The sequence below is a fragment of the Paenibacillus xerothermodurans genome, from assembly GCF_002220865.2.
In the GTDB taxonomy this organism is placed as follows: domain Bacteria; phylum Bacillota; class Bacilli; order Paenibacillales; family NBRC-103111; genus Paenibacillus_S; species Paenibacillus_S xerothermodurans.
This window is the reverse complement of record NZ_NHRJ02000021.1, coordinates 1-55,702: the sequence shown is the minus strand read 5'-3', so window position 1 is coordinate 55,702 and position 55,702 is coordinate 1. Positions and strand designations below refer to the sequence as shown.

Here is a 55,702-nt window from a genome sequence, read left to right as displayed (position 1 = left end):
GAGGACCGCTTGTCAGAAGAACTTCTCCGCGGTGTGATCTCGAAAGGCGACACGCTCACTATCGACGAAAAAGACGGTGAGCTCACCGTTGAACGCAGTCAAGGCGTGACAACAAACTCATAACTTGTCTCGGAACATCCTGCAGTGCCATCCGGTGCTGTGGGATGTTTTTTGTTTTTCAGCAGGTGGAGAGGGTTTTCTTTGCCTACTCAAGATGGTAAACTTTGATATACATACATGGGATCAAAGCAGGACTATAACAATAAGCAGCTAGGAGCAGAGAGATGGCTAAGCAAAAAATAAAGTTTTTCTGCTCGGAGTGCGGACATGAATCGCCGAAGTGGCTTGGAAAATGTCCGGGTTGTCAAGCATGGAATAGCTTTGTGGAAGAATTGGAAACTATAACTAAAACTCAGGGCGTGCACTCCTCTCTATTGAGGACGAAGGAGAAGCCCATCTCAATTATAAATATCGAAGGCAGTGAGGAAGACCGAATACTCACTCGCAACAAAGAACTGAATCGTGTGCTGGGGGGCGGATTGGTGCCTGGCTCACTTTTGCTTGTCGGGGGCGATCCGGGAATCGGGAAATCCACGCTCCTGTTGCAAACCTCGTTCGACTTGACGCAAAGTGACAAAAAAGTGTTGTACGTGTCAGGTGAGGAATCTGTACGCCAGACGAAGCTGCGCGCCGACCGGTTGAATGCGACCTCGGAACTGTTATTCGTGCTGTGCGAGACGAACCTGGAGCACATAGAGGCGGCGATTGACGAGATCCAACCGGATTTTCTGGTCATCGATTCGATCCAAACGGTTTATCACCCAGCGGTGGTCTCCGCTCCCGGCAGCGTCGCCCAAGTGCGGGAATGCACGGGTCATTTTATGCGCATCGCCAAAATAAGGGGCATTGCTACCGTACTGGTAGGGCATGTGACTAAGGAAGGAGCCTTAGCGGGCCCGAGGCTTCTCGAACACATGGTCGATTGCGTATTGTACTTCGAGGGGGAACGGCATCACTCTTACCGGCTGCTGCGGGCGGTGAAGAATCGCTTTGGTGCGACGCACGAGATTGGTATCTTTGAAATGCAGGAGGGCGGACTGGTCGAAGTAAATAATCCGTCGGAGCTGTTTTTGTCGGAGAGACCGCTTGGCGTCTCGGGTTCTACGGTCGTAGCCAGCATGGAGGGCACGCGGCCCGTGCTGGTCGAGCTTCAGGCACTGGTCACAGCAACTAATTTTCCATCACCGCGGCGCATGGCGACAGGCATTGATCATAACAGATTGGCGCTAGTCATAGCAGTATTGGAAAAACGCATCGGCATGTTTTTGCAAAACCAAGACGCCTATATCAATGTCGCAGGGGGCGTAAAACTCGATGAGCCTGCAGTTGACTTAGCGATTGCGGTAAGCATTGCATCGAGCTTAAGAGAGCAGCCCACGCAGCCGTTTGATGTCGTATTCGGCGAGGTAGGGCTAACGGGTGAGGTTAGAGGCGTCTCTCGGGTGGATCAAAGGGTGAAAGAGGCGGAGAAACTTGGCTTTCGCAGGGTGATTTTGCCTGAAAAAAGCCTGAAAGGGTGGACCCCGCCTAAAGGTATCGAAATCATTGGTGTGAACACAGTAGCTGAGGCCTTGAAAGCCTGTCTGGGGTAGGCCAATGTGTTTTTTGCACTGAAAGAGTAGGTTCTGCACTGAGAGGTGCGACGGTGGGCACGCTGCGGGAGTGCCTGATACTCACGCGCAACGGAGTGTCTGCCGCTGAATGTAGTTGTGCTGCATCCACCGGTGCGTGTGCGGAAGACATGGAGTTTTGCTGCGCAAAAACGGCACGTGTGCTTTACCAAGTGAGTTTTGCAAGGCAAAACTTAAGGGGGGACAACATGAGCAAGGACGAAAACAAACGGGAAGTAATGAGCCAGCTGCTGCAGCTGGTGGCGCCGGGTACCGCTTTTCGGGAAGGTTTGGAGAATGTGCTCCGTGCCAAGACCGGTGCTCTAATCGTGGTAGGCTACAGCCCTGAGGTGATGGAAATCGTTGACGGCGGGTTCTCCATCAACTGTGATTTCTCTCCAAATTACCTATATGAGCTAGCCAAAATGGACGGGGCCATCATTTTAAGTGAGGACATTAAAAGAATTCTTTATGCCAATACACAGTTAATCCCGGATTCCTCCATCTCTTCTTCAGAAACGGGGATTAGACATCGGACTGCGGAACGGGTTGCAAAGCAAACCTCCAAGCTTGTCGTATCTATCTCCCAACGCAGAAATGTAATCACGCTGTATCAAGGCAACCTGCGCTACGCGCTCAAAGATATAGGCGTGATTCTAACCAAAGCCAATCAGGCTATTCAAACGTTAGATCGTTACAAGACCGTGCTTGATCAAGAGCTCACGAATTTGGGCGCATTTGAATTTGAAGAACTGGTAGCCCTTCACGACGTTACCAGCGTGATACAGCGTGTTGAGATGGTTCTTCGGATCAAAACGGAAATACAGCGCTACATCAACGAGCTCGGCACGGAAGGTCGGTTAATTAGTATGCAGTTGGAGGAATTAGTGGGTAATACAGAAGTAGAGGCACAGCTGCTATTGAAGGATTATGTGAAAGAACTCAACGATGAAAAGATAAAGGACATGGCCAACAGCTTCAAACGTTTGGCGTCCGAGGAAATGCTTGACCATTATCACATCGCACGGCTTATGGGCTACACTCAGTTGAACAGCAGCGCGGAAGAGACGGTTTCACCAAGAGGCTATCGCGTGCTGAATAAAATTCCTCGTCTCCCGTCGGTGATTGTTCAAAATCTGGTGGAAAAATTCAACCGGCTGCCTCATTTGATGATGGCGACTATTGATGAGCTGGATGAAGTGGACGGGATCGGCGAAGTACGTGCCCGGACCATAAAGGAAGGTCTCAAACGTATTCGCGACCAAGTCATCATTGACAGACATATTTAACTTTCATACAATCTAATGGTATCCTGATATATTTGCACCATTTAGGGTACAGTAAACCAGAGGTGGACAAATCATGTTAACCAAATCTCTTCCCAATCTTTTTACCATAGGTAACCTGTTTTTGGGAATCATTTCGATTATTTCCGTCTTTAATGACAAACCTGAGCTTGCTGCTATTATGGTCATTGTGGCGATGCTGTTGGATGGCTTGGATGGGCGGGTGGCACGCGCACTCAACGCGCAGAGTGACTTTGGTAAGGAACTTGATTCTCTATCGGATGTGATTTCGTTCGGTGTTGCACCGGCTTTTATTATGTATGTGGTTGCCTTCGAACCGCTGCCGCCTGCGGTGGCTTGGATCGTGACGGCGATATTCCCAATTTGCGGCGCGCTGCGTTTGGCTCGTTTCAATGTTGTTGCCGGGGTACCGGGATACTTTATCGGCTTGCCGATTCCTGCGGCCGGCGGTGTTCTGTGCACACTGGCGCTGTTTCATAAGGAGCTGAACTCAATCGTGTTGATCCTGAGTACGTTACTGTTATCATACTTAATGGTTAGCACCGTAAAGTATCCTAATTTCAAAAAAGTCGGCATCCCGAAGAAAGCTATTTGGATCACGCCTATAGTCGTCCTCACCGCGGTCATAGTTGCAATGCAATTTCCGGGATCCCTCTCGAAGATGATTTTTGTGCCGCTTCTGTTGTATGCGCTGTATGGCTTAAAAAAAAACGTTGAACGTCTCTTTAGAAGACGGAAAAGAAAAATGGAATCCATGGACGACGCTAAATCGGAAACAGGCTCACTATAGAACTACGCTGAAAATGAAAAGCATTTATTTTCCTTTATAACAGGGAAATGATGCTTTTTTTTTATTTTCTTTGGCAATGGACGATTAGGCTTCCGGCTTTTTGATAATAATTGTAACGAATCGAATTATTGCATACGAAACGTGGAGGTGAGTCTATGATGAAAAGATGGTTTCAAAGCTTATTTGCAGTTATTGGAGGTCTGTTGGCGTACGAGTGGAGTGATACCGTTGGCAAACCATTTTTTAGTTTCATAGAGAAGGTGTTTGGCATCGGTGAAGTGGCCGGGCAGATGTATTGGCTAATGTTGGTTGGAACTGTTCTGTTTTATGCGCTCAGCTCATGGGTGGCGGTAGTTGGTGCGAATTGGCTTCGCCGGGGAGAGGATACGATGGCGCGTGTGCCAGTTGCCGACATCGCTGCAGGTACAGGCGGGCTGATCGTTGGGCTGTTTTTTGCCATAATGATTCTAACTCCGTTCGAACAAGCCGGATGGTTTTCGCCCCTTTGGCATCTGGCATTCACAGCCGGGTTAGGATTTGTAGGCTACAGGCTTGGCTGTGTCAAAAAGGATGAAGTGATGATGCTCCTGACCAGAGGCCGGCCGATCAAAGACCGCAATGCAGCAAATGAGGGCAAAGAGTTTGAAGAGCACAAAATTCTGGATACAAGTGTTATCATTGATGGACGCATCGCCGATATATGCAAAACCGGTTTTATCGAGGGCACATTGGTCATTCCCGAGTTCGTACTGGAGGAACTGCAGCATATTGCTGATTCGTCGGATTTGCTGAAACGCAACCGGGGACGTAGGGGACTCGATATCCTTAATAAAATCCAAAAAGAGCTGGATGTTAAGGTGCTGATATATGAAGGCGATTTTGAGGAAATTTCCGAAGTAGACAGCAAGCTCGTGAAATTAGCGAAAGTGCTGCAAGGGAAAGTCATTACCAATGACTTTAACCTAAATAAGGTCTGCGAGCTGCAAGGGGTTTCCGTATTAAACATCAATGATTTGGCGAATGCGGTCAAACCGGTGGTGCTGCCGGGCGAAGAAATTTTGGTTCAGGTCATCAAGGACGGCAAAGAGCATGGGCAGGGCGTCGCGTATCTGGACGATGGCACGATGATCGTCGTTGAGGGCGGTAGGGATTTCATTGGAACGACCTTGGATGTGTTAGTGACCAGCGTGCTCCAAACGTCCGCAGGACGGATGATTTTCGCTAAACCGAAACTATTGGAAAAAGCGCTCTAAAACGTATATGATAAGAGGAGCTTAAAAGTAGGCGGTAGGTGATGACGCGATGGGCCGGTTGGCTGTTGTAGTGGTGGCTGCGGGGAAAGGCTCCCGTATGCGCACGCAAGAAAGTAAGCAATACTTGGAATTGCAGGGCAAGCCAATACTGGTACATACCTTGTCATTGTTTCAACGGATAGATGAAGTGGATACAATCGTGCTGGTGACCGGCGTGGACGACGTCGTCCGCTGCAGCGGCTATGTTGAACAATTTGGGTTAAGTAAAGTTCATCACATCGTGCCGGGAGGTGCCGAGCGGCAGCACTCCGTTCATATAGGGCTGCAGCAGCTAGGCCCGGATGTGGAATGGGTGATGGTACATGACGGAGTGCGCCCATTGGTGAGTGCAGAGCATGTCTTGAGCTGCTGGCGCATGGCACAGGCGGCGGAGGCGGCCGTTCTGGCTGTTCCGGTGAAGGATACCATTAAAGTAGTCAATAACGCAGGTACGATTCAGTCTACGCCGGACCGGCGCAGCTTGTGGGCGATTCAAACCCCACAAGCTTTTCGTCTTTCCATGCTGAAACAGGCTTATGAGCAGGCGGACAGGGATGGTTTTACCGGCACCGATGACGCCATGCTGGTTGAGCGGATCGGCACACCGGTGCAAGTGGTAGAGAGTGATTATTGCAATATCAAAATCACTACGCCGGAGGATCTGCGATGGGCTGAATGGATTATGGACAATGTTAGGGGAGAGAACAAGGGATGATTCGAGTAGGTCAAGGCTTCGACGTGCATCAGCTGGTGACAGGAAGACGATGCATTATTGGCGGCGTAGAGATTCCATATGAAAAAGGACTGTTAGGGCACTCTGACGCCGATGTATTGCTGCACGCAATCAGTGACGCAATTCTGGGGGCGCTCGGCATGGGGGACATTGGCACACATTTTCCTGACACGGATCAGGCTTTCAAAGATGCGGACAGCTATGCATTGCTGCTGCAGGTGTGGCAGTTGGCGAAAAAAGCCGGCTACAAGCTGGGCAACCTGGATGCGACCATCATTGCACAGAGACCGAAGATGGCACCGCATATTCCTGCCATGGTTGCACGGATAGCGGAAGCGGTGGAGGCGTCGCCATCACAAGTGAACGTGAAAGCGACCACTACGGAGCAGTTAGGCTTCACTGGCCGGGGCGAGGGCATCGCCGCACAGTCGGTTGTTTGCCTTATCCAGGATGTGCTATCATAACAGGAACTAATCGGTCTACGGTTTATTTGAGAAGGGAGCAAGCATCAATGTCAGGTCAACTTCGAGTGAGATACGCGCCAAGTCCTACCGGCCATTTACACATAGGCGGCGCACGTACGGCATTATTCGATTATTTGATGGCCCGCAAGCATAATGGACAATTTATTATAAGGTTCGAGGATACGGACCAGACAAGGCATGTAGAATCGGGGATAGCCAGCCAGCTGGAGGGCTTAAAGTGGCTAGGCCTGGATTGGGATGAGAGTATTGACGTGGGGGGACCATTCGCCCCTTATCGGCAAACGGAACGTCTCAACTTATACCAGCCCTTTATAGACCAGCTTTTACGAAAAGGCAGCGCCTACCATTGCTACTGCTCCGAGGAGGATTTGGAGCGGGAACGTGCCGAGCAAGAGGCCAAGGGTGAGATGCCGCGTTATTCGGGAAAATGCTGCCATTTGACGCCTGAGCAGGCAGAGCGGTTCGAAGCGGAGGGACGTAAACCTTCTATCCGTTTCCGTGTGCCCGAGGATCGTGTTATCTCCTTCGATGATCGCATCCGCGGGCATGTGGAATTCGAATCCAACGGCATAGGTGATTTTATCATCGTGCGGCCCGATGGCATTCCGACATACAATTTCGCTGTCATTCTGGATGACCATCTGATGCAGGTTAATCTGGTGATCCGCGGAGAGGAGCATTTGTCCAACACGCCGAGACAAATATTGATGTATGAAGCATTGGAGATGCCGGTGCCGGATTTTGCCCATCTATCTCTGATTTTAAATCAGGACCGGAAAAAGATGAGTAAGCGGGATGAATCCATCATACAGTTTATACAGCAATATAAAGAGCTCGGCTATTTGCCTGAAGCGGTGCTGAACTTCATTGCTTTGCTCGGCTGGTCACCTAAAGGAGAAGAAGAAATGTTCACCCGGGACGAGTTGATCGAGCAGTTTGACCTGGATCGTGTGTCCAAGAGTCCCGCGGTGTTCGATATGGATAAACTGAACTGGATGAACAACCAATACATCAAGCAAGCGGACTTATCCCGTATCGTGGCCTTATGCTTGCCCCACTTGCAGAAGGCCGGCTTGCTCCCCGCTGATTTAAGTGATGAGCAGCAGGAATGGGTGAACCGCTTGGTTGCTCTCTATCAAGAGAGGATGCATTACGCCGCTGAGATCGTACCGCTGACCGAGCTGTTTTTCCGCGATGAGGTGGAATACGAAAACGAGGAGACAAAGGCGTTGCTGGGCGAAGAGCATGTGCCCATTGTGCTGCGTTCATTTCTCGAGCAAGTGGGGCAGGCGGTAAGCTTCACGGTCGAGCAAATCCCTGTGATGCTTAAAGCCGTTCAGAGAGCGACCGGCTATAAAGGCAAACAGCTGTTTATGACGATAAGGGTTGCCTTAACCGGTCAAATGCATGGCCCTGATTTGAACGTCAGCGTATTTTTGCTCGGAAAAGATAAGGTGATCTCCAGGTTGAACAATTTATTGTAAATCGTAGTGTGATTCGTTATAATGAGACAACTGTATAATCAGCAAAAACGATGGGCGTTGTGTATAAGGCCCATAAAACATAAATGCATCATGGCGCAGAGCGGGAGAGTACAATCGCACAGGGGATTCACAGAGAGGGCAAACGGACCCGGATCAGCCGGGCAGCGCTGGAATTTGTTCACTCCCCGCGATTGGAAGTGCACCCGGGAGCCGTATCGACGAGCCGCTGCTTGTTTGTCTTACTTATAACAGCGGGGTAGTCATACCGGGCTTGTTCACGTTACGAACACACAAAGACGGATATCGATCGGATGTCCAAGCAGAGTGGAACCGCGAGCGATTATCGCCTCTGCAGCCAGGTGGCTGCGGAGGCTTTTTCGTTTTATTCACACTCTTAATAATTCGCTCGATTAAAGGTAGGTGACACTCTTGTTTAACAACATTAAAGAGGATATCACAACTATATTTGAGAATGACCCCGCGGCGCGCAGCTGGTTTGAAGTCGTGTTCACTTACTCCGGCTTGCACGCTCTTTGGGCGCACCGGATCGCACATAGGCTGTACCGTAGACGTTGGTTCACCGCCGCACGTGTTATCTCTCAGATCAGCCGTTTTATGACGGGCATTGAGATTCATCCGGGAGCCGTGATCGGCCGACGCTTTTTTATCGACCACGGGATGGGTGTTGTAATTGGAGAGACGTGTGAAATCGGTGATGATGTGGTGTTGTATCAAGGAGTGACCCTGGGCGGAACCGGCAAAGAGAAGGGCAAGAGACATCCCACCATTGGTAATAATGTGGTGATTGGCTCCGGCGCGAAGATACTTGGCTCTTTCACAATAGGCGATAATTCCAGGGTAGGTTCCAATGCGGTGGTGCTGCACGAGGTACCTGAGAACAGTACCGTGGTGGGCATGCAGGGGAAAATCGTAAAGCGCAACGGAGTCCGCGTAGACCGGCTGGATCACAACAAGCTGCCTGATCCGATGATTGATATGTTTCGGCACATGCAGCAGCAGATTGATGAGTTGAAGGCGGAGCTCGCCGCCACTAAATCCAAACATGGAGGTAGCCAAGAGCATGGCACTGAAAATCTACAACACGCTAACCAGAGCAAAGGAGGCGTTTGAGCCGCTGGAGCCAGGTAAAGTGAAAATGTATGTATGCGGTCCAACCGTCTACGATTATATTCATATCGGCAACGCTCGGCCCATGATCTTTTTTGATGTGGTAAGGCGTTACTTGGAGTCGGTTGGATACGAAGTCGATTATGTGGTGAATTTTACGGATGTGGATGACAAACTGATAAAGAAAGCCGCTCAGATGGGTGTGACCGTGCCTGAAGTGGCGAACCTGTTTATTGAGAAGTACTACGAGGATGCGGAAGGTCTAGGCGTTGAAAAAGCTACACTTAACCCGCGCGTGACCGAAAACATGGCCGAAATTATCGCCTTCATCGACAGTCTGGTGGAAAAAGGCTTCGCCTACGAGAATGGCGGTGACGTCTACTTCCGCACAGCCAAGTTCCCTGAATACGGTAAGCTGTCGCATCAAAATTTAGACGAACTCCAGTTCGGTATCCGTGTCGAGGTGGATGAGCGCAAGGAAAATCCCCAAGATTTTGTGCTGTGGAAAGCCGCGAAACCGGGTGAGATATTTTGGTCCAGCCCATGGGGTAATGGCAGACCCGGCTGGCATATTGAGTGCTCGGCCATGGTACGCAAATATTTAGGTGATACGATAGACATCCACGGCGGCGGACAGGATCTGCAGTTTCCGCATCATGAGTGTGAAATCGCCCAGTCCGAAAGCTTGACCGGCCGACCGATGGCCAAGTATTGGATGCATAACGGATACATCAACATCAATAACGAAAAGATGTCGAAGTCGCTCGGCAACGGAGTGAATGTGAATCAAATGCTCGAATCGCTCAGTCCGCAGTTGATTCGCTATTTCATGCTGTCCGCACATTACCGCAATCCCCTGAATTTTAGTGCTGAGACGATAGAGCAGGCCAAGAACGGTCTAGCCCGGATTGATAACTGTGTGTCCAATATCAAGCATCGTTTGAGTACGGCGGGAGACGGCGATGTGGATCCGGCGGTGGAGCGGGCTGTGCGCGACGTACAAACCCAATTTGAGCAAAAAATGAACGATGATTTCAACACACCTGATGCAGTGACAGCATTTTTTGAGCTCGTCAACGCGGCGAATCTTCATATGCAGCAAAAAGAAGTGTCGCGCAGTTCGCTGGAGCGCCTGCTGCAGCAGTTCGAGGCGATGGATAAGATTCTGGGCATACTAACCAAGGCGGAAGAGCTGCTGGATGATGAAATCGAGCAGTTGATCATAGAGCGCACGGAGGCTCGCAAGGCCAAGAATTGGGCGCGGGCTGACGAAATACGCGACCTGCTGACGGAGCGGGGTATCATTCTCGAGGATACGCCACAAGGTATCCGCTGGCGGCGTAAGTAATGAAGGAGCCGTTTAGTATCGATTCCGAATTGTTTTGTTTTCCTCCCGCCAAAGAGCCCAAGCTGTTGAATCCGATAGTGCTGGCCTACATCGGAGACGCCGTGTATGAAGTATTTGTGCGACAATATGCTATTGCCCAACCTAATCAGCGGCCGAATCATTTGCACCGTCTGTCGACCCAATATGTGTCGGCGAAGGCCCAGGCTAAGTCGCTGCAGCGGTGGATGCCGCACTTAACCGATGAAGAGCTGGATATAGTGAAGCGGGGACGTAACGCCAAATCCGGCACATCCGCGAAAAACGCCGATATTTTGGAATATCGGCACAGCACTGCCTTCGAATGCCTGGTCGGGTACTTATATTACACGAAGCAGCTCGAGCGGCTGCAATTTTTACTTATGCTGTCTCTGGAACGGGAATAGCTCGCGCCGGCCGCGGCACCATTGATAAGATGCGCTAGTTCTAAAGGAGGGGTTACAATGGATGAAGAATTTATCGCGGGTAAGCATTCCGTTTTGGAAGCTCTGCGCTCAGGCAGAACGATCAATAAAATATGGATTGCCGAAAACACCCAAAAGCAGCTCACGCAGCCTATCATCGCAGAAGCTAAGCAGAACGGCGTGATCGTACAATTTGCTGATAAAAGAAAGCTCGATCAAATGGCCGACAATGTGCAGCATCAAGGCGTGGTCGCTCAAGTCGCTGCTTACGCATATGTGGAAGTGGAAGATATATTGGCTTTGGCCGAGAGCCGAAATGAAGAACCCTTTATCCTGATCCTGGACGAAATCGAGGATCCGCATAATTTAGGTTCGATTCTTCGAACCGCAGATTGCACTGGGGTGCATGGGGTCATCATTCCCAAACGCAGGTCAGTCGGTTTGACGGCTACGGTTTCTAAAACATCGGCCGGCGCTGTCGAATATGTACCTGTTGCCCGTGTAACAAATCTTGCCCAAACGATTGAACAGTTGAAGGCACGAGGGGTTTGGGTGGCCGGCACAGACGTCGCTGCACAGCAGCAGGTTTACCAGACCAATCTCAATATGCCCCTGGCGCTCGTTATCGGCAATGAGAACAAGGGGATGGGCAGACTCATCAAGGAAAAATGCGATTTTCTGCTGAAGCTTCCGATGTTCGGCCATGTGAACTCATTGAACGCTTCCGTTGCTGCATCCGTGTTGATGTATGAAGTAATCCGCCAACGGTTAGCGGCGAAATAGCTGGCTCGGGGCATGATGCAAGAAATTCTGATAGTGGACGGATACAATATTATTGGCGCCTGGCCGGAGCTGCAAAAGCTCAAGGAAGTCAGTCTGGAGGAAGCGCGTGACCGGCTGATCGAGATGCTGGCTGAGTACCAGTCGTACTCAGGGGTCAAGGTGCTTCTGGTGTTTGATGCCTACTACGTGCCCGGCTTGGGCGGGAAGTATGTGCAGAGTAAGCTCCGAATATTCTACACCAAGGAGAAAGAAACAGCGGACGAGCTGATTGAGCGGTTGGTGGCGGAGAACATCGGACGGCGCAGGCAGATATATGTCGCAACTTCAGATATGACGGAGCAGCATGTGATTTTTGGTAAAGGTGCCTTCCGGGTGCCGGCTGGTGAACTGCGTATCAAGCTCGATTTAGCCAAGCGTGAAATACAGCATAAAATCAAGGAAGAGCGATCCGGTAAGCGAAACACTTTTGACAGCAAGCTCAGCAATGAAATGAAGGATTTATTCGAAAAGTGGCGCCGAGGCCAGTAAATCCGGGCATTTTCAGCTGTTGTGAATGGGAATTTTGTTGACGCTGGCAGATTACATAATGTATACTAGTCCTATCTTTCAAGAAGAAACGCAGTCATAGACTTGCAGTCTTGCCAGGCCGGAGGGATTATTGGTGAGTGTCGACCTCAAAGAACTGAGAATGTGCGAATATGACCTCAAGGCAGATGAAGAACTTGTCGAGGCGGTCCGCGGCGGGGAAAGTGACGCACTGGAGTACTTGATCAACAAGTACAGGAATTTCGTGCGCGCCAAAGCTCGCTCCTATTTTTTGATAGGCGCCGATAGAGAAGACATTGTGCAAGAAGGTATGATAGGTTTATATAAATCGATTCGCGACTTTCGTGGTGACAAGCTGGCTTCATTCAAAGCCTTCGCGGAACTATGTATCACACGCCAGATTATTACGGCAATCAAAACAGCCACCAGACAAAAACACATTCCTTTGAATTCATACGTTTCGTTGGACAAGCCCATCTATGATGAAGATTCCGACCGCACCTTGCTTGACGTCATTTGCGGTTCGCGTGTTACCGATCCTGAGGAATTGATTATCAATCAAGAAGAATTCAGCGGATTGGAAGATAAGATGGGTGAGATTTTGAGTGACCTCGAACGCAGGGTTCTGATGCTGTATTTGGATGGTCGTTCGTATCAGGAGATCGCCGTCGATTTGGACCGGCATGTGAAGTCCATAGACAATGCGCTGCAGCGGGTGAAACGTAAGTTGGAACGGTACCTGGAAGTAAGGGATGCATGAACGTAGCACTTTTCGCATACGTGCGGGGTGCTTTATTTTTTTGGTCTGGTTTATCCTTCGGAATCAGCGTTAATACTGAGAGTGTAACAAAAGCTGAATGAGCGGTGTTTGTGTTAATAGGTTTGCCTTGACATGAAAAACGCGCTATGCTAAAGTATTCAGGTAGCCTTAAGAAATGAGGCGTTTTTTTGCTGATCGTTAAGGTTTTCAAAATATGAGGCTGGTCCGTAGGAGGTGTACATCATGCGGGTTATTATCACGTTAGCGTGCACGAACTGCAAGCAAAGAAACTATACGACCGATAAAAATAAGCGCAACAACCCTGACCGCATGGAGTTGAAGAAGTTTTGCAAGTTTTGCAATGAACATACCGCTCATCGCGAAACTAGGTAGTTTTTGGAGGTGTGGTTGTGTCCTTTCTGGCTAGAATGAAGAACACATTTTCCTTCTTTTCGGACAGCTGGTCTGAACTGAAAAAGGTGAAGTGGCCAAGTCGTAAAGAGCTCATCAGCTATACGCTGGTTGTGTTGTTTACGGTCATCTTTGTGACTGTCTATTTCTACGTGCTGGATCTGGGTATTTCTGAGCTGCTTCGCCTCGTTTTTAATAAATAAGGCGGAAGTAAGGTGGCCACTATGGAAATGGAAAAACGATGGTACGTTGTACATACCTATTCCGGGTATGAGAACAAGGTCAAAGCCAACTTGGAAAAACGTGTTGAGTCCATGAATATGACGGACAAGATTTTTCGAGTTTTGGTACCGATGGAAGAAGAGCTGGTGAACAAAGACGGCAAGAAGAAGACAGTGATGCGTAAGGTGTATCCGGGCTACGTTTTGGTGGAGATGATCCAAACCGATGATTCCTGGTATGTCGTGCGTAACACACCGGGTGTGACGGGCTTTGTCGGCTCGACTGGGTCTGGCTCGAAGCCGACTGCGCTGCTTCCAGAGGAAGTTGAAGCCATTCTCAAGCATATGGGCATGGAAGAACCGAAGCCGAAAATTGACTTCGATCTGAAAGACACGGTGCGTGTGAAGGTGGGACCTTTTGCTAACTTTGTCGGAACCGTCGAAGAAATTCTGGTCGATAAAGCCAAGTTGAAGGTGCATGTCAATATGTTTGGACGGGAAACGCCACTCGAGTTGGACTACCACCAGGTGGAAAAGCTCTAAGTGACAGCGAGGTTCCGTCATACTATGTACAAGGGGGTGTATCACCATGGCAAAAAAGGTTATCAAGGTTGTTAAGCTTCAAGTGCCAGCTGGCAAAGCGAACCCGGCTCCTCCAATCGGTCCGGCTTTGGGTCAAGCAGGCGTTAACATCATGGCGTTCTGTAAGGAGTTTAACGCTCGTACTGCAGATCAAGCTGGTTTGATTATTCCTGTTGAAATCACAGTGTTCGAGGACCGTTCCTTTACTTTCATCACCAAGACTCCACCGGCTGCTGTATTGCTGCGTGTAGCTGCGAAGATTGAAAAAGGATCCGGCGAGCCTAACAAGAAAAAAGTTGCAACCGTTAAGCGTGCGACAGTTCGTCAAATCGCTGAACAAAAAATGCCTGACCTGAACGCTGCATCCGTTGAGGCTGCAATGCGTATGGTCGAAGGTACTGCTCGCAGCATGGGCGTTGTTATCGAAGACTAATTCGATCCGTTATATGCGATTGCGTTTTCATGGCGTCCGATGGACGCGACAGTGGGAGGATATTCCGCTAATACCACAAAAGGAGGAAATAACATCATGGCGAAACATGGTAAAAAGTATCAGGAAGCTGCGAAGCTGATTGATCCGGAAGCATTGTATGAGCCGGCTGAAGCTATCGAGCTGGTGAAAAAATCAGCGACTGCAAAATTTGACGAGACTGTTGAAGTTGCAGTACGTTTGGGCGTAGACCCAAGAAAACAAGACCAAGCGGTGCGTGGCGTTGTTGTACTGCCGCATGGTACTGGTAAAACTCAACGTGTTCTTGTGTTCGCAAAAGGCGAAAAGGCGAAGGAAGCGGAAGCTGCTGGTGCCGATTACGTTGGCGACCAAGACATGATTAACAAAATCCAGCAAGGCTGGTTTGAATTTGATGTTTGCGTAGCGACTCCGGACATGATGAGTGAAGTGGGTAAGCTCGGCCGTATCTTGGGTGGTAAAGGTTTGATGCCGAATCCTAAAGCCGGTACAGTTACATTTGACGTAGCTAAAGCGGTTCAAGAGATCAAGGCTGGTAAAATCGAATATCGCTTGGACAAAGCCGGACAAATCCATGCTCCAATCGGTAAAGCATCCTTTGATGCTGAGAAGTTGACTGAAAACTTCACTGCGTTGGTTGATGCTTTAAACAGAGCGAAGCCTGCAGCTGCTAAAGGTGTATACCTGAAAAACATTGCAGTATCCTCGACGATGGGTCCTAGCGCTCGCGTAAACGTACAAGCCGTTAGATAAGTGTAAAGCTGGCGGTTGACTTTTACAGTCTCGCATGCTAACCTATCTAAGTTGACAAACGAATATGACTTACCGTAGACAGCAGGTGCTTGAATAGGCTTAATTTCCTGCCGAGGTGTTATGATATAGAATCACCAATCTTTGATGAACGACAAAGATCATGTGAATCATCATGCCTTCGCAGTGTCTGCGAAGGCATTTTCGCGTTTTAGCGGATGTTATCGCAGCACATTGGCTTTTAATTCAGCTTACGGGCTCACATTTTGTTTACGAGATAAGTTGCGAGAGAGTTAGTTTCTCAGGGCCGCTGGAATATACCCTTGCCAGAAGTTAGGTGAGTGTTTACTTACGAGAACAGCTTCCACACCGGAAGCAACATAGGAGGTGCAAAAAACATGCCAAACGCGAAAACATTAGAATTAAAGTCTCAACAAGTAGCTGAAGTCACTGACAAGCTTAAGGAAAGCTCCTGCACAATCGTCGCGGACTACCGCGGTTTGAACGTGGGACAAGTGACCGAGCTTCGCAAACAACTGCGTGAAGCGGGCATTGAGTTCCAAGTGTTGAAGAACACGTTGACAAGACGTGCAACAGCGAATGCTGAGTTGACTGCGCTGGATGAGTTTTTGACTGGCCCTACTGCGATCGCATTCAGTAAGGATGATGTGGTCACTCCAGCGAAAATCCTAACGGATTTTGCTAAAAAGAACGATGCGCTGAACGTGAAAGCAGGCGTAGTTGAAGGTAAAGTTGTTGGTACTGACCAAATTAAGGAATTGGCCGCTCTTCCTTCCAGAGAAGGTTTGCTGTCCATGTTGCTCAGCGTGCTTCAAGCTCCTGTTCGCAACTTCGCCCTTGCGGTTAAAGCTGTGGCAGAAAAGCAGGACGGCGGCGCGCAAGAAGCTTAAATTATGTTCGTAAGAACATAATATAAACCCAAATTATCGGAGGTATATATACCATGAGTAAAGAGCAAATCTTGGAAGCAATCAAAGGTATGTCTGTATTGGAATTGAACGATCTTGTAAAAGCGATCGAAGACGAATTCGGCGTAACTGCTGCAGCTCCAGTAGCTGTTGCAGGTGGCGGCGGTGCAGCGGCAGAGGCTGTTGAGCAATCCGAGTTCGACGTAATCTTGACTGGCGCTGGCGCTTCCAAAATCAACGTTATCAAAGTTGTTCGCGAAATCACTGGCCTTGGCTTGAAAGAAGCTAAAGACTTGGTTGACGGCGCACCAAAACCAATCAAAGAAAAAGTGGGTAAAGAAGAAGCGGATGCTGTTAAAGCTAAGCTTGAAGAAGCAGGCGCTGCTGTAGAAGTGAAGTAAGTTACACTTCGGCCCAACCCCCTTGGAGTTGTTTCTCCAGGGGGGTTTGTTTTTTTGCGAAAACCAAGCTATGCTTTGTAATAGAGGCCTTGGTGTTTTGCGAATGCTAGGCTGTAAACAATCTATGAGGTGACCTGGATGTCCGAACACTACTATTCACAAACACCAACCATGGCACATGACGTTCATATAATAGAGGAAACACTGCGTGGCCGCAAATATAAGTTCGCGACCGACGCAGGTGTGTTTTCTAAAAAAGGTGTGGATTATGGCTCGAAGGCTTTGATTCATGCAATGGAAATTTCGCGCGACGCCTCCGTGCTGGATGTGGGCTGCGGCTATGGTCCAATCGGACTAGCGGCTGCCGTACTGGCGAGTGAGGGCAAGGTCACCATGGTCGACATTAACGAACGGGCAGTAGCATTGGCGCGCCAGAATGCTGAGCGCAACCATGTTGCTAATGTGGAGATCATTCAAAGTGACATGCTGAAAGCTGTGATGGATCGGACTTATGACGTCGTTCTCACCAACCCGCCCATCCGTGCGGGAAAGGCAACGGTACACCGCATTTTTGAACAGGCGTTCGAGGTTCTAAGTCCCGGCGGCGCCTTGTGGGTCGTAATACAAAAAAAACAAGGGGCGCCTTCTGCGTTTACGAAGCTGGACAGTTTGTTTTCCAACGTCGTGGAGATTGGCAAGGACAAAGGGTACCGTATATTTAAAGCGGTGAAGTGAAAAATGCGAGTGTGACAAAATGTTGACTTCACTTTTTGTATGTGGTATTATTATAAAATGTCAGTATTAGAAGTGTAGTGTTTCCCTTTAGTTTGCTAAAATGTCAAGAAAATTTTTCCGGCATGATTGCATAAAATTTAGACGTTAGACGTATAATGTTTAAATTTTAAGTGAAGCCTACATGGTAGCAAGCAAATTGTGGTAATAAAGACTGCAGATAGATCAGAAGCTTCTAAAAGAAGTGTCACTTCAACGGTATTTACTCGAGAAGGCTTCAGGAGAGGCTTTTATTTTGTTCTATTGAGTAGACATAAGGGGTGAATCAAATATGGCGGGACATCTTGTTCAATTAGGTCGACGCAAACGCAGGTCATACGCTCGGATCGATGAGGTTTTGGAAGTTCCTAACCTGATTGAAATCCAACAAAAATCGTACGAATGGTTTTTGGAAGAAGGCTTGCGTGAAATGTTTCAAGATATTTCCCCAATCCAAGACTTCACGGGGAACCTGGTGTTGGAATTTATCGACTATAGCTTGGGCGAGCCTAAGTACTCTGTTGATGAATCCAAGGAACGCGACGTCACTTACGCAGCTCCGCTTCGCGTGAAAGTTCGTTTGATCAATAAAGAGACCGGCGAAGTCAAAGAGCAGGAAGTGTTTATGGGTGACTTCCCTTTGATGACGGAAACGGGAACATTTATTATCAACGGTGCGGAACGCGTTATCGTCAGTCAGTTGGTTCGTTCGCCAAGCGTCTATTACAATACAAAAACCGACAAAAACGGTAAGAAAACGTATACTGCAACCGTTATCCCTAACCGCGGCGCGTGGCTTGAGCTGGAGACGGATGCTAAAGATATCATATATGTCCGTATCGACCGTACCCGTAAGATCCCTGTAACAGTGTTACTGAGAGCTCTCGGCTTCGGCACAGATGCGGAAATTTTGGATTTGTTGGGCGACGATGAGTATATTCGCAATACGCTCGACAAAGACAACACAGATTCAACGGATAAAGCGCTAATTGAGATTTATGAACGGCTGCGTCCGGGTGAACCGCCGACTTTGGATAACGCTAGAAGTTTGCTGGTGGCACGCTTCTTCGATCCTAAGCGATATGATTTGGCCAATGTAGGTCGTTACAAAATCAACAAAAAGCTGCACATCAAAAACCGTTTGTTCAATCAACGTTTGGCGGAAACGCTAATTGACCCAGAGACAGGTGAGATCGTGGCTGAAGCAGGTCAGGTGTTGGATCGTCGCTTGCTCGACCAAATCATCCCGCATCTGGAGGAAAACGTGGGCTTCAAGGAGTACACTGCTGCTAACGGTATGAATGATATGCAGCAAATTCCTCTGCAATGCATCAATGTGTTCTCTCCGATCGAAGACGGTAAGGTCATTAAGCTGATTTCCAATGGTAAGATTGATAAGACGGTAAAGCATATTACCCCTGCAGATATTATTGCATCCATCAACTATTTTATAAACCTATTGCATGGCATAGGAAATACGGACGACATCGATCATCTTGGTAACAGACGGCTGCGTTCTGTCGGTGAGTTGCTGCAAAACCAGTTCCGTATCGGATTATCCCGGATGGAGCGCGTAGTGCGCGAACGGATGTCGATTCAAGATGCCAACGTAATTACTCCACAAGCTTTAATTAATATCAGACCGGTTATCGCTTCGATTAAGGAGTTCTTCGGCAGCTCCCAGCTGTCCCAATTTATGGACCAAACGAATCCGCTGGCTGAGTTGACGCACAAACGTCGTTTGTCTGCTCTCGGGCCCGGTGGTTTGACGAGAGAGCGCGCAGGCTTTGAAGTTCGTGACGTGCATCACTCCCACTATGGGCGCATGTGTCCGATTGAAACGCCGGAAGGTCCGAACATCGGTTTGATCAACTCTCTATCCACGTTTGCCAGAATCAACGAATATGGGTTTATTGAAGCTCCCTATCGTTGGGTCGATCCTAAAACGGGTACAGTGACCGAGCAAATCGCTTATTTGACTGCGGACGAAGAGGATAACTACGTTGTAGCGCAAGCGAATGCCGAACTAACCGAGGATGGAAAATTTGCTAATGATACCGTCATCGTGCGCTACAAAGATGAAATTTTGACGCTTCCAAAAGAACGCGTTGACTATATGGACGTGTCTCCGAAGCAGGTTGTATCGGTTGCCACGGCGTTAATTCCGTTCCTGGAAAACGATGACTCCAACCGCGCATTGATGGGTTCGAACATGCAGCGTCAGGCTGTGCCGCTATTGATACCGAAGTCACCGTTGGTTGGTACCGGTATGGAGCACAAGTCAGCCAAAGACTCTGGTGTCTGCATCGTGTCCAAAGTCGACGGTGTGGTGGAACGTGTAACAGCTAACGAAATTTGGGTGCGCCGACAAGCGATGGTGGACGGTAAACTCGTTAACGGCGACTTGATCAAGCATAAGCTTCACAAGTTTGAGCGTTCTAACCAAGGTACTTGCATCAATCAGCGTCCAATCTGCCAAACAGGCGAACAGGTACGTGTTGGCGATATTTTGGCTGACGGACCGTCAACCGAAATGGGTGAATTGGCGTTGGGCCGTAACGTAGTCGTTGCCTTTATGACATGGGAAGGTTACAACTATGAGGATGCGATTCTGCTAAGCGAAAAACTGGTAAAAGAAGACGTGTATACATCGATTCACATCGAGGAATACGAGTCCGAAGCCAGAGACACTAAGCTCGGTCCTGAAGAAATCACGCGCGATATTCCTAACGTTGGTGAGGACGCGCTGAAGAACCTGGACGAGCGCGGCATTATTCGAGTTGGTGCTGAAATCGGCGCCGGCGACATTCTGGTAGGTAAAGTAACGCCAAAAGGGGTTACCGAGCTTACGGCTGAAGAGCGTCTGCTTCATGCCATCTTCGGTGAGAAGGCACGGGAAGTGCGTGACACATCGCTGCGCGTACCACACGGTACGGACGGTATCGTAGTCGACGTAAAAGTGTTCACCCGTGAGAACGGCGATGAGCTGCCTCCTGGTGTGAATCAGCTGGTGCGAGTCTACATCGCTCAGAAGCGGAAGATCTCCGAAGGGGATAAGATGGCAGGCCGCCATGGTAACAAAGGGGTTATCGCACGCATTCTGCCCGAAGAGGACATGCCGTTCATGCCTGATGGCACTCCTGTACAAGTAGTACTGAATCCTCTTGGCGTTCCTTCACGGATGAACATCGGACAGGTCTTGGAAGTTCACTTAGGTATGGCTGCGAAGTATCTCGGAATCCATACTGCAACTCCGGTGTTTGACGGAGCGCGTGAACATGACGTGTTCGACACGATGGAAGAAGCCGGAATGCAGCGGAACGGTAAAACAATGCTGTTTGACGGCCGCACGGGCGAGCCGTTTGAACGTGAGGTTACGGTGGGCATCATGTACATGATCAAGCTGGCCCACATGGTCGACGATAAGATCCATGCACGTTCCACAGGTCCTTACTCTCTCGTTACGCAGCAACCTCTGGGCGGTAAAGCTCAGTTCGGCGGTCAGCGGTTCGGTGAGATGGAGGTATGGGCGCTCGAGGCGTACGGTGCGGCTTATACACTGCAAGAGATCCTCACTGTGAAATCCGATGACGTGGTAGGACGTGTCAAAACGTACGAGTCGATCGTCAAAGGTGAGAATGTGCCTGAGCCGGGTGTTCCGGAATCGTTCAAGGTTCTGATCAAGGAGCTTCAAAGCTTGGGTATGGATGTTAAGATCCTATCAGGCGATGAGCAGGAGATCGAGATGAGGGAAATGGACGACGAGGATGAGGTAACCAGCGATAAGCTGAATCTTAATCTCGAAGGCGCGGAGTTAGGTGTAGAGTAACGTAGTAAAGTAGTCTTGTGACCGGATTCTGATTTAACTCACTGATGCTGCACAAACAGCCTTGCTCTCGGTCGGGCCGCGTCGTATTGCGCGGTCTCACCGCGAGGCCTTGGCTTATCATATAGTACATTCTAAAGGAGGGTTGCTCCTTGATGGACGTTAACAACTTCGAGTTTATGAAAATTGGATTGGCTTCTCCGGAGAAGATCCGTTCGTGGTCCCGCGGGGAAGTGAAGAAGCCGGAAACTATTAACTACAGAACTTTGAAACCTGAAAAGGAAGGTCTGTTCTGCGAAAAGATTTTTGGACCAACGAAAGACTGGGAATGCCATTGCGGCAAGTATAAGCGTGTGCGTTACAAGGGCGTTGTCTGTGATCGCTGTGGTGTAGAAGTTACGCGGCAAAAGGTTCGCCGTGAACGCATGGGTCACATCGAGCTGGCAGCTCCTGTTTCTCATATCTGGTATTTCAAAGGAATCCCAAGCCGCATGGGTTTGGCGTTGGATATGTCTCCTCGTTCTCTCGAAGAGATTATCTATTTTGCTTCCTATGTAGTTACCGACCCTGGTGACACTCCGCTTGAGAAAAAGCAGCTGTTGTCTGAGAAAGAATACCGCAGCTACCGTGAGAAGTACGGTTACGCGTTCCAAGCCGGTATGGGTGCGGAAGCGGTGAAAAAGCTGCTGCAAGACATCGAAATCGACAGAGAAGTAGAAATGCTGAAAGAAGAGCTGAAAACCGCTCAAGGTCAGCGCCGTAACCGCGCGATCAAACGGTTGGAAGTTATGGAAGCTTTCCGCAACTCGAAAAATGCGCCAGAGTGGATGGTGCTGGACGTATTGCCAGTTATTCCGCCGGAACTGCGTCCGATGGTTCAATTGGACGGTGGACGCTTCGCCACTTCTGACTTGAACGACTTGTATCGTCGCGTGATCAACCGGAACAACCGTCTGAAAAGGCTGTTGGATCTTGGCGCACCGGACATCATCGTCCAAAATGAGAAGCGGATGCTGCAGGAAGCCGTCGATGCGCTGATCGACAACGGCCGCCGCGGTCGTCCGGTTACTGGCCCTGGTAATCGGCCGTTGAAGTCCCTCAGCCACATGTTGAAGGGTAAGCAAGGTCGTTTCCGCCAAAACCTGTTGGGTAAACGTGTTGACTACTCAGGCCGTTCCGTTATCGTTGTAGGACCAAGCTTGAAAATGTACCAATGCGGATTACCGAAAGAAATGGCGCTTGAGCTGTTCAAACCTTTTGTTATGAAGGAATTGGTTAACAAGGGATTGGCGCACAACATCAAAAGCGCAAAACGCAAAGTAGAACGCGTTAGTCCGGAAGTGTGGGACGTCTTGGAAGAAGTGATTAAGGAGCATCCGGTTCTATTGAATCGTGCCCCTACGCTGCATAGATTAGGTATTCAGGCTTTCGAACCAATCTTGGTAGAAGGTCGCGCTATCAAGCTGCATCCTCTGGTATGTACAGCGTATAACGCCGACTTTGACGGTGACCAAATGGCGGTTCACGTACCGTTGTCTGCCGAAGCACAAACTGAAGCTCGTTTGTTGATGCTGGCCGCAGGAAACATTCTTAACCCGAAAGACGGTAAGCCTGTCGTAACCCCGTCTCAGGATATGGTCTTGGGCAGCTTCTATTTGACAACAGTCAATAAAAAAGCTAAGGGTTCGCTCAGCTTCGTTCGATCGGTGGCTGACGCAGTGTCGTTGTACCACCGTGGCGCTGCATCCTTGCATGCTCGTATCGCTATACCGGCCAGAGCTCTGAACAAAACGAGCTTCACGCCGGAACAGCAGAAAGCTATGCTGATCACAACTATCGGTAAGGTAATTTTCAACGAGATTTACCCTCCGGATTTCCCTTACATCAACGAGGCAACGAAGGCAAACCTGCTGCAAGGGACGCCAAATGAATACTTTGTATTTGAGAAAGGCGCGGATATTCGCAAGAAGATGGAGGAACTGCCTGAGGAAAAAGCCGTTGGTAAAGAGTACTTGGGTACAATCATCGCTGAATGTTTCCGCAAGTATCATACAACACAGACTTCTATCATCTTGGACCGTATTAAATCGCTGGGGTTCACCTACTCCACAAGAGCCGGTATTACAATTGCGGTAGCTGACGTCACGGTGCCTACGGAGAAAGAAGCAATTTTGAAAGAATCCGAAGAGAAGGTTCATATCGTGACCAATCAGTATCGTCGCGGTTTGATTACCGACGAAGAACGCTATGACCGTGTTATTGCTATTTGGAGTAAGGCTAAGGATGAATTGACAGACATTCTGATGAAGTCCCTTGACAAATACAACTCCATCAACATGATGGTGGAATCCAAGGCGCGGGGTAATAAATCTCAGATTACTCAGCTTGGCGGGATGCGTGGTTTGATGGCTAACCCGTCGGGTAAAATCATCGAGCTTCCGATCAAATCGAACTTCCGAGAGGGCCTGACAGTGTTGGAGTACTTTATCTCCACGCACGGCGCGCGGAAAGGTTTGGCCGATACCGCGTTGCGTACGGCTGACTCTGGTTATCTGACCCGTCGTCTCGTTGACGTTGCACAAGACGTAATTGTACGCGAGGACGATTGCGGCACCGATAAAGGCTTTACCGTGAGCCGGATTCAGGACGGTAAAGAAGTCATTGAGGATCTGTTTGACCGCATCGAAGGTCGGTATGCATTTGAAACGATTCGCAGCCCAATCAACGGCGAAGTCATCGTGGCACGCAACGAACTGATCGAAGCCAATACCGCGGACGCCATCATTGCGGCGGGGATTGAAAAACTGCAAATTCGCTCCGTATTGAGCTGTCGTTCCAGACATGGCGTATGCAAAAAGTGCTATGGCCGCAACTTGGCAACCGGAAATCACGTAGAAATCGGTGAAGCTGTAGGTATTATCGCAGCACAATCCATCGGTGAACCAGGAACCCAGTTGACAATGCGTACGTTCCATACTGGGGGCGTTGCAGGCGATGACATCACACAAGGTTTGCCGCGTATTCAAGAGTTGTTTGAAGCTAGAAACCCTAAAGGTCAAGCTATCATCACCGAGATTGACGGTGTGGTCAAAGACATTCGTGAAGCGAAAGACCGCCGTGAAATTGAAGTGTTAGGTGAGGCTGAATCGAAGGTCTACGCAGTGCCTTACGGCTCCCGAGTTCGCGTTCAGGTGAACCAAACCGTGGAAGCCGGGGACGAGTTGACCGAAGGCTCTATCGATCCGAAGGAAATGCTTCGAATTAAAGGTATTCGTGGTGTGCAAAACTACATCCTGCAGGAAGTTCAACGCGTATATCGTAACCAAGGGGTAGAAATCAACGATAAACACATCGAAGTGATGGTTCGCCAAATGCTTCGGAAGATCCGTATCGTTGACTCCGGGAATACGACGCTGCTTCCTGGTGCCTTTGTAGACATTCATGAGTACGAAGAGGCAAATAAAGTGGCGCTGTTTGCTAATGAGGAGCCAGCTGTTGCTAAGCCGGTGCTGCTTGGTATCACCAAGGCATCGCTTGAAACAGATTCCTTCTTGTCCGCAGCATCGTTCCAAGAGACTACTCGCGTGTTGACCGATGCCGCTATCAAGGGTAAAGTCGACCAACTGCTTGGTCTGAAAGAAAATGTTATTATCGGTAAGCTAATTCCGGCAGGCACAGGAATGGCTAGATACCGTAATATCCGAATCACTAATGCGGATGCGGGGGTTCCAGGCGAAGATACGCTGGAAAGGGAAGCCGTGTCAGTCGACTAAAATGATGTGGTAAGTGACCTAGCTGCCTTCACAGAGGAATGCATAATTTCTGTGTGAAGGCAGTCTTATTTTCTTGACAATGATACCTGGCGAATGCTAAGATATCGAAGTGTGCCATTTTATCGTGAGTTTCCTGTTCTTTGGAGGATGTGTTATCATGTCTTACGAAAAAGTCAAACAGGCTGCAAACATAATAATAGGTGCGAAGCAGGCATCAAGAATGGTTGATTCAAATAAGGTTTCAGAAGTTTTTGTTGCTAAAGATGCAGATCCGCGAGTTACGATAAAATTGGTCAACCTCTGCCATCGAAGAGGGGTTGCAATAACATACGTAGATTCCATGAAGCAATTAGGTACCGCGTGTGGAATTGAAGTTGGGGCTGCTGTTGCAGCCGTGGTAAATGAATAATGTTAATCGTTTTTGTTACTTCTCAGCAGTGGGACGATGACAAAAACTTTTCCTTTGTTCATTTACGATTCGCCTGGATCTGTGGGCTTGAAATGCACGGAAATTTAAACATTTGGAAGGAGGTGGCGACATGCCAACAATTAACCAACTCGTTCGTAAAGGACGTCAAGCAAAGGTGGAGAAATCCAAATCCCCTGCTCTTCAAAAAGGTTTCAACGCGTTGAAAAGAGAAGCTACTGACATCAGCGCTCCGCAAAAACGCGGTGTGTGCACTCGTGTAGGTACGATGACACCTAAGAAACCTAACTCCGCACTTCGTAAATATGCTCGTGTTCGTTTGACAAACCGTGTTGAGGTAACTGCGTACATTCCAGGTATCGGACATAACTTGCAAGAACACAGCGTAGTGCTGATCCGTGGAGGTAGAATTAAAGACCTTCCAGGGGTACGTTATCACATCGTTCGCGGTGCATTGGATACTGCGGGTGTGAACAACCGTAAACAAGCTCGTTCCAAGTACGGTGCGAAGCGTCCGAAAGCAGCTAAGCAATAATTGAATTCCGCTAGGATTTACTTTTTGAGAAAGGGGGATAACTATGCCTCGTAAAGGTCCAGTTACTCGCAGAGACGTATTGCCAGATCCTATTTACAATAGCAAGCTGGTTACTCGTTTAATCAATCGTATTATGCTTGATGGCAAAAGAGGGGTCGCTCAGACCATCCTATACAACGCTTTTAACATGATTCAAGAACGTACAGGTAAGGAACCGATGGAAGTGTTTGAAGCAGCAATCAAAAACATCATGCCTGTTCTTGAAGTTAAAGCTCGTCGTGTTGGTGGCGCGAACTACCAAGTGCCTATCGAAGTTAGACCAGATCGCCGTACGACTTTGGGTCTACGCTGGTTGGTGAACTACGCTCGCCTTCGTGGTGAGAAAACGATGGAAGAAAGATTGGCTCAAGAGATTATTGATGCCAGCAACAATACTGGTGCTGCGGTCAAGAAGCGTGAAGATACACACAAAATGGCCGAAGCTAACAAAGCTTTCGCACACTATCGTTGGTAGAATTTAAACTCTTTGAATTTTGAAAGGAGACATCCTAATGGCTAGAGAGTTCTCCTTGAAAGATACGCGTAATATCGGGATCATGGCGCATATTGATGCGGGTAAAACGACAACAACTGAGCGGATCTTGTTCTACACAGGACGTACACACAAAATCGGTGAAGTGCATGAAGGTGCTGCAACGATGGACTGGATGGAGCAAGAGCAGGAGCGTGGAATCACGATCACGTCTGCTGCAACTACTGCCGCTTGGAAGGGTCACCGCATCAATATTATCGATACCCCGGGACACGTTGACTTCACAGTTGAAGTCGAGCGTTCCCTGCGCGTGTTGGACGGGGCAGTAGGCGTATTCAGTGCCAAAGAAGGCGTTGAACCACAGTCCGAGACAGTGTGGCGTCAAGCTGACAAATATGGCGTTCCTCGTATCGCTTATGTAAACAAAATGGACATCATCGGTGCAGATTTCTTGGGTGCGATTCAGCAGATGCGTGAAAGACTTGGCGCGAACGCAGTCGCTATTCAATTGCCTATCGGCGCTGAGAATGACTTCCGAGGCATCATCGACTTGGTCGAGCAGCGTGCCTATATGTACAAGGACGATTTGGGTAAAGAGGTAGAAGAAGTAGATGTGCCGGCAGAATTCAAGGATCAGGTGGAAGAATTGAGACTTGAACTGATTGAGAAAGTCGCTGAATTGGATGAAGAGCTGACCATGAAGTATCTCGAGGGCGAGGAACTCACTGTCGAAGAGATCAAATCAGCGCTGCGCACAGGCGTTGTCCAAGTTAAGATTTTCCCGGTTATCTGCGGATCCTCTTACAGAAACAAAGGCGTTCAATTGATGCTGGATGCTGTAGTTGACTATCTGCCGGCTCCTATCGATGTACCGGATATCAAAGGTACGTTGGAAGATGGCACGGAAGTCACTCGTAAATCTGCGGACGATCAACCGTTTGCAGCTTTGGCTTTCAAAATCATGACAGACCCGTTTGTTGGTAGACTCACATTCTTCCGCGTGTACTCCGGAGTGCTGAACTCTGGATCCTATGTGATCAACGCTACTAAAGGTAAGCGTGAAAGAATTGGTCGTATCCTTCAAATGCACGCCAACAGCCGTCAGGAAATCAGCGAAGTGTATGCTGGTGACATTGCAGCTGCGGTAGGTTTGAAAGATACTACTACAGGCGACACGTTGTGTGATGAGAAGAACCCGGTTATTCTTGAATCGATGAATTTCCCAGAGCCGGTTATCCAGCTTGCGGTTGAGCCTAAAACCAAGGCTGACCAAGACAAAATGGGTATCGCTTTGCAGAAGCTTTCCGAAGAAGATCCAACTTTCCGTGCACACACGGACGAAGAGACAGGACAAACTATCATCGCCGGTATGGGTGAGTTGCACCTGGAGATCTTGGTTGACCGTATGCTGCGTGAGTTCAAGGTAGAAACCAATGTGGGTAAACCACAGGTTGCTTACCGTGAAACATTCCGTCAGGCTGCTAAGGTCGAAGGTAAGTTCGTTCGCCAATCCGGTGGCCGTGGTCAATACGGACATTGTTGGGTTGAATTCGAGCCCCTCGAGGCAGGAACAGGCTTCCAATTCGAAAGCAAGATCGTGGGTGGAGCAATTCCGAGAGAATACATCGCCCCAATTCAAGCAGGTATTGAAGAGACCATGAAGAACGGTGTATATGCCGGCTTCCCGCTGGTTGATATCAAAGCAACCGTTGTCGACGGTTCTTACCATGATGTTGACTCCAACGAGATGGCATTTAAGATCGCTGGTTCCATGGCTTTAAAAGCTGCTGGCGAAAAGTGTCGCCCTGCATTGCTTGAGCCTATCATGAAAGTGGAAGTTACTGTGCCTGAAGAGTACATGGGCGACGTTATGGGTGATTTGAACTCTCGTCGTGGTCGTATCGAAGGCATGGATAACCGTTTTGGAGCTCAAATAATCCGTGCGAAAGTGCCGCTATCCGAGATGTTCGGATACTCGACGACACTGCGTTCCCGCACACAAGGTCGCGGAGTTTACTCGATGGAAATTTCCCACTATGAAGAAGTGCCTAAATCCATTGCTGAAGAGATTGTTGCAAAGACCAAAGGCGCTTAATAATACACTAAACGTTACTCTAAGGAGGCTATCTAACCATGGCAAAAGCGAAATTTGAACGTAATAAACCGCACGTTAATATCGGAACGATTGGTCACGTTGACCACGGTAAAACAACTTTGACTGCAGCTATTACTACTGTATTGTCCAAAAAATACGGTGGATCAGCGATTGCATTTGACCAAATCGATAAAGCTCCTGAAGAACGTGAGCGCGGTATCACAATCTCCACTGCTCACGTTGAATATGAGACTCCGAACCGTCACTATGCACACGTTGACTGCCCTGGTCACGCTGACTATGTTAAAAACATGATCACAGGTGCTGCTCAAATGGACGGCGCAATCCTGGTTGTATCCGCAGCTGACGGTCCTATGCCGCAAACTCGCGAACACATCCTCTTGTCCCGTCAGGTAGGCGTGCCTTACATCGTTGTGTTCCTGAACAAGTGCGACATGGTTGAAGATGAAGAGCTTCTGGAATTGGTTGAAATGGAAGTTCGCGACCTTCTTAACGAATATGAATTCCCAGGTGATGACACTCCAATCGTCCGTGGTGCAGCTCGTGAAGCTCTTCAAAACCCAGACGGTCCTTGGGCTGACAAAATCGTTGAGTTGTTCGAACACATCGATACTTACATCCCTACACCAGAGCGCGACACTGACAAGCCTTTCTTGATGCCTGTCGAGGACGTGTTCTCCATCACTGGTCGTGGTACAGTTGCTACAGGCCGTGTAGAGCGTGGTACGGTTAAAGTTCAAGACGAGATTGAAATCGTTGGTCTTACAGAAGAAACTCGTAAGAGTGTTGTAACAGGCGTTGAAATGTTCCGTAAGCTTCTTGACTCCGCTCAAGCTGGCGACAACATCGGTGCATTGCTGCGCGGTGTGGATCGTAAAGATATCGAGCGTGGACAGGTTTTGGCTAAAGTGGGTTCCGTTAAGCCTCATACACAATTCTCGGCTCAAATTTACGTTCTTACTAAAGAAGAAGGTGGCCGTCATAAGCCTTTCTTCACAGGCTACCGCCCACAGTTCTACTTCCGTACAACTGACGTGACAGGTATCATTAACCTTCCAGAAGGTACTGAAATGGTTATGCCTGGTGACAACATCACTGTTACGGTTGAACTGATCTCCCCAATCGCTATCGAAGAAGGTACTCGCTTCGCGATTCGTGAAGGCGGACGTACAGTTGGCGCGGGTGCGGTTGCTACAATCAGCAAGTAATTTCTATTAGCATAGAACCCCTTTGACTCTATGAGTTGAGGGGTTTTATTATTTAGACAAAAACACAAACTTTTGCTTGCTTTTTAGTTCTCAATTTTATATAATAGTGAACGTTGGTCTGTGACGTTGCGTTGATGTGAGAGGTTGCTGACACACCCGGCCCCTTTGCCATAGGGACCGAGTCAGGAGATTTTCACGGAGTATGTCCGATACTAAATTGGGCGATAGAAGGAGGGAATACTATGGCAAAGCAAAAAATTCGTATTCGTTTGAAGGCTTATGATCACAGAGTCTTGGATCAGTCCGCTGAGAAAATTGTAGACACGGCTAAGCGTTCCGGTGCAGGCGTATCGGGTCCGATACCGTTGCCTACTGAAAAGCAAATCATTACGATTCTGCGTGCGGTTCATAAATACAAAGATTCGCGCGAACAGTTCGAAATGCGCACACACAAGCGTTTGATCGATATCGTAAATCCAACACCGCAAACAGTTGATGCGCTGATGCGTTTGGATCTGCCGTCCGGTGTGGATATCGAAATTAAATTGTAATTCACATGTGTATAAATAGATGAATGTATGAGAGGAAAAGAGGTGTCAACGATGACTAAAGGTATCTTAGGTAAGAAACTTGGAATGACTCAAGTGTTCACTCCAGACGGTTCGGTGATTCCAGTGACCGTAATTCAAGCGGGACCTTGCACTGTGTTACAGAAGAAAGATCTCGACAATGACGGTTACGAATCTGTCCAAATCGGTTTTGAAGATAAGAAAGAAAAGAATGCGAACCAGCCTGAGTTGGGCCACGCAAAGAAAGCTGGCACAACACCTAAGCGCTACATTAAAGAATTCCGTGTTCAGGGTGCTGGATACGAGGTTGGCCAAGAAATCAAAGCTGACGTATTCTCAGAAGGTGAATTCGTTGATGTAACGGGTACTTCCAAAGGTAAAGGATTCCAAGGTGTTATCAAGCGTCACAATCAAGCAACGGGTCCAATGGCTCACGGTTCTCGCTACCATCGTGGACCAGGTTCTATGGGTTCTATCCAAGCGAACCGCGTTCCTAAAGGTAAAAAACTGCCAGGGCATATGGGTGCTGAAACAGTGACCATTCAACGCCTTGAAGTTGTGAAGGTTGATCCTGATCGCAACGTTCTTTTGATCAAGGGCTCCATTCCAGGACCTAAAAATAGCTTGGTAAGTCTTAAATCTACAGTTAAGCACTAAGTAAAGCAGGAAAGGAGGACAATCAGATGCCAAAAGTAGCATTATACAATGTAAGTGGTTCACAAATCGGAGAAGTTGAACTAGCGGATTCCGTGTTCGGTATCGAACCACATTCCCACGTTATGAATGAAGCAGTTTTAATGCAGCGCGCTTCCTTACGTCTTGGTACTCATAAAGTAAAAGGTCGTTCCGAAGTTCGTGGCGGTGGACGTAAGCCTTGGAAACAAAAAGGTACTGGCCGTGCTCGTCAAGGTAGTATTCGCGCTCCTCAATGGAAAGGCGGCGGTGTGGTTTTCGGACCGACTCCTCGCAGCTATGCTTACAAGCTTCCTAAAAAAGTTCGTCGTCTCGCGATCAAATCTGCCCTATCTTCCAAGGTAATCGGCAATGAGATCATCGTATTGGATCAACTGCAACTGAGCCAACCTCGGACGAAGGATTTTGCAGCGATTCTGAACAATCTAAAAGTAGACCGTAAGGCTTTGGTGGTTACAGCTGGTTATGACGAAAACGTAGCATTGTCCGCGCGCAATATCCCAGGCGTTAAGTTTGTTGCCGCTGACGGAATTAACGTGCTTGATGTTCTGGTACATGACAAGCTGATCATTACTAAGGACGCGGTACAGAAGGTAGAGGAGGTGTTTGCGTAATGAAGAACCCTCGAGACATTATTAAGCGCCCTGTGATCACAGAACGTACAAGTGATATGATGGCCGAGAAAAAGTATGTATTTGAAGTAGAACTTCGTGCAAACAAAACGGAAATCAAACAGGCGATCGAGCAGATTTTCAATGTGAAAGTAACGAACGTGAATACGTTGAGAATGCCCGCGAAGCCGAAGCGTTATGGTCGCTACTCCGGATACACATCCGAATGGAAAAAAGCAGTTGTTTCGCTCAGCGCAGACAGCAAAGAACTTGAGTTTTTTGAGTCTGTGTAATACAAAATCTTTGAAAGTAAGGAGGGAATCCTAGTGCCAATCAAAAAATATAAACCAACGTCGCCCGCAAGACGTGCCATGTCGGTTGCTTCATTTGAAGAAATTACGACTGCCGCACCCGAAAAATCGCTGCTCGCACCTTTGAGCAAAAAAGCAGGGCGTAACAACCAAGGTAAAATTACGGTTCGTCACCAAGGTGGTGGACATAAGCGTAAATACCGTATCATCGATTTCAAGCGTAACAAAGATGGAATACCAGGACGCGTTGCTACTATCGAGTACGATCCAAACCGCTCCGCTAACATTGCTTTGATTCACTATGCTGATGGTGAAAAGCGTTATATCCTTGCTCCAAAAGGATTAAAAGTAAACGATCAAGTGGTTTCCGGTCCAGGAGCCGACATTAAGATCGGTAACGCTTTGCCTTTGGAAAACATTCCAGTAGGTACTGTGATTCACAATATCGAGCTACAGCCAGGTAAAGGCGGACAAATGGTTCGTGCAGCCGGTACAGAAGCTCAATTGCTCGGTAAAGAGGATAAGTATGTAACAATCCGTCTTTCTTCCGGCGAAGTAAGAAGAGTATTGAAAGTTTGTCGTGCCACAATTGGTTCCGTAGGTAACGAAGACTACGAATTGGTCAAAATCGGTAAGGCTGGACGTTCCCGTTGGTTGGGTCAAAGACCTGAAGTGCGCGGGGTTGTTATGAACCCGAACGATCACCCTCACGGTGGTGGTGAAGGTCGCGCTCCAATCGGCCGTAAATCCCCGATGTCTCCTTGGGGCAAGCCAACTCTCGGTTACAAAACTCGTAAAAAAGGCAAAGCTTCTGATAAATATATCGTACGTCGTCGTACGAAGTAATTCATTTCTCGGAACGGTAAAAGAAGGGAGGAACGAAATATGGGTCGTAGTTTGAAAAAGGGTCCTTTCGTAGACGACTATCTGTTGAAGAAGGTTGAAGCGATTGGCGACAACACTGCAAAGAAACAGGTAATCAAAACTTGGTCTCGCCGCTCTACTATTTTCCCGCAATTTATCGGTCATACATTTGCGGTATACGATGGTAGAAAGCATGTGCCGGTATATGTTACGGAGGATATGGTTGGCCATAAGCTGGGTGAGTTTGCTCCAACCCGTACGTATAAAGGTCACGGTGACGACAAGAAAACAGGCAAGCGCTAATCGCTTTGCTTGAAATGAGTTGTGAATGAAAGGAGGTCCTTCCATGCAAGAAGCTAAATCCATTGCAAGATTCGTTCGTATTGCTCCTCGTAAAGCGCAGCTGGTGGTCGACTTAATCCGCGGTAAGCAGGTGGGCGAAGCGATTGCCATTCTGCGCCACACACCGAGAGCAGCATCTCCAATTGTTGAGAAAGTTCTGAACTCTGCGATTGCGAACGCTGAGCACAACTACTCTTTGGATCCTAACAGCTTGGTAATTTCCCAGGCGTATGTTAACCAAGGTCCGACGATGAAAAGATTCCGTCCTCGCGCTATGGGACGTGCGAGCCGAATTAATAAACGTACCAGCCACATCACAGTAGTGGTATCTGAAAAATAAGGAGGGATAACGTGTGGGTCAAAAAGTAAACCCGGTAGGACTTAGAATTGGGATTATCCGTGACTGGGAATCCAAATGGTACGCTGGCAAAGACTTCGGCGATCTGTTATTGGAAGACGTTAAAATTCGTGAATATTTGAAGCAAAAGCTGAAAGAATCAGCTGTATCTCACATTGACATCGAGCGTGCCGCTAACCGTGTTAATGTAACTATTCATACGGCTAAGCCTGGTATGGTTATCGGTAAAGGTGGAGCGGAGATCGAAGTTCTTCGCGCTCGTGTTGCTGAGCTATCGAACGGTAAAAAGGTTCATATCAACATTGCGGAAATCAAAAATCCTGAGCTGGATGCGATTCTTGTCGCTGAAAGCATCGCACAGCAATTGGAGCGCCGTGTATCGTTCCGTCGTGCGATGAAACAAGCTATCCAAAGAACGATGAGAGCCGGGGCAAAAGGTATCAAAACATCAGTTAGCGGTCGATTGGGTGGAGCGGAAATCGCCAGACAAGAAGGCTACAGCGAAGGTACAGTACCTCTTCATACATTGCGTGCGGATATCGACTATGGTACAGCGGAAGCTCACACTACTTACGGTCGTATCGGTGTAAAAGTATGGATCTATCGCGGTGAAGTTCTTCCAACGGCTAAGAAAAAAGCTGTAACGGAAGGAGGCAACTAATCATGTTAGTTCCTAAACGTGTAAAACACCGTAAAGAGCACCGCGGCAAAATGCGTGGTCGTGCTAAAGGTGGAGCTGAAGTTAGTTTCGGCGAATACGGCTTGCAAGCGATGGAGCCGGCTTGGGTCACCAACCGTCAAATAGAAGCTGCCCGTATTGCGATGACTCGTTACATCAAACGTGGCGGTAAAGTATGGATCAAAATCTTCCCTGCTAAGCCAATTACGCAAAAGCCGCTTGAAGTTCGTATGGGTAGCGGTAAAGGTAACGTAGAAAAATGGGTTGCCGTTGTTAAGCCAGGTAAAATCATGTTTGAATTGGCTGGTGTAAGTGAAGAGGTTGCTCGCGAAGCAATGCGTCTTGCTTCTCACAAACTGCCAATCAAAACGAAGTTTGTTAAAAGAGAAGATGTAGGTGGTGAAGCAAATGAAAGCTAGTGAATTTCGCAACTTAACCACTGCTGAGATCGAACAAAAGATTGCCGGATTTAAGGAACAACTCTTTAGCCTCCGTTTTCAACTAGCTACCGGTCAACTGGAAAACCCAGTTCAGATTCGAGAAGTCCGCAAAGAGATTGCTCGTGCAAAGACTGTTTTGCGTGAAAGAGAACTGGGCATCATTAGTTAATGAAACAGAGAGGAGGATTTTCCAATGAGTGAACGCAATGAACGTAAAACTCAACTGGGCAAAGTCGTTAGCGACAAAATGGATAAAACCATCGTAATCGCTGTTGAAACATATAAAAAACACGATCTTTACCACAAGAGAATTAAATATACGAAGAAATTCAAAGCACATGATGAGAACAATGAAGCCAAAATCGGTGATGTTGTGAGAGTCATGGAAACTCGTCCGCTGTCTAAAGACAAGCGCTGGAGACTAGTCGAAGTGGTTGAAAAAGCGGTTATCATTTAAAAATGCATGATGCATCAATTCCGAAAGGAGGGTTTAGACAATGATTCAACCTCTATCTCGTTTAAATGTGGCTGACAACTCTGGTGCGAAGCAACTTATGTGCATCCGCGTATTGGGTGGCACTGGTCGTCGTGTAGGTAACATCGGAGATTTGATTATCTGCTCGGTAAAAGAAGCAACACCAGGTGGCGTTGTCAAAAAAGGTGATGTAGTTAAAGCTGTTATCGTACGTACGAAGCGTGGTGCGCGTCGTAAAGACGGTTCTTACATCAGCTTCGATGAGAATGCAGCTGTTATCGTAAAAGATGATAAGAGTCCTCGCGGAACTCGTATCTTTGGACCGGTTGCTCGCGAACTTCGTGACAGAGATTTTATGAAAATCGTCTCTCTTGCACCTGAAGTTATCTAATAACGGCCGTATCTGCGGCAGCGTGATATAAGTATTTCCTTACCAGGGTTGTGTGAATGACAACGACTACTGTGTAAGTTTTGAAGCCGACGTTCTGACGGACGTTCTCAGGAGGTGGAAAATCAATGCCAAAGCAAGCCAAGAAATTGGAGTCCCACAACAACAAACTGCACGTGAAAAAGGATGACAATGTGTTTGTGATTACTGGCAAGGACAAAGGTAAAAAAGGTCGTGTAATCGCAGCATACCCTCGTGAAAACCGCGTGTTGGTAGAAGGTGTGAACCTGATTAAGAAGCACACCAAGCCATCCCAAGCGAATCCACAAGGCGGTATCATTACTCAAGAAGCACCGATCCATGTATCCAACGTAATGCTGGTTGATCCAAAAAGTGGTGAACCTACCCGCGTAGGCTACAAGCAAATGGATAACGGTGACAAGGTGCGTATTGCTAAAAAATCCGGTGAAGTGCTTGATTAATAGTAGCAGTTAGGAAAGGAGGTACACGAAACATGGCAGCAAGATTAAAGGAACGTTTTCTTAACGAAGTTACACCTTCGTTGATGCAGAAGTTTGACTACTCCTCTGTTATGCAGGTGCCGAAGATTGAGAAGGTTGTTATCAATATGGGTGTCGGCGAAGCGGTATCCAATTCGAAAGTTTTGGATGTAGCGGTACAAGACCTGCAGCTTATTGCTGGTCAAAAACCGGTAGTCACTAGAGCCAAAAAATCAATCGCAGGTTTCAAATTGCGTGAAAATATGCCTATCGGCGTGAAAGTAACATTGCGCGGTGAGCGCATGTATCATTTCCTGGACAAATTGTTCAACGTGGCTCTACCACGCGTGCGTGACTTCCGCGGTGTTTCATCCAAAGCATTCGACGGCCGCGGCAACTATACATTGGGTCTGAAAGAACAATTGATCTTCCCAGAGATCGAATACGATAAAGTAGACAAAGTGCGGGGTATGGACATCGTTATTGTTACGACAGCGAAAACAGATGAAGAGTCCCGTGAACTATTAACACAATTAGGCATGCCGTTTTCGAAGTAATTTGAGGCGGTCAGCCCCCGGAGGTGTAAAAGACAAGTGGCAAAAACTTCAATGAAAGTGAAGCAGCAGCGTGCGCCCAAATTCAAAGTGCAGGCATACACTCGCTGCGAACGTTGCGGTCGTCCACATTCGGTTCTACGGAAATTCAAAATTTGCAGAATTTGTTTCCGTGAATTGGCATACAAAGGCCAGATTCCTGGCGTTAAAAAAGCAAGCTGGTAATTACCCTAGTTTCGGGAAGGAGGTTCACAATAAATGGTGATGTCAGATCCAATTGCAGATATGCTTACACGCATTCGTAATGCAAACGTTGTGCGTCATGAAACGGTAGAAATTCCTGCTTCGAGGGTTAAAAGAGAGATCGCTGAGATCCTCAAGAAGGAAGGCTTTATCCGTGACGCTGAATATATCGAAGATAACAAACAAGGGATCATTCGTCTGTTCTTGAAATATGGTCCAAACAATGAACGTGTTATCTCCGGATTGAAAAGAATCAGCAAGCCAGGCTTGCGTGTTTACACAAAAAGCCAAGAGGTACCACGCGTACTGGGCGGTTTAGGTATCGCGATCATTTCCACTTCCCATGGCGTGATGACGGATAAGGAAGCTCGTCAGTCCAAGGCCGGCGGAGAAGTAATCTGCTACGTTTGGTAATACAGAATTTTGAATGAACGGAGGTGCATACCATGTCCCGTATTGGTCGTAAGCCAATTACAATTCCAAATGGCGTAAATGTTACTTTGGATAACGGTGTTCTTACGGTGAAAGGTCCAAAAGGCGCTTTGAGCCGCGAATTACACAGAGATATGAAGGTAGTTGTTGGAGACAACGAAGTTTCCGTAGAGCGCCCTTCTGATAATAAATTACATCGCTCGCTGCATGGTACAACAAGAAGTGTGGTTGCTAACATGATTAGCGGTGTGACTGAAGGATTTAGTAAAAACCTTGATTTGGTCGGCGTAGGTTACCGCGCGAACAAGACTGGCAACAAGCTGGTGTTGAACGTTGGTTACTCCCACCCGGTTGAGATCGAGCCTGAAAAGGGAATCGAGTTCGAAGTTCCGTCTAACACGAAAGTGATCGTAAAAGGTATTGATAAAGAATTGGTCGGCGCAACTGCTGCGAAAGTCCGTTCCGTGCGTGAGCCTGAGCCTTATAAAGGTAAAGGCATTAAGTACGAAAACGAGCGCATTCTTCGCAAAGAAGGTAAAGCCGGTAAGAAGAAGTAAGAAAAGTAGTTTGTTAGCAATGCAGGCATGTGCGCGGCGTAGCACTACATTTTCTTGCGGCATCAAGCATGGAATCGACGGTTCCAACTAATGCTTAAGATGCTAAATATCTCAGTTGCGATAGTTAAAGCTTAAGATGCTAAATTATCGCGGTTGCGATAGTTACACTCAACGCTGAAAGGAGTGACACTCGAATGATTACTAAAGGTGATAAAAACAAGGCTCGTTTGAAAAGACACCTGCGTGTACGTAAGAAAATCGAAGGAACAACTCAACGTCCTCGTTTGAATATCTTCCGTTCCTCCAAGCATGTGTACGCCCAACTGATTGACGACGTGAACGGTGTTACCATTGCATCTGCATCGACTCAGGATAAAGAGTTGAGAGACGGCCTTGGAAACGGCGGTAATGTAGAAGCGGCTCGTAAGGTCGGAGCGTTAATTGCAGAGCGCGCGAAGAAAAACGGTATTCAGAAAGTCGTATTTGACCGCGGAGGATATTTGTACCACGGACGCGTGCAAGCTTTGGCTGACGCAGCGCGTGAAGCAGGTCTTGAGTTTTAAGCAAACATATAAGGAGGTAAAGTCACTTGCGTATTGATCCCAATACTTTAGAGTTAACTGAAAAAGTTGTTAACATTAATCGTGTAGCTAAAGTAGTAAAAGGCGGACGTCGTTTTAGCTTCAGTGCATTGGTTGTAGTTGGCGACGGCAACGGTTGGGTAGGCGCAGGAATCGGGAAAGCTGGCGAAGTACCTGATGCGATTCGCAAAGGTATCGAAGATGCCAAGAAAAACCTGATTCACGTACCTATCGTTGGCACTACTATCCCTCACTTGGTTATCGGTAAATTTGGAGCTGGCGAGGTTCTTTTGAAGCCTGCATCTAAAGGTACCGGAGTTATCGCCGGCGGTCCTGTTCGCGCGGTGTTGGAACTCGCAGGTGTGGGTGACATTTTGACAAAATCCCTAGGATCTTCTAACTCCATCAACATGGTTAATGCTACTCTTGAAGGCTTGCAGCGTCTGAAGCGTGCCGAAGAGGTTGCAAAACTGCGTGGCAAAACCGTTGAAGAACTATTAGGTTAGGAGGGATACCAATGGCTAAGCAATTACAAATCACCCTCAAACGCAGCCTGATCGGTCGTCCGGAAGCTCAACGTCGTACTGTGACTTCGTTGGGACTGCGCAAGCTGAACCAATCCGTGACACAGCAAGACAACGCGGCGATTCGCGGAATGGTTAACCAAGTAAAACATTTGGTTGACGTCAAAGAGATCGAAGCATAAATAAGTCTAACAAAATGTACCAAGAGGAGGTGCAAACGATGAAATTACATGAACTTACTCCGGCTGTTGGAGCTCGCAAGCCTCGCAAGCGCGTAGGCCGCGGAACAGGTAGCGGCATGGGAAAAACAGCGACACGCGGTCACAAAGGGCAGAATGCTCGTTCCGGTGGTGGTGTTCGTCCAGGTTTTGAGGGAGGACAGAATCCTCTATATCGTCGCTTGCCGAAGCGTGGATTTACAAACCAATTCCGCAAGGAATTCGCGGTTGTGAATCTAACTGAACTTAATAAGTTTGCTGCTGGCACTGACGTGACACCAGAACTACTGCTTGAGTCCGGTATCGTGAAAAACGCAAGAGACGGAATCAAAATCTTGGGTAACGGCGAGATTACGGTTAAACTGAACGTAAAGGCTAACAAGTTCTCCCAATCTGCGGTAGATAAAATTGAGGCTGCCGGCGGTAAAACCGAGGTGATTTAATGTTTCGTACCATAGCCAATATTATGAAAGTAGACGATCTGAGAAGACGAATTCTATTCACCTTATTGGTGCTGATCGTCTACAGAATTGGGGCTTTCATCCCGGTACCTAACATCAACACAGAGATTCTCAGACTGCAAGACCAGGCCAATACAACTGGCGTCTTTGGTTTGTTGAATACTTTTTCCGGCGGCGCGCTTTTCCAATTCTCCATCTTTGCGATGGGGATTATGCCTTATATTACAGCATCCATCATCGTCCAGTTGTTATCGATGGATGTCGTACCAAGGTTTGCTCAATGGGCTAAAGAAGGAGAAGTGGGCAGGAAGAAGCTAGCGCAAATTACCCGTTACGGCACTATTGTCTTGGGGATTATACAGGCATTCGGATTGGCAATTGGGTTTAACCGCATGTATGCTGGCTTGGTTGTTAACCCAACGTTCACTACCTTTGCTTTGATTGCGATAGTTCTCACCGCTGGAACTGCATTTCTGATGTGGTTAGGGGAACAGATCACTGAGAAAGGCATTGGGAATGGTATTTCCATTATCATTTTCGCTGGGATTGTGGCTGCGATACCTACTGCAATTTCACAAATCTATGTCACTCAGTTGGCCGATGCCGGGGAAGCTTTATTCCTTAACATTGCGAAGGTTGCGATTCTCGTTGTTGTGATCATTGCGATGATTGCAGGCGTCATATTTGTTCAGCAAGGTGTTCGTAAGATACCGGTGCAATATGCAAAACGCGTAGTTGGTCGGAAAATGTATGGCGGCCAATCCACACACATCCCATTGAAGGTTAATGCGGCAGGTGTGATTCCCGTGATTTTCGCACTCTCGCTTCTCGTGTTTCCTCCTACGATTGCCAGCTTTTGGGCGGGAAATCCGGTTGCGCAGTGGATTATTACGAACCTGAGTTATACTCATCCGGTCGGAATGACCTTGTATGTGCTTCTGATTATTGGTTTTACATTCTTCTATACGTTTGTGCAAATTAACCCTGAGCAAATGGCGGACCAGATGAAAAAGAACGGCGGTTACATTCCTGGGATTCGTCCTGGTAAAACCACTTCTGTTTACCTCACAAGAGTGATGACACGCATTACCTTGTCGGGCGCGATTTTTCTCGCCCTGATCTCCATTCTGCCGATGATTCTTGGTAAAGTGGCTAACCTACCTGCATCTGTTAGCATTGGCGGTACCTCTTTATTGATCGTGATAGGTGTTGGTTTAGAAACGATGAAGCAAATCGAGAGTCAACTGATCAAGCGTCATTACAAGGGTTTCATTAATAAATAGCAAATAGGTTCTGGTAGTTGATTGTTTAGCTATCGGCACCTATTGTGCTGTTAGCATCACTTGATGTGATGGGGAGGAAATCTGAATGAACGTTATCTTTATGGGGCCTCCTGGTGCAGGTAAAGGTACGCAGGCGGAAAGCATCGTCAATGAATTTCAAATCCCGCATATTTCTACAGGTGATGCGTTTCGGTTAGCAATGAAACAAGAAACGCCGCTAGGTTTAGAGGCTAAAAAATATGTGGATCAGGGTCTGCTTGTGCCTGACGAAATTACGATTGGAATCGTAAAAGAGAGATTACAGCAGCCTGATTGTGAACGCGGTTTTTTACTGGATGGATTTCCACGCACGATATCTCAGGCGGAAGCCCTTGATGAGATACTGAAGTCCATGGGAAGAAGTATCGACCATGTCATTAACTTGAGTGTTGATCGCAACTTGCTTCTAGCTCGATTGACTGGAAGAAGGATCTGTAGAGCATGTGGAGCTACGTATCATGTCTTGTTTAACCCTCCTGCAGCAGAAAATGTGTGTGATAAGTGTTCAGGTGAACTGTATCAAAGATCGGATGATACCGAAGAAAAAGTAGGTACTCGCCTTGATGAGTACATGAACAAGACGGCACCATTGTTGTCGTATTATCGTGACAAAGGAAACTTGCGTGAGGTTAACGGTGAGCAAGAGATAAATACGGTTACTGCACAAATCAGTTCACTATTGCGAGGGCAAGCGTAATGATCATTTGTAAGTCAGCTGCTGAATTGGATTTAATGAGGGAAGCCGGACGGATTGTTGCCGAAACGCATCGCTTGTTGAAAAAAACCATTCAGCCCGATATTACAACGAAAGAACTGGATCAAATCGCAGAAAATTTCATTCGCAGTCAGGGCGCAATCCCATCTTTTAAAGGCTATAACGGTTTTTCTGGCAGCATCTGTGCTTCAGTCAATGATGAATTGGTTCATGGCATACCCAGTGGGCGTAAGCTGAAAGATGGTGACATTATCAGCCTAGATATCGGTGCTCAGTACCAAGGATATCATGGAGACTCTGCTTGGACTTACGGCGTAGGCAACATTTCGGATTCAGCTCAAAGGCTGTTAGAGGTAACGGAACGCAGTCTATACGAGGGACTGGCAGAAGCCAAGCCGGACGCGCGATTGTTCACTGTTTCTCATACGATTCAGAAGTACGTGGAGAATGAGGGTTTTTCAATTGTTCGGGAATATGTAGGACATGGAATCGGCACGGAGCTTCATGAAGAGCCGCAAATTCCGAATTACGGGCTGCCAGGACGAGGTCCTCGTCTGAAGCCAGGTATGGTATTAGCAATCGAACCAATGGTGAACGCCGGTGAAAGGTACGTGAAAACATTGGGGGACAATTGGACGGTTGTTACGGTGGATGGCACACTGTGCGCGCATTTTGAGCATACCATCGCTATTACTCCAGACGGGCATGAGATCCTAACCAAGTCTGGAACGTAGGTGATAGAGTGAATTCGGTAAACCTGCCTCAACTTGGACAAATTGTTAGGATAATTCGTGGCAGAGATCCCGGGAAGTACGCCGTCATAATTGGCGTCGAAGACCAACGATTCGTCTGGATTGCTGACGGCGACAAACGGAAGTTCGATCATCCTAAGAAGAAAAGCGTGAATCACCTCGAATTGCTGCAAAAGGTCAGCAGCGAAGTAGTGAACAGCTTGAAAGACAGCGGTCGCGTGACCAATGGTAAACTGCGGTTTGCTATACACAGGTATGTGGATCAAGAGAAATCAGAAGCACAAGAGAAAGGAGAATGACTGTGGCCAAAGAGGATGTAATTGAAGTTGAAGGTACAGTGATTGAGCCTCTTCCTAATGCAATGTTTAAGGTGGAACTGGAAAACGGTCATAAAATACTTGCTCATGTATCCGGTAAAATCAGAATGCATTTTATCCGGATCCTGCCGGGTGACAAAGTGACGGTGGAACTTTCACCTTATGATTTAACCAGAGGCCGTATAACCTATCGTTTTAAATAAATGACATGAGGAAAGCTTGCTACCTGCAGCTGGACACACAGGGGCAGTGCCCTTGGGGAAGTAAGTTTTCTTTCACAACATACTCTGGCGAACTAAGCTGGTTCCATCTGGCTCAGTATCGCTTTTGCAGTAAGTTTTTCTCCCGAAAAACTCTCAGGAGGTAATAAAAATGAAAGTAAGACCATCGGTCAAACCTATTTGCGAAAAATGCAAAGTCATTCGTCGCAAAGGTAATGTTATGGTAATTTGCGAAAACCCTAAGCATAAACAAAAACAAGGTTAAGGAGGTGCTCGTTTAATGGCACGTATTGCTGGTGTAGACTTGCCTCGTGATAAGCGCGTGGGAATCGCGTTGACTTACATTTTCGGTATCGGTACAACCACAGCTCAAAAGATTCTGTCTAGCACAGGTGTTAGCGAAACTACCCGCGTTCGCGATTTGACGGAAGATGAAGTAAGTAAGCTCCGTGACGCGATCGACAAAACAGTTAAGGTTGAAGGTGACCTTCGCCGTGAAATTTCGTTAAACGTTAAGCGTTTGATCGAAATCGGTTGCTATCGTGGTGTTCGCCACCGCCGCGGCTTGCCTGTTCGTGGACAACGGACTAAGACTAATGCCCGTACGCGTAAAGGTCCTCGTCGTACTGTAGCTAACAAGAAAAAATAGTAAAGGGGGTTAACACTTAACATGGCTAAACCTAAAAAAGTAGTTCGTACCAAACGTCGTGATCGGAAAAATATTGACACTGGAGTGGCACATATCCGCTCTACGTTCAACAACACTATTGTCACTATCACAGATCCTCATGGTAATGCAATTTCATGGGCAAGTGCCGGTAACCTGGGCTTCAAAGGCTCCCGTAAAAGCACTCCGTTCGCAGCACAAATGGCTGCTGAATCCGCAGCGAAGGCTGCTATGGAACATGGCATGAAAGTTGTAGAGGTTATGGTTAAAGGTCCTGGTGCAGGTCGTGAAGCGGCTATCCGTTCTTTGCAGGCTGCAGGCTTGGAAGTTAATCTAATCAAAGACGTGACTCCTGTTCCACATAACGGTTGCCGTCCTCCGAAACGTCGTCGTGTCTAATACAGGATCACGAGGAAGCAGTATAAATCTCCAAATTGTGTAAATACTGTTTGGGTAGAAATACTGCACGTTTTATGCGTCTTAAGTTATCCAAAGGGAAACGACGTTTTGAAGGAGGGTTATAAGTGATCGAAATCGAAAAGCCGAAGATAGAAACCGTATCATTGAGCGAAGATGGCACATACGGCAAGTTCGTAGTAGAGCCATTGGAAAGAGGCTATGGAACAACTCTGGGAAACTCGCTTCGCAGAATACTACTGTCCTCCCTCCCGGGAGCAGCGGTAACTTCCGTTCAAATCGACGGCGTTCTGCATGAGTTTTCCACTGTGCCTGGCGTCGTGGAAGATGTTACGGAGATTATCCTGAACCTCAAAGGGCTATCGCTGAAGATTCATTCCGACGAGGAAAAAGTGTTGGAAATCGACGCCGAAGGTGAAGGAAATGTTGTAGCCGGCGATATTCGCGGTGACAGTGATGTGGAAATCCTCAATCCGGATTTGCATATCGCTACACTAGCCTCCGATGCACGACTTCATATGCGGATTCATGCCAATCGAGGCCGCGGATATGTTCAAGCTGATAAGAACAAGAAAGAGGATCAGTTGATCGGATTAATACCGATTGATTCGATTTACACTCCGATTACGCGCGTTAACTATGGCGTAGAAAACACTCGCGTCGGTCAAGTTACCAACTATGACAAACTAACCCTCGAAGTCTGGACCGATGGAAGTATTCGACCGGAAGAAGCAGTTAGCTTAGGCGCGAAGATTTTGACGGAGCACTTAATGTTGTTTGTCGGCTTAACGGACGAAGCGAAAGACGCTGAGATCATGGTGGAAAAAGAAGAGGACAAAAAAGAGAAAGTGCTTGAGATGACCATCGAAGAGCTTGATCTTTCCGTTCGCTCTTACAATTGCCTGAAGCGTGCAGGCATCAACACGGTACAAGAATTGATTACGAAAACCGAAGAAGACATGATGAAGGTTCGTAATCTCGGACGCAAATCTCTGGAAGAGGTGCAAGAAAAGCTCGAAGAGCTGGGTCTTGGCCTGAGAGCGGAAGACTAGGGCGTCTACAATTAAGCAGAAGGAGGTTGCACAGAATGGCATACCAAAAGTTAGGTCGTGACTCCAGTGCGCGTAAAGCTTTATTCCGTGACCTGGTAACCGACTTGTTCATACATGAGCGTATTCAAACGACTGAAGCTAAGGCGAAGGAATTACGTTCGATCGCAGAAAAATTGATCACATTGGCAAAGCGCGGAGATCTTCATGCTCGCCGGCAAGTGGCTGCCTTTGTACGCCGCGAGGCTGCTAATGAGAGCCAGGACGCGATCCAGAAGTTGTTCTCTGACTTGGCTCCACGTTACGCAGAACGTCAAGGTGGTTACACAAGAATTTTGAAGCTCGGACCACGTCGCGGTGACGCGGCACCAATGGTTTATCTAGAGCTTGTAGATCGTGCATAAAAAGGTGGAAAGGGTGGACGGGATCTCTCGATTCTGATGAAACCCTTTTTTTTGTAGTCTCAGCTTCGAAACATACGGAGGTCAGATGTGCGCAACATTCGCATGACCGTTAGCTATGATGGAACATCCTACAGCGGTTTTCAAACACAGCCTATTAAGAATACGGTGCAGGATGTTTTGGAAGGGGCGCTTCTGTCTCTGACAGGGGAGACGATCAAAATCACCTCATCAGGTCGTACTGACGCAGGAGTGCATTCCCGTGGCCAAGTGATTAACTTTCACACGGCTTCCAAGATTCCTGTACATCGATGGTGTCTGGCATTGAATAGTCTTCTGCCTCCGGACATTGTGGTCAGTAATGCGCAAGAGGTGGCTGACACATTTCATGCGCGCAGGTCTGCTGTACAAAAGACTTACCGCTATACCATTCGCTGCGGTCGGCATCCGGACTTATTCAAGAGACACTATGAATTTCATCATCCCACGCCGCTGAATACGGATGCCATGCAAGCCGGGCTCCAATGGTTGCTGGGCCGACACGACTTCACGTCATTTTGCTCGGTACGTTCCACGAAGCTGTCGAATATCAGGACCATCCTTAAGGCTAGACTGGAGTGTGAGCCGCTAGACCCCCTTCTGAATTCGTATGCTATTCATATTTATGTGACTGGTAACGGGTTTTTATACAATATGGTACGCATCATTGTGGGGACATTGCTGCAAGTGGGAGAAGGCAAACGAACCAGTGATTCGATCAAGGAGATTCTGGAGGCTCAGAATCGGGCGAAAGCTGGTCCCACCGCCATGGCGCATGGCTTAACCCTTTGGGAAGTAGTATACGATCAGGCCACCAACTAGAGTTGATTTATATTATGGGATGTAGTATAATATCAATTGGCGTTTCTTGATCGGCTCCACCCACGGCCCCGGATCAAGGCAGGGCCAAACTTAACTTAAATATAAAACTATGATGCAGATAGATTTGATGATGGATGACCTCTCAAAGCTGCGTCATTGCCATCACACCGAGCACCGAAGTGCAAAATTGTTTAGGAGGAAAACGAATGCGTAGCACATATATGGCTAAGCCAAATGAAGTTGAGCGCAAATGGTACATTATTGATGCAACCGACAAAACTTTAGGCCGTTTGGCAAGTGAAGCCGCTAGCATCATTCGCGGTAAGCACAAGCCTCAGTTCACACCTCATGTGGACAGCGGGGATTTTGTAATCATCATTAATGCTGAGAAAATTAAATTGACCGGTAAGAAAATGCAAAATAAGATGTACTACCGTCACTCGTTGCATCCCGGCGGTTTGAAAGTTACATCTGCGCAAGATATGATCAACAACAAACCGGAGCGTGTAATTGAATTAGCCGTTCACGGCATGCTTCCAAAGACTCGTCTTGGTGACAGCATGAAAACGAAATTGAAAGTGTACGCTGGTTCGGAGCATCCGCACCAAGCACAACAACCTGAAGTCTGGGAACTTCGCGGTTAGTATAAAGGGAGGACAATCTTGTGGCACAAGTTCAATATTACGGAACAGGTCGTCGTAAGCATTCGGTAGCTCGTGTACGTCTAGTACCAGGCGAGGGCCGTATTGTAGTTAACAAACGTAACCTGGATGATTATTTTGGTCTAGAAACATTGAAGTTGATTGTGAAACAACCGTTGAACCTTACAGAGACATTGGGTAAGTATGATGTTTTGGTAATCGCTAATGGCGGAGGCATCTCCGGACAAGCCGGTGCCATTCGTCACGGGATTTCCCGAGCTCTTTTGAAGGCTGATCCTGAGTTCCGCGGCTCTTTGAAAAAAGCCGGATTCCTTACTCGCGATCCTCGTATGAAAGAGCGTAAAAAATACGGTTTGAAAGCCGCTCGTCGTGCACCTCAGTTCTCCAAACGTTAATCGATCAATATATACGAACACAAAAACCTTTTCACTGTTCTGGTGGAAAGGTTTTTTTATTTTATCCGATTCACCAACAATCCAGTAGGCAATATACTGTAGGTAGCCCAAGAAAAAATTAAATTGACAAAAAGTTCTTGATGATTATAATAAGGCATATACCATAAATCAGATTAAGATACTCGGAATTAAATTGCGGGAGGAAAAACGATGAATCTATTTGAAAAGGAACAGTTAATCCAAGAAGCGGCGGAGTTGTTTGAAAAGCAAACTCCAGAGGCATTGATTACATGGGCTGTGGATAAATTTGCGAGCATTACTTTGGCCTGTAGCTTTGGCGCTGAGGATGTGGTTTTGGTGGATATGCTGCAGAAGGTTAGCCCCAAAACAGATATTTTCTATCTTGACACTAACGTTCATTTCAAAGAAACATACGAAACCCGTGATAGGCTGCAGCAGCACTACGGCGTTGAATTCGTTCAGGTACTGCCTAAGCTGACTCTGGAAGAGCAAGCTCAGCTGCATGGAGACGAGCTGTGGAAGAGCAATGCAAACCAATGCTGCAATATCCGCAAGGTGGATCCGCTTACCGACATTCTGAAAAACTATGACGCATGGATCACCGGTATCCGCCGCGATCAGGCTCCTACCCGTGCGAATGCGAAGAAAGTAGAGTACGATGTTAAGTTCGGATTGGTGAAATTTAACCCATTAGCGGATTGGACATCCGAAGACGTATGGAATTATATCAAAAATAATAATGTTATCTATAATCCACTACATGACAACCACTATCCAAGCATTGGCTGTTCACATTGCACACGCCAAGTGATGCCTGGTGAAGATCCGCGAGCAGGCCGTTGGGCCGGAACAGAAAAAACTGAGTGTGGACTTCACAAATAACTAAGGAAAGCGAGGCATTGCAAATAATGGGTGCAGAAACCATTCGTCCTCATGGAGGCACATTAATTAACCGGGTCATGCAGGGCGCGGAAAGAGAAAATCTGCTTGAGCAGGCCAGAGGCTTATACCAACTAAAAATCAACACATGGACGATAGCAGACTTAGATTTGATTGGTGTGGGCGCGTTCTCACCCCTAAAAGGATTCATGGTAGAGGCTGACTATAAGTTAGTGGTTGAAAATATGAGGCTCGCGGACGGAACCGTTTGGAGTATCCCAATCACTTTAGCGGTGCAGGCTGGTGTCGCCGAAGCATTGAAAGCTGGTGAGCGTGTTGCATTGGTCGGCGAGCATGACGATGTAGTGTACGGCATACTTGATGTGGAAAGCATATATGAAGTAGACCAAAAGAATGAAGCGGTGAAAATTTTTAAAACCGATGACACGGCACATCCCGGCGTACAAAAGCTTTTCTCGCGATCTAACGTTTACGTCGGCGGCCCAGTTCAGGTGCTAAACCGCCCAAAGCCGGAAAAATTTGAAGAGTTCTATTTCGATCCGGCAGATACTCGCCGCCTTTTTGCGGAAAAGGGATGGAGAACAGTGGTCGGCTTCCAGACGCGCAATCCAGTGCATCGTGCCCATGAGTATATTCAAAAAAGTGCGATGGAAATCGTCGACGCTTTGTTCTTGAATCCGCTTGTCGGTGAGACCAAATCAGATGATATTTCGGCTGATGTTCGTATGCGAAGTTACCTCGTGCTGCTGGAAAACTATTATCCCAAGGATCGCGTATTCCTAGGTGTATTCCCGGCCGCCATGCGCTATGCGGGTCCGCGTGAAGCGATTTTTCATGCAATGGTGCGCAAGAACTACGGATGCAGTCATTTCATCGTTGGCCGTGATCACGCTGGCGTTGGTGATTATTATGGTACCTATGAAGCTCAGGCAATATTCAGCAATTTTACTGCAGAAGAATTGGGAATCACTCCACTTTTCTTTGAACACAGCTTTTTCTGTACCAAATGCGGCAACATGGCATCGAGCAAGACGTGTCCGCACGACGCCGCTGACCATTTGCACTTATCGGGTACCAAAGTACGCGCACTGCTGAGGGAGGGCCAATGTCCACCAAAGGAGTTTACTCGACCGGAAGTGGCGCAAATTTTGATTGAAGGTATGCAAGAGTAGCAGCGCACGTGCCGTTGAGCGAAAGGTATAATTGTCCACCTCGTCCCATATAGATGTTAGAGAATCTATTGGACATGAGGTGGATTTTTTATGTTTAGCAGACGGAAAAGGGTCGTTGTATGGATGAATATGCACGGAGGCTTGAAGCTCGTTATGTCCGCACTTCTGGTGGCGCTGATGCTGTTTATATTCACCTATGAGCTGCCTGCCGCCGGTACGTGGACGAGTTGGACGATGCCTTTGTCCGGAAAAAAAATAGCTCTTGATCCGGGGCATGGTGGACCCGATGGCGGGGCACAAAGTCGAGAAGGATTGATTGAGAAAGACGTTAACCTTGCTATTACGCTCCACCTGCGAGATTATCTGCAGCAGGCGGGAGCGTTGGTTGTGATGACTCGTGAAGAAGACAAAGATTTGGCCGATTCCTCCACTAGAGGGTATAGCAAGCGCAAGACGGAGGACTTAGTCAAGAGAGCGCAATTCATCACAGCACAGAAATCGGATTTATTTTTAAGTATCCACCTGAACAGCATACCGTCTCCCCGCTGGTCAGGGGCGCAGACCTTTTACTATCCAAACCATAAAGATAATGCATTGTTAGCGGCATTAATTCAAGATGAGATCCGGAAAAATCTCAAAAATACGGACCGGTTAGCCCGGCCTACTTCTAACGAAGTGTACCTGCTGAAGACATTGAAAATCCCCAGTGCACTCGTGGAAGTCGGTTTTTTATCGAACCCAACGGAAGCCAACCTATTAAAAACCACAGCGTATCAAAAGAAAATCGCCGCATCCATCTATCAGGGGGTTCTGCGTTACTACTCCGGCGAAAAGGTTAATCCATAAGCAAATTATGTTATAATAGCATCAGTGATCAGTGTAAAACAATCTAGCGTCTGAGGTGACAATGTGGTAACGAAAGAGCAATTATTGCACGCGGTACGTCATTTGCAAGACCCGGAGTTCCATTTGGATTTGGCTGAGCTTCACTTTGTCCGGGATATTATGATAAAAGAAGACCATGTCTCCGCCACCGTACTGCTGTCGGTGGAAGATGAACAGTATAAACGCAGCCTAGAGTCACAGATTGTGAAAGCGTTCCAACAGGCTGGCGCAGGTTCAGTGCATTTGCGCTTTCGGCCCTTGTCTGAGTTTGACAGAAACGAAGCGGCGCGCAAGCTCCAGGAGTCTGCGGTGGAGGTGCAGCCAGCGGACAGTGCCGTGCGAGATATTCTTGATCCGGCGTCTGGCGTGCATTTTATTGCGGTAGCAAGCGGCAAGGGGGGAGTTGGTAAATCCACCGTCACGGTCAATTTGGCTGTAGCGCTTGCCAGGATGGGCAAAAAGGTCGGTATCGTTGATGCGGACATATACGGCTTCAGTGTTCCCGATATGCTAGGCATTGAGGAGAGACCGGAGCTCGTACATAATCGGATTATCCCTGTTGAACGTTTTGGCGTAAAGGTGATCTCTATGGGCTTTTTTGTGGAGGACAATACGCCAGTCATATGGCGCGGGCCCATGCTGGGAAAAATGTTGCGAAACTTCTTCCAGGAAGTAAATTGGGGTGACGTGGAATATATACTCCTGGATTTACCTCCGGGCACCGGTGACGTCGCACTGGATGTCCATCAAATGATCCCCCATAGCAAGGAAATCATTGTGACAACACCTCACGCAACAGCGGCCTTCGTCGCTGCTAGAGCAGGTGCCATGGCCATCCACACAAAGCATGAGATGCTCGGTGTGGTTGAGAACATGTCGTACTACCAGTGCAACCACTGTGGCGAGAAGGATTATGTTTTCGGCCGTGGTGGTGGCGGCAAGCTTGCGGAGGAGCTGCATACACAATTGTTGGCGCAGCTGCCGCTGGGCGCGCCGGACAATCATATCGCTGAGCCTGATTACTCACCGTCTGTCTACAAGGCAGAATCTGAGACGGGGAAATTATATATGGATCTCGCACAGCAAGTCATTGCCAAGCTGAGGTAGCGCGTGACCACCGCCATCAGGCGCGGAAACCTGTATGCCAGCTAGATATGTGCCAGCAAGTAGTGACCTGTGCAAAAATCTCAAACCAATGAGTAACTCGCGAAAGTATTCGCCAGCAGCCCATTCGCACGAAGCAAATTGAAAAGGACAGGCCCGCGCCTGTCCTTTTTATATTTGACAACAAAGGCAGCTATGACTCCTGCTTTTTCTTCTTTCCACCCTCTTGACCGCCGCCGCCTTGACCGCCGCCGCCTTGACCGCCGCCGCCTTGACCGCCGCCGCCTTGGCCGCCGCCGCCTTGGCCGCCGCCGCCTTGACCGCCGCCGCCTTGACCGCCGCCGCCTTGACCGCCGCCGCCTTGACCGCCGCCACCTTCGCCACCACCGCCCTGAGCGGCGGCTCCTTGACCGTCACCGCCCTGGCTTTGCGCCTGCGGCTGTGTTTCTTCTTCCAGCACTTGTCGCATAATATTCATTAGATCCATACGTATCATTGGACTTTGCATGGACTCCTGTAAAACCGTTCTGGTTTGCAGCCGGTATTGCGGGGTTCTCATTGTATCCAATAGCACTCGCTGATACTCCGGGCTGTTCATTATGCTGATCAAAGCACGCTGATATTCAGGATCTTTCAATAAATCTCTGTGGAGCTGCTTCAAGTCGGCCTGCAGTGCTTGAGCAAATTGACTCGCAAACCTCGGATCGGTCATCACAGAACGCAGGATTTGATTGTTGTTGACGTCCGTTAGTACATCCTTCACAGCTATTTGTATATGGTACGCATCGCCGGGGGAGAGCAGCTGTATTTGGCCTGCTTGGCCGCCGCCACCTTGACCGCCGCCGCCTTGACCGCCGCCGCCTTGACCGCCGCCGCCTTGACCGCCGCCGCCTTGACCGCCGCCGCCTTGACCGCCGCCGCCTTGACCGCCGCCGCCTTGACCGCCGCCGCCTTGACCRCCGCCGCCTTGACCACCGCCGCCTCGGCCGCCGTCGCCTTGACCCTGACTAGCAGAACGTATCGCTTTTTGCCCGTCATCTGTGTTCAAAATATCCAAAACCATCATTTTAGTATCACGATAATTCGCTGTGGGCGATGGTTGCGCGTTGTCATCGTCTGCGCCGCATGCGGATAAAAGTATCAGGCCAATAAACAGCGGAACTGACTTCAACCAAGGTCTTAACATCATTGATACAGACTCCTTCCACTTGAATGATGGCCTTATTATTCGCCAAAATGCCTTATTTTCACGCTTTTGCATATTAGCTTTTTACTGTGAACGTTGGTACAATTAACATCTGGACATCTGCAATTTGGGGGTACGCACGGTGACATTGAGGAAATGGTTCTACTTATTTTGGACAACTCTGTTGGTAGGTGCCGTGTCAGCTCTCATTATTGGTCTTATATTACAGGCTAACGACCAACAATTTTACTTCAACGATGGAATGGCGATAGGGTTTAACGCGGCAACGATGCTGTTGGGGGGCGCGATGATTAGTGTGCTAAGCCAGATGGGCTTTTTCGCGTACCTGATCATACGCTTTTTTGCCATGGGGTTGGTGCGCAGCAAATGGATATGGGACATAGTGCAGATCTTGCTAGTGTTGATAGCGCTATTTGACCTGATTTATTTGCGTGCAGCGGATGAGGTGGGTCACTGGTCCGCTTATGCGATTTTGCCGGTGGCGATGCTGTGTGTTGGCGTGATCGTTGCCTTAGTAAAGGTGAAACTCACAAATCGCAACGGCTTTATTCCTACGTTATTTTTTATGACTGCCGTGTCCGCCATTGAAGCGGTGCCGGCGTTGAGAATCAACAGTTCCGCCTCCACGATGTTTATGATGGCCCCTTTATTAGCCAGCAATGCATGGCAAATCTTAATTTTGTCGAAGGTGTTGGACAGCAAAAAAGAGCCGCTGTAACACGGCTCTTTTTTGTACCTTGGCTATTGAAATTGATTCAAGGTGTTATCTTCTACCGGCGGCTTGTTGTCCACTTGAGCTTGTTTCATCAGCTGACTCACTGTGACAAATTCATAACCTTTCGACCGCAGTTGATCGATGATTATTGGCAGTGCCTCATGTGTTTGTTTGCAGGAATCGCTGGCATGCAGCAGTACGATATTACCAGGATGTGCTTGGCCTACCACCCGATTCACTATATCGTCCACGCCTTTGTTCATCCAATCCATTGAATCCGTATCCCATTGAATGACAGAATAGTTGAGTTCATCCGCGATCCGAAGCACCCGTTTATCAAAGTCCCCGTTCGGCAGTCGGATTAGATTGGGTTTTTGCCCTGTGACCTTTTTCAAAATCTGATCCGAGGTACTGATCTGCTTGCGAATGTCTTCATCGCTAAGGCTGCTGTAATTCACATGCTTGTGTCCGTGACTGCCGATTTCCCAGCCGCCTTTGACAATTTTGCTTACAATTTCCGCGTGGCTTTGAGCCCAGGGGGAGGCGAGGAAAAATGTCGCCTGCTTAACCCCCTTATCTTCCAAAACCTTTAAAATCGGTTCTGTGCGTACATCCCCCCAACTAATATCGAACGTAAGCGCGATGACTTTCTGCTCCGTTGGAACAGAATAGACCGCCGCCGGCTCACCTTGGGAGAACACGGTCACATTACTGCGCTCGGAGTATATAATTCCGATAGCGAATATGACTGCGACGGTGATGAACAAAGCTTGTTTAAGTTTTTTACCGTTCATCACATAGAAATAATTCACCGTGACGCCTCCTTTTGCCCCTCGGTCTCACAGGCAGGGCTTGTATAAAATCAGTTAATAAAATGTATGCTGGGACAAGAGAGATATGCCTAGCAGAAAAGTGACAACATAGGAGATGATCAAATGAGGAATCTTTGGCGGCAGATGCAGCTAATGAAATATTATTTTATAGCTTCCGCATTGGTGTTCGCAGTAGGCGTCGTGATGGGGGTGGGATTCGCCGACCAATTCCAGGCGTTTATTGACGAGCAATTGGCGGGATTGCGGCAACTGACCGAGTCCATTGAAAACCAACCCAATCCGCAGATGACTTTATTTTGGCTTATTTTTTTGAATAACACCTCGAAGTCTATTCTTATCATCGCTCTCGGCGCTTTCTTCGGTATCCTGCCGTTATTTTTTTTGCTGTCAAATGGTCTACTGCTCGGATATGTAGGAGTGGCCGCGACGAAGAAGGTATCATTGGCACACTTTCTGGCCGGCATTCTGCCGCATGGCGTAATCGAGATTCCTGCGATTATTTTCGCTTGCGCGTTTGGGCTGAGATTTGGAGTACTCATATTGAAAACCATGATCGGCGCCATCAGACCGGGCGGGTTGGTAGCTAAAAAAGAACAGCTGCGCGACTTTACTAAGGCGCTCGGACCAGCTGTGTTGGTATTGGTGATCTCTTTGGGCATTGCAGCAGTGATTGAAAGTACCATCACGTATTGGCTGGTCGCCCCTGAACCAGCGGCATAAAAACACCCATATATGAGCATAACAGTAAAGCAGAACGATACGCTTTGCTGTGCGATAGTATGCTGTTAAAAAGCGCCTAAACATAACAAAAGTATATGTGTTTTTTACAGCATACTTTTTTTGTATCCAAATACAGCGTGAGTTTAAACAGCGAAAGGGGTACATGGACTGTGCTAGGTTTTTTGTTTAACGCAAGAGAGTGCAGAGAGTTGGATTATGTGTTAAGAAAAGAGCTCGATGAGATGCTCTTCGACTTGAATGATAAACGCATCGACTCAGACATCAGGCTGGCGATTGAGTCCCGCTACCGCGTGGTATTCCGGATGTATGCACGTCTGGCGTCGCCGAAAGAGATATCTAAATATGCGAGGAGCAGGATGCCGCGTTAAAAAATTGTATTGGGGGGTTGACTTTAGATAACTGGCTGTGGTACATTATTTTTCGCCGCTAAAAACGGCAGCAACGTTCCGAAAGCCCAAATGAATGATGTTTCAAAAAAAACACTTGCATTGGGCTGGGCGAATGTGATATAGTATAAAAGTCGCTGCTAAAACAGCAACGCAATCCAAATCGGTTAAGGTTTAACGATCGCGATTGCGGGTGATGGCTAGTGGCTCGTGTTTGAAAAGATATTGCCCTTTGAAAACTGAACAACGAGTGAGTGTAAAATAAAGAGAATGAAAATTCTCGCTAGCATTAGTTTTTGAGCTTAAGACAAGCTTAGCTGATAGACCGCTGCTAACGCAGCACTTTATTGGAGAGTTTGATCCTGGCTCAGGACGAACGCTGGCGGCGTGCCTAATACATGCAAGTCGAGCGGATCTCACCTTCGGGTGAGATTAGCGGCGG

General features: G+C 47.9%; 72 protein-coding genes, 1 rRNA gene and 1 other annotated feature (1 of these 74 cut by a window edge). Of the genes, 71 read left to right on the top strand and 2 right to left on the bottom strand.

Annotated elements, in window-relative coordinates; all coding sequences use genetic code 11:
• The 67 genes from clpC to CBW46_RS19960 all read left to right on the top strand — a co-directional run.
• On the top strand, positions 1-123 hold the 3' end of the coding sequence (gene clpC / locus CBW46_RS20290) for an ATP-dependent protease ATP-binding subunit ClpC (protein WP_089201780.1). Its footprint begins 2,322 nt before the window's first position; 123 of the gene's 2,445 nt are visible here — the last part of the coding sequence; the start codon falls outside the window, past its left edge; the stop codon is at positions 121-123.
• A 161-nt stretch (positions 124-284) separates the two neighbouring features.
• Positions 285-1,652 (top strand): DNA repair protein RadA, encoded by a 1,368-nt coding sequence (radA, locus tag CBW46_RS20285; RefSeq protein WP_089201779.1) that lies wholly within the window; start codon positions 285-287, stop codon positions 1,650-1,652.
• 227 nt (positions 1,653-1,879) lie between these two features.
• A complete protein-coding gene (gene disA / locus CBW46_RS20280; protein ID WP_089201778.1) occupies positions 1,880-2,959 on the top strand; it encodes a DNA integrity scanning diadenylate cyclase DisA in 1,080 nt (359 codons plus the stop codon).
• 73 nt (positions 2,960-3,032) lie between these two features.
• Positions 3,033-3,767, top strand: coding sequence for a CDP-diacylglycerol--serine O-phosphatidyltransferase (pssA, locus tag CBW46_RS20275; RefSeq protein ID WP_089201777.1), 735 nt, complete (start codon positions 3,033-3,035; stop codon positions 3,765-3,767).
• Between the two features lie 155 nt (positions 3,768-3,922).
• Entirely contained in the window at positions 3,923-5,020 is a 1,098-nt protein-coding gene (locus tag CBW46_RS20270; protein WP_089201776.1) for a PIN/TRAM domain-containing protein, read from the top strand.
• A gap of 49 nt (positions 5,021-5,069) precedes the next feature.
• Complete coding sequence (gene ispD, locus CBW46_RS20265) at positions 5,070-5,774, top strand: 2-C-methyl-D-erythritol 4-phosphate cytidylyltransferase (RefSeq protein WP_089201775.1); 705 nt, start codon at positions 5,070-5,072, stop codon at positions 5,772-5,774.
• Positions 5,771-6,256: a 2-C-methyl-D-erythritol 2,4-cyclodiphosphate synthase gene (gene ispF / locus CBW46_RS20260; protein WP_089201774.1), complete on the top strand. Its 486-nt coding sequence runs from the start codon at positions 5,771-5,773 to the stop codon at positions 6,254-6,256. Before ispD ends, ispF begins: the two co-directional genes overlap by 4 nt.
• Positions 6,257-6,303: 47 nt before the next feature.
• Complete coding sequence (gltX, locus tag CBW46_RS20255) at positions 6,304-7,761, top strand: glutamate--tRNA ligase (protein WP_089201773.1); 1,458 nt, start codon at positions 6,304-6,306, stop codon at positions 7,759-7,761.
• A 429-nt stretch (positions 7,762-8,190) separates the two neighbouring features.
• A complete protein-coding gene (gene cysE, locus CBW46_RS20250; RefSeq protein WP_089201772.1) occupies positions 8,191-8,892 on the top strand; it encodes a serine O-acetyltransferase in 702 nt (233 codons plus the stop codon).
• Positions 8,843-10,237, top strand: coding sequence for a cysteine--tRNA ligase (gene cysS / locus CBW46_RS20245; protein ID WP_089201771.1), 1,395 nt, complete (start codon positions 8,843-8,845; stop codon positions 10,235-10,237). Before cysE ends, cysS begins: the two co-directional genes overlap by 50 nt.
• Positions 10,237-10,659, top strand: a complete 423-nt coding sequence (locus CBW46_RS20240; protein WP_089201770.1) for a Mini-ribonuclease 3 — start codon at positions 10,237-10,239, stop codon at positions 10,657-10,659. The genes cysS and CBW46_RS20240 overlap by 1 nt, the downstream gene beginning before the upstream one ends.
• 57 nt (positions 10,660-10,716) lie before the next feature.
• Positions 10,717-11,460, top strand: a complete 744-nt coding sequence (gene rlmB / locus CBW46_RS20235; RefSeq protein WP_089201769.1) for a 23S rRNA (guanosine(2251)-2'-O)-methyltransferase RlmB — start codon at positions 10,717-10,719, stop codon at positions 11,458-11,460.
• A 12-nt stretch (positions 11,461-11,472) separates the two neighbouring features.
• On the top strand, positions 11,473-11,988 hold the full coding sequence (locus tag CBW46_RS20230) for an NYN domain-containing protein (RefSeq protein WP_165842386.1): 516 nt from the start codon (positions 11,473-11,475) through the stop codon (positions 11,986-11,988).
• Between the two features lie 133 nt (positions 11,989-12,121).
• Entirely contained in the window at positions 12,122-12,766 is a 645-nt protein-coding gene (gene sigH, locus CBW46_RS20225; protein ID WP_089201768.1) for an RNA polymerase sporulation sigma factor SigH, read from the top strand.
• A gap of 243 nt (positions 12,767-13,009) precedes the next feature.
• A complete protein-coding gene (rpmG, locus tag CBW46_RS20220; RefSeq protein ID WP_089201767.1) occupies positions 13,010-13,159 on the top strand; it encodes a 50S ribosomal protein L33 in 150 nt (49 codons plus the stop codon).
• Between the two features lie 17 nt (positions 13,160-13,176).
• Positions 13,177-13,380 carry a preprotein translocase subunit SecE gene (gene secE / locus CBW46_RS20215; protein ID WP_089201766.1) on the top strand — a complete coding sequence of 68 codons (204 nt, stop codon included), beginning with the start codon at positions 13,177-13,179 and terminating at the stop codon, positions 13,378-13,380.
• A 27-nt stretch (positions 13,381-13,407) separates the two neighbouring features.
• Complete coding sequence (gene nusG / locus CBW46_RS20210; RefSeq protein WP_089201785.1) at positions 13,408-13,941, top strand: transcription termination/antitermination protein NusG; 534 nt, start codon at positions 13,408-13,410, stop codon at positions 13,939-13,941.
• A 46-nt stretch (positions 13,942-13,987) separates the two neighbouring features.
• Positions 13,988-14,413 (top strand): 50S ribosomal protein L11, encoded by a 426-nt coding sequence (gene rplK / locus CBW46_RS20205; protein ID WP_089201765.1) that lies wholly within the window; start codon positions 13,988-13,990, stop codon positions 14,411-14,413.
• A 96-nt stretch (positions 14,414-14,509) separates the two neighbouring features.
• Positions 14,510-15,202, top strand: a complete 693-nt coding sequence (gene rplA, locus CBW46_RS20200) for a 50S ribosomal protein L1 (protein ID WP_089201764.1) — start codon at positions 14,510-14,512, stop codon at positions 15,200-15,202.
• Positions 15,203-15,256: 54 nt separating this feature from the next.
• Positions 15,257-15,414, top strand: a sequence feature (ribosomal protein L10 leader region).
• A 183-nt stretch (positions 15,415-15,597) separates the two neighbouring features.
• Positions 15,598-16,110 carry a 50S ribosomal protein L10 gene (gene rplJ / locus CBW46_RS20195; RefSeq protein WP_089201763.1) on the top strand — a complete coding sequence of 171 codons (513 nt, stop codon included), beginning with the start codon at positions 15,598-15,600 and terminating at the stop codon, positions 16,108-16,110.
• Positions 16,111-16,163: 53 nt separating this feature from the next.
• A complete protein-coding gene (gene rplL / locus CBW46_RS20190) occupies positions 16,164-16,529 on the top strand; it encodes a 50S ribosomal protein L7/L12 (protein ID WP_089201762.1) in 366 nt (121 codons plus the stop codon).
• 138 nt (positions 16,530-16,667) lie between these two features.
• The gene (locus CBW46_RS20185) at positions 16,668-17,264 is read left to right on the top strand and encodes a class I SAM-dependent methyltransferase (RefSeq protein WP_089201761.1); all 597 of its coding nucleotides are present in this window, start codon (positions 16,668-16,670) and stop codon (positions 17,262-17,264) included.
• Positions 17,265-17,592: 328 nt separating this feature from the next.
• Positions 17,593-21,129 (top strand): DNA-directed RNA polymerase subunit beta, encoded by a 3,537-nt coding sequence (gene rpoB / locus CBW46_RS20180; RefSeq protein ID WP_089201760.1) that lies wholly within the window; start codon positions 17,593-17,595, stop codon positions 21,127-21,129.
• A 149-nt stretch (positions 21,130-21,278) separates the two neighbouring features.
• On the top strand, positions 21,279-24,899 hold the full coding sequence (rpoC, locus tag CBW46_RS20175; RefSeq protein WP_089201759.1) for a DNA-directed RNA polymerase subunit beta': 3,621 nt from the start codon (positions 21,279-21,281) through the stop codon (positions 24,897-24,899).
• A 157-nt stretch (positions 24,900-25,056) separates the two neighbouring features.
• Positions 25,057-25,308 (top strand): ribosomal L7Ae/L30e/S12e/Gadd45 family protein, encoded by a 252-nt coding sequence (locus tag CBW46_RS20170; protein WP_089201758.1) that lies wholly within the window; start codon positions 25,057-25,059, stop codon positions 25,306-25,308.
• A 130-nt stretch (positions 25,309-25,438) separates the two neighbouring features.
• Complete coding sequence (gene rpsL, locus CBW46_RS20165; protein ID WP_089201757.1) at positions 25,439-25,861, top strand: 30S ribosomal protein S12; 423 nt, start codon at positions 25,439-25,441, stop codon at positions 25,859-25,861.
• A gap of 43 nt (positions 25,862-25,904) precedes the next feature.
• Positions 25,905-26,375, top strand: coding sequence for a 30S ribosomal protein S7 (gene rpsG / locus CBW46_RS20160; RefSeq protein WP_089201756.1), 471 nt, complete (start codon positions 25,905-25,907; stop codon positions 26,373-26,375).
• Between the two features lie 37 nt (positions 26,376-26,412).
• Positions 26,413-28,488 (top strand): elongation factor G, encoded by a 2,076-nt coding sequence (gene fusA / locus CBW46_RS20155; RefSeq protein WP_089201755.1) that lies wholly within the window; start codon positions 26,413-26,415, stop codon positions 28,486-28,488.
• Between the two features lie 38 nt (positions 28,489-28,526).
• Positions 28,527-29,717, top strand: a complete 1,191-nt coding sequence (gene tuf, locus CBW46_RS20150) for an elongation factor Tu (protein ID WP_089201754.1) — start codon at positions 28,527-28,529, stop codon at positions 29,715-29,717.
• A gap of 242 nt (positions 29,718-29,959) precedes the next feature.
• Positions 29,960-30,268, top strand: a complete 309-nt coding sequence (gene rpsJ, locus CBW46_RS20145; RefSeq protein ID WP_013921163.1) for a 30S ribosomal protein S10 — start codon at positions 29,960-29,962, stop codon at positions 30,266-30,268.
• Positions 30,269-30,319: 51 nt separating this feature from the next.
• Complete coding sequence (rplC, locus tag CBW46_RS20140; protein WP_089201753.1) at positions 30,320-30,943, top strand: 50S ribosomal protein L3; 624 nt, start codon at positions 30,320-30,322, stop codon at positions 30,941-30,943.
• A 26-nt stretch (positions 30,944-30,969) separates the two neighbouring features.
• Positions 30,970-31,593, top strand: coding sequence for a 50S ribosomal protein L4 (gene rplD / locus CBW46_RS20135; protein ID WP_089201752.1), 624 nt, complete (start codon positions 30,970-30,972; stop codon positions 31,591-31,593).
• Positions 31,593-31,883, top strand: coding sequence for a 50S ribosomal protein L23 (gene rplW / locus CBW46_RS20130; RefSeq protein ID WP_089201751.1), 291 nt, complete (start codon positions 31,593-31,595; stop codon positions 31,881-31,883). The genes rplD and rplW overlap by 1 nt, the downstream gene beginning before the upstream one ends.
• A gap of 33 nt (positions 31,884-31,916) precedes the next feature.
• Entirely contained in the window at positions 31,917-32,747 is an 831-nt protein-coding gene (gene rplB / locus CBW46_RS20125; RefSeq protein ID WP_089201750.1) for a 50S ribosomal protein L2, read from the top strand.
• Between the two features lie 39 nt (positions 32,748-32,786).
• Positions 32,787-33,068, top strand: a complete 282-nt coding sequence (gene rpsS / locus CBW46_RS20120) for a 30S ribosomal protein S19 (protein WP_089201749.1) — start codon at positions 32,787-32,789, stop codon at positions 33,066-33,068.
• A gap of 43 nt (positions 33,069-33,111) precedes the next feature.
• Positions 33,112-33,447 (top strand): 50S ribosomal protein L22, encoded by a 336-nt coding sequence (gene rplV / locus CBW46_RS20115; RefSeq protein WP_089201748.1) that lies wholly within the window; start codon positions 33,112-33,114, stop codon positions 33,445-33,447.
• A 13-nt stretch (positions 33,448-33,460) separates the two neighbouring features.
• Positions 33,461-34,126 (top strand): 30S ribosomal protein S3, encoded by a 666-nt coding sequence (gene rpsC / locus CBW46_RS20110; RefSeq protein ID WP_089201747.1) that lies wholly within the window; start codon positions 33,461-33,463, stop codon positions 34,124-34,126.
• A gap of 2 nt (positions 34,127-34,128) precedes the next feature.
• Positions 34,129-34,563, top strand: coding sequence for a 50S ribosomal protein L16 (gene rplP, locus CBW46_RS20105; protein WP_089201746.1), 435 nt, complete (start codon positions 34,129-34,131; stop codon positions 34,561-34,563).
• Positions 34,553-34,753: a 50S ribosomal protein L29 gene (rpmC, locus tag CBW46_RS20100; RefSeq protein ID WP_089201745.1), complete on the top strand. Its 201-nt coding sequence runs from the start codon at positions 34,553-34,555 to the stop codon at positions 34,751-34,753. The genes rplP and rpmC overlap by 11 nt, the downstream gene beginning before the upstream one ends.
• Positions 34,754-34,777: 24 nt before the next feature.
• A complete protein-coding gene (gene rpsQ, locus CBW46_RS20095; protein WP_089201744.1) occupies positions 34,778-35,041 on the top strand; it encodes a 30S ribosomal protein S17 in 264 nt (87 codons plus the stop codon).
• A 40-nt stretch (positions 35,042-35,081) separates the two neighbouring features.
• Positions 35,082-35,450, top strand: a complete 369-nt coding sequence (gene rplN, locus CBW46_RS20090; RefSeq protein WP_089201743.1) for a 50S ribosomal protein L14 — start codon at positions 35,082-35,084, stop codon at positions 35,448-35,450.
• 125 nt (positions 35,451-35,575) lie between these two features.
• Positions 35,576-35,929 carry a 50S ribosomal protein L24 gene (gene rplX / locus CBW46_RS20085; protein WP_089201742.1) on the top strand — a complete coding sequence of 118 codons (354 nt, stop codon included), beginning with the start codon at positions 35,576-35,578 and terminating at the stop codon, positions 35,927-35,929.
• 32 nt (positions 35,930-35,961) lie between these two features.
• Positions 35,962-36,504, top strand: a complete 543-nt coding sequence (rplE, locus tag CBW46_RS20080) for a 50S ribosomal protein L5 (RefSeq protein ID WP_089201741.1) — start codon at positions 35,962-35,964, stop codon at positions 36,502-36,504.
• 36 nt (positions 36,505-36,540) lie between these two features.
• Positions 36,541-36,726: a type Z 30S ribosomal protein S14 gene (locus CBW46_RS20075; protein ID WP_089201740.1), complete on the top strand. Its 186-nt coding sequence runs from the start codon at positions 36,541-36,543 to the stop codon at positions 36,724-36,726.
• Between the two features lie 33 nt (positions 36,727-36,759).
• The gene (rpsH, locus tag CBW46_RS20070; RefSeq protein WP_089201739.1) at positions 36,760-37,158 is read left to right on the top strand and encodes a 30S ribosomal protein S8; all 399 of its coding nucleotides are present in this window, start codon (positions 36,760-36,762) and stop codon (positions 37,156-37,158) included.
• A 32-nt stretch (positions 37,159-37,190) separates the two neighbouring features.
• The gene (rplF, locus tag CBW46_RS20065) at positions 37,191-37,733 is read left to right on the top strand and encodes a 50S ribosomal protein L6 (RefSeq protein ID WP_089201738.1); all 543 of its coding nucleotides are present in this window, start codon (positions 37,191-37,193) and stop codon (positions 37,731-37,733) included.
• 194 nt (positions 37,734-37,927) lie between these two features.
• Positions 37,928-38,296 carry a 50S ribosomal protein L18 gene (gene rplR / locus CBW46_RS20060; protein WP_089201737.1) on the top strand — a complete coding sequence of 123 codons (369 nt, stop codon included), beginning with the start codon at positions 37,928-37,930 and terminating at the stop codon, positions 38,294-38,296.
• Positions 38,297-38,322: 26 nt separating this feature from the next.
• On the top strand, positions 38,323-38,820 hold the full coding sequence (gene rpsE / locus CBW46_RS20055; protein ID WP_089201736.1) for a 30S ribosomal protein S5: 498 nt from the start codon (positions 38,323-38,325) through the stop codon (positions 38,818-38,820).
• A gap of 11 nt (positions 38,821-38,831) precedes the next feature.
• Complete coding sequence (gene rpmD / locus CBW46_RS20050) at positions 38,832-39,020, top strand: 50S ribosomal protein L30 (RefSeq protein WP_089201735.1); 189 nt, start codon at positions 38,832-38,834, stop codon at positions 39,018-39,020.
• A 38-nt stretch (positions 39,021-39,058) separates the two neighbouring features.
• A complete protein-coding gene (gene rplO, locus CBW46_RS20045) occupies positions 39,059-39,499 on the top strand; it encodes a 50S ribosomal protein L15 (protein WP_089201734.1) in 441 nt (146 codons plus the stop codon).
• A complete protein-coding gene (gene secY / locus CBW46_RS20040) occupies positions 39,499-40,800 on the top strand; it encodes a preprotein translocase subunit SecY (RefSeq protein ID WP_089201733.1) in 1,302 nt (433 codons plus the stop codon). The genes rplO and secY overlap by 1 nt, the downstream gene beginning before the upstream one ends.
• 85 nt (positions 40,801-40,885) lie before the next feature.
• Positions 40,886-41,536 (top strand): adenylate kinase, encoded by a 651-nt coding sequence (locus CBW46_RS20035; protein WP_089201732.1) that lies wholly within the window; start codon positions 40,886-40,888, stop codon positions 41,534-41,536.
• A complete protein-coding gene (gene map / locus CBW46_RS20030) occupies positions 41,536-42,288 on the top strand; it encodes a type I methionyl aminopeptidase (protein ID WP_089201731.1) in 753 nt (250 codons plus the stop codon). The genes CBW46_RS20035 and map overlap by 1 nt, the downstream gene beginning before the upstream one ends.
• 8 nt (positions 42,289-42,296) lie before the next feature.
• Positions 42,297-42,605 carry a KOW domain-containing RNA-binding protein gene (locus CBW46_RS20025; RefSeq protein WP_089201730.1) on the top strand — a complete coding sequence of 103 codons (309 nt, stop codon included), beginning with the start codon at positions 42,297-42,299 and terminating at the stop codon, positions 42,603-42,605.
• A 2-nt stretch (positions 42,606-42,607) separates the two neighbouring features.
• The gene (gene infA / locus CBW46_RS20020) at positions 42,608-42,826 is read left to right on the top strand and encodes a translation initiation factor IF-1 (protein ID WP_009676800.1); all 219 of its coding nucleotides are present in this window, start codon (positions 42,608-42,610) and stop codon (positions 42,824-42,826) included.
• Between the two features lie 169 nt (positions 42,827-42,995).
• Positions 42,996-43,109, top strand: coding sequence for a 50S ribosomal protein L36 (gene rpmJ, locus CBW46_RS20015; RefSeq protein ID WP_003333770.1), 114 nt, complete (start codon positions 42,996-42,998; stop codon positions 43,107-43,109).
• Between the two features lie 15 nt (positions 43,110-43,124).
• The gene (gene rpsM, locus CBW46_RS20010) at positions 43,125-43,493 is read left to right on the top strand and encodes a 30S ribosomal protein S13 (protein ID WP_089201729.1); all 369 of its coding nucleotides are present in this window, start codon (positions 43,125-43,127) and stop codon (positions 43,491-43,493) included.
• Positions 43,494-43,514: 21 nt separating this feature from the next.
• Entirely contained in the window at positions 43,515-43,910 is a 396-nt protein-coding gene (gene rpsK, locus CBW46_RS20005) for a 30S ribosomal protein S11 (RefSeq protein ID WP_089201728.1), read from the top strand.
• Between the two features lie 125 nt (positions 43,911-44,035).
• Positions 44,036-44,980: a DNA-directed RNA polymerase subunit alpha gene (locus tag CBW46_RS20000; protein WP_089201727.1), complete on the top strand. Its 945-nt coding sequence runs from the start codon at positions 44,036-44,038 to the stop codon at positions 44,978-44,980.
• A 35-nt stretch (positions 44,981-45,015) separates the two neighbouring features.
• Entirely contained in the window at positions 45,016-45,381 is a 366-nt protein-coding gene (gene rplQ, locus CBW46_RS19995) for a 50S ribosomal protein L17 (protein WP_089201726.1), read from the top strand.
• A gap of 87 nt (positions 45,382-45,468) precedes the next feature.
• Complete coding sequence (gene truA / locus CBW46_RS19990) at positions 45,469-46,239, top strand: tRNA pseudouridine(38-40) synthase TruA (RefSeq protein ID WP_089201725.1); 771 nt, start codon at positions 45,469-45,471, stop codon at positions 46,237-46,239.
• 206 nt (positions 46,240-46,445) lie between these two features.
• Positions 46,446-46,883, top strand: coding sequence for a 50S ribosomal protein L13 (gene rplM, locus CBW46_RS19985; RefSeq protein ID WP_089201724.1), 438 nt, complete (start codon positions 46,446-46,448; stop codon positions 46,881-46,883).
• 20 nt (positions 46,884-46,903) lie between these two features.
• Entirely contained in the window at positions 46,904-47,296 is a 393-nt protein-coding gene (gene rpsI, locus CBW46_RS19980; RefSeq protein WP_089201723.1) for a 30S ribosomal protein S9, read from the top strand.
• Between the two features lie 210 nt (positions 47,297-47,506).
• Positions 47,507-48,199, top strand: coding sequence for a phosphoadenylyl-sulfate reductase (locus CBW46_RS19975; protein ID WP_089201722.1), 693 nt, complete (start codon positions 47,507-47,509; stop codon positions 48,197-48,199).
• A 26-nt stretch (positions 48,200-48,225) separates the two neighbouring features.
• Positions 48,226-49,389 carry a sulfate adenylyltransferase gene (gene sat / locus CBW46_RS19970; protein WP_089201784.1) on the top strand — a complete coding sequence of 388 codons (1,164 nt, stop codon included), beginning with the start codon at positions 48,226-48,228 and terminating at the stop codon, positions 49,387-49,389.
• A gap of 90 nt (positions 49,390-49,479) precedes the next feature.
• Complete coding sequence (gene cwlD / locus CBW46_RS19965; protein WP_089201721.1) at positions 49,480-50,235, top strand: N-acetylmuramoyl-L-alanine amidase CwlD; 756 nt, start codon at positions 49,480-49,482, stop codon at positions 50,233-50,235.
• A 63-nt stretch (positions 50,236-50,298) separates the two neighbouring features.
• Positions 50,299-51,381: an Mrp/NBP35 family ATP-binding protein gene (locus tag CBW46_RS19960; protein ID WP_089201720.1), complete on the top strand. Its 1,083-nt coding sequence runs from the start codon at positions 50,299-50,301 to the stop codon at positions 51,379-51,381.
• Between the two features lie 190 nt (positions 51,382-51,571).
• Here CBW46_RS19960 and gerD read toward each other — a convergent pair whose 3' ends face one another.
• Complete coding sequence (gerD, locus tag CBW46_RS21545; protein WP_207802346.1) at positions 51,572-52,567, bottom strand: spore germination lipoprotein GerD; 996 nt, start codon at positions 52,565-52,567, stop codon at positions 51,572-51,574.
• Positions 52,568-52,706: 139 nt separating this feature from the next.
• Between gerD and CBW46_RS19945 the strand changes: the two genes are divergently transcribed.
• Complete coding sequence (locus tag CBW46_RS19945; protein WP_089201719.1) at positions 52,707-53,303, top strand: KinB-signaling pathway activation protein; 597 nt, start codon at positions 52,707-52,709, stop codon at positions 53,301-53,303.
• A gap of 23 nt (positions 53,304-53,326) precedes the next feature.
• On the opposite strand, the gene pdaB is transcribed toward CBW46_RS19945, so the two are convergent.
• Complete coding sequence (gene pdaB, locus CBW46_RS19940; RefSeq protein WP_089201718.1) at positions 53,327-54,112, bottom strand: polysaccharide deacetylase family sporulation protein PdaB; 786 nt, start codon at positions 54,110-54,112, stop codon at positions 53,327-53,329.
• 123 nt (positions 54,113-54,235) lie between these two features.
• Here pdaB and CBW46_RS19935 point away from each other — a divergent pair, with 123 nt between their 5' ends.
• From CBW46_RS19935 to CBW46_RS19925, 3 genes are all read left to right on the top strand, one after another.
• Positions 54,236-54,853 (top strand): stage II sporulation protein M, encoded by a 618-nt coding sequence (locus CBW46_RS19935; RefSeq protein ID WP_089201717.1) that lies wholly within the window; start codon positions 54,236-54,238, stop codon positions 54,851-54,853.
• A gap of 170 nt (positions 54,854-55,023) precedes the next feature.
• Complete coding sequence (locus CBW46_RS19930; RefSeq protein ID WP_089201716.1) at positions 55,024-55,242, top strand: hypothetical protein; 219 nt, start codon at positions 55,024-55,026, stop codon at positions 55,240-55,242.
• A gap of 362 nt (positions 55,243-55,604) precedes the next feature.
• Positions 55,605-55,702: ribosomal RNA gene (locus CBW46_RS19925) — 16S ribosomal RNA — on the top strand; the annotation flags it as partial.

Bases quoted from the DNA above. Each gene is read 5' to 3' on its own strand.
- CBW46_RS20240 (WP_089201770.1), top strand. From the start codon at position 10,237: ATGAAGGAGCCGTTTAGTATCGATTCCGAATTGTTTTGTTTTCCTCCC.
- rplO (WP_089201734.1), top strand. From the start codon at position 39,059: ATGAAATTACATGAACTTACTCCGGCTGTTGGAGCTCGCAAGCCTCGC.
- rpmC (WP_089201745.1), top strand. From the start codon at position 34,553: ATGAAAGCTAGTGAATTTCGCAACTTAACCACTGCTGAGATCGAACAA.
- rplM (WP_089201724.1), top strand. From the start codon at position 46,446: ATGCGTAGCACATATATGGCTAAGCCAAATGAAGTTGAGCGCAAATGG.
- radA (WP_089201779.1), top strand. From the start codon at position 285: ATGGCTAAGCAAAAAATAAAGTTTTTCTGCTCGGAGTGCGGACATGAA.
- cysS (WP_089201771.1), top strand. From the start codon at position 8,843: ATGGCACTGAAAATCTACAACACGCTAACCAGAGCAAAGGAGGCGTTT.
- CBW46_RS20270 (WP_089201776.1), top strand. From the start codon at position 3,923: ATGATGAAAAGATGGTTTCAAAGCTTATTTGCAGTTATTGGAGGTCTG.
- rplJ (WP_089201763.1), top strand. From the start codon at position 15,598: ATGCCAAACGCGAAAACATTAGAATTAAAGTCTCAACAAGTAGCTGAA.
- rpsK (WP_089201728.1), top strand. From the start codon at position 43,515: ATGGCTAAACCTAAAAAAGTAGTTCGTACCAAACGTCGTGATCGGAAA.
- rplN (WP_089201743.1), top strand. From the start codon at position 35,082: ATGATTCAACCTCTATCTCGTTTAAATGTGGCTGACAACTCTGGTGCG.
- rplC (WP_089201753.1), top strand. From the start codon at position 30,320: ATGACTAAAGGTATCTTAGGTAAGAAACTTGGAATGACTCAAGTGTTC.
- secY (WP_089201733.1), top strand. From the start codon at position 39,499: ATGTTTCGTACCATAGCCAATATTATGAAAGTAGACGATCTGAGAAGA.
- rplD (WP_089201752.1), top strand. From the start codon at position 30,970: ATGCCAAAAGTAGCATTATACAATGTAAGTGGTTCACAAATCGGAGAA.
- rpsJ (WP_013921163.1), top strand. From the start codon at position 29,960: ATGGCAAAGCAAAAAATTCGTATTCGTTTGAAGGCTTATGATCACAGA.
- CBW46_RS20230 (WP_165842386.1), top strand. From the start codon at position 11,473: ATGATGCAAGAAATTCTGATAGTGGACGGATACAATATTATTGGCGCC.
- rpoB (WP_089201760.1), top strand. From the start codon at position 17,593: ATGGCGGGACATCTTGTTCAATTAGGTCGACGCAAACGCAGGTCATAC.
- rpsG (WP_089201756.1), top strand. From the start codon at position 25,905: ATGCCTCGTAAAGGTCCAGTTACTCGCAGAGACGTATTGCCAGATCCT.
- rpmG (WP_089201767.1), top strand. From the start codon at position 13,010: ATGCGGGTTATTATCACGTTAGCGTGCACGAACTGCAAGCAAAGAAAC.
- sat (WP_089201784.1), top strand. From the start codon at position 48,226: ATGGGTGCAGAAACCATTCGTCCTCATGGAGGCACATTAATTAACCGG.
- gltX (WP_089201773.1), top strand. From the start codon at position 6,304: ATGTCAGGTCAACTTCGAGTGAGATACGCGCCAAGTCCTACCGGCCAT.
- rplL (WP_089201762.1), top strand. From the start codon at position 16,164: ATGAGTAAAGAGCAAATCTTGGAAGCAATCAAAGGTATGTCTGTATTG.
- CBW46_RS20170 (WP_089201758.1), top strand. From the start codon at position 25,057: ATGTCTTACGAAAAAGTCAAACAGGCTGCAAACATAATAATAGGTGCG.
- pssA (WP_089201777.1), top strand. From the start codon at position 3,033: ATGTTAACCAAATCTCTTCCCAATCTTTTTACCATAGGTAACCTGTTT.
- cwlD (WP_089201721.1), top strand. From the start codon at position 49,480: ATGTTTAGCAGACGGAAAAGGGTCGTTGTATGGATGAATATGCACGGA.
- rpsM (WP_089201729.1), top strand. From the start codon at position 43,125: ATGGCACGTATTGCTGGTGTAGACTTGCCTCGTGATAAGCGCGTGGGA.
- rlmB (WP_089201769.1), top strand. From the start codon at position 10,717: ATGGATGAAGAATTTATCGCGGGTAAGCATTCCGTTTTGGAAGCTCTG.
- CBW46_RS19975 (WP_089201722.1), top strand. From the start codon at position 47,507: ATGAATCTATTTGAAAAGGAACAGTTAATCCAAGAAGCGGCGGAGTTG.
- CBW46_RS20035 (WP_089201732.1), top strand. From the start codon at position 40,886: ATGAACGTTATCTTTATGGGGCCTCCTGGTGCAGGTAAAGGTACGCAG.
- nusG (WP_089201785.1), top strand. From the start codon at position 13,408: ATGGAAAAACGATGGTACGTTGTACATACCTATTCCGGGTATGAGAAC.
- rplP (WP_089201746.1), top strand. From the start codon at position 34,129: ATGTTAGTTCCTAAACGTGTAAAACACCGTAAAGAGCACCGCGGCAAA.
- CBW46_RS20185 (WP_089201761.1), top strand. From the start codon at position 16,668: ATGTCCGAACACTACTATTCACAAACACCAACCATGGCACATGACGTT.
- rplA (WP_089201764.1), top strand. From the start codon at position 14,510: ATGGCGAAACATGGTAAAAAGTATCAGGAAGCTGCGAAGCTGATTGAT.
- rplV (WP_089201748.1), top strand. From the start codon at position 33,112: ATGCAAGAAGCTAAATCCATTGCAAGATTCGTTCGTATTGCTCCTCGT.
- fusA (WP_089201755.1), top strand. From the start codon at position 26,413: ATGGCTAGAGAGTTCTCCTTGAAAGATACGCGTAATATCGGGATCATG.
- rpsL (WP_089201757.1), top strand. From the start codon at position 25,439: ATGCCAACAATTAACCAACTCGTTCGTAAAGGACGTCAAGCAAAGGTG.
- ispF (WP_089201774.1), top strand. From the start codon at position 5,771: ATGATTCGAGTAGGTCAAGGCTTCGACGTGCATCAGCTGGTGACAGGA.
- rpmJ (WP_003333770.1), top strand. From the start codon at position 42,996: ATGAAAGTAAGACCATCGGTCAAACCTATTTGCGAAAAATGCAAAGTC.
- rpmD (WP_089201735.1), top strand. From the start codon at position 38,832: ATGGCTAAGCAATTACAAATCACCCTCAAACGCAGCCTGATCGGTCGT.
- rplW (WP_089201751.1), top strand. From the start codon at position 31,593: ATGAAGAACCCTCGAGACATTATTAAGCGCCCTGTGATCACAGAACGT.
- rplK (WP_089201765.1), top strand. From the start codon at position 13,988: ATGGCAAAAAAGGTTATCAAGGTTGTTAAGCTTCAAGTGCCAGCTGGC.
- rplQ (WP_089201726.1), top strand. From the start codon at position 45,016: ATGGCATACCAAAAGTTAGGTCGTGACTCCAGTGCGCGTAAAGCTTTA.
- rplR (WP_089201737.1), top strand. From the start codon at position 37,928: ATGATTACTAAAGGTGATAAAAACAAGGCTCGTTTGAAAAGACACCTG.
- disA (WP_089201778.1), top strand. From the start codon at position 1,880: ATGAGCAAGGACGAAAACAAACGGGAAGTAATGAGCCAGCTGCTGCAG.
- rpsQ (WP_089201744.1), top strand. From the start codon at position 34,778: ATGAGTGAACGCAATGAACGTAAAACTCAACTGGGCAAAGTCGTTAGC.
- rplX (WP_089201742.1), top strand. From the start codon at position 35,576: ATGCCAAAGCAAGCCAAGAAATTGGAGTCCCACAACAACAAACTGCAC.
- ispD (WP_089201775.1), top strand. From the start codon at position 5,070: ATGGGCCGGTTGGCTGTTGTAGTGGTGGCTGCGGGGAAAGGCTCCCGT.
- CBW46_RS19935 (WP_089201717.1), top strand. From the start codon at position 54,236: ATGAGGAATCTTTGGCGGCAGATGCAGCTAATGAAATATTATTTTATA.
- map (WP_089201731.1), top strand. From the start codon at position 41,536: ATGATCATTTGTAAGTCAGCTGCTGAATTGGATTTAATGAGGGAAGCC.
- rpsS (WP_089201749.1), top strand. From the start codon at position 32,787: ATGGGTCGTAGTTTGAAAAAGGGTCCTTTCGTAGACGACTATCTGTTG.
- rplE (WP_089201741.1), top strand. From the start codon at position 35,962: ATGGCAGCAAGATTAAAGGAACGTTTTCTTAACGAAGTTACACCTTCG.
- rplF (WP_089201738.1), top strand. From the start codon at position 37,191: ATGTCCCGTATTGGTCGTAAGCCAATTACAATTCCAAATGGCGTAAAT.
- tuf (WP_089201754.1), top strand. From the start codon at position 28,527: ATGGCAAAAGCGAAATTTGAACGTAATAAACCGCACGTTAATATCGGA.
- rpsH (WP_089201739.1), top strand. From the start codon at position 36,760: ATGGTGATGTCAGATCCAATTGCAGATATGCTTACACGCATTCGTAAT.